Origin of the sequence: Pedococcus bigeumensis, assembly GCF_006438965.1 — a bacterium.
In the GTDB taxonomy this organism is placed as follows: Bacteria; Actinomycetota; Actinomycetes; order Actinomycetales; family Dermatophilaceae; genus Pedococcus; species Pedococcus bigeumensis_A.
Map to the genome: position 1 here is coordinate 799732 of NZ_RCZM01000001.1, position 55957 is coordinate 855688.

55 protein-coding genes (1 of these 55 cut by a window edge) are annotated in these 55957 nt (G+C 70.1%); 34 read left to right on the forward strand and 21 right to left on the reverse strand.

Annotated elements, in window-relative coordinates; translation table 11 throughout:
• The 3 genes from EAH86_RS03630 to EAH86_RS03640 form a co-directional block, all read left to right on the forward strand.
• Positions 1-223: the 3' portion of a S41 family peptidase gene (locus EAH86_RS03630; protein ID WP_140737211.1), read on the forward strand. It extends 722 nt beyond the left edge of the window; only the last 223 of its 945 coding nucleotides appear in the window; its start codon lies off the left edge, out of view; the stop codon is at positions 221-223.
• 91 nt (positions 224-314) lie between these two features.
• On the forward strand, positions 315-2150 hold the full coding sequence (lepA, locus tag EAH86_RS03635; RefSeq protein WP_140737521.1) for a translation elongation factor 4: 1836 nt from the start codon (positions 315-317) through the stop codon (positions 2148-2150).
• A gap of 24 nt (positions 2151-2174) precedes the next feature.
• Positions 2175-2645 carry a hotdog fold domain-containing protein gene (locus tag EAH86_RS03640; RefSeq protein ID WP_140737212.1) on the forward strand — a complete coding sequence of 157 codons (471 nt, stop codon included), beginning with the start codon at positions 2175-2177 and terminating at the stop codon, positions 2643-2645.
• Between the two features lie 12 nt (positions 2646-2657).
• On the opposite strand, the gene EAH86_RS03645 is transcribed toward EAH86_RS03640, so the two are convergent.
• Both EAH86_RS03645 and EAH86_RS03650 read right to left on the reverse strand, forming a co-directional pair.
• Entirely contained in the window at positions 2658-3452 is a 795-nt protein-coding gene (locus tag EAH86_RS03645; RefSeq protein ID WP_241668163.1) for a tyrosine-protein phosphatase, read from the reverse strand.
• Positions 3453-3462: 10 nt separating this feature from the next.
• Positions 3463-4407 carry an ornithine cyclodeaminase family protein gene (locus EAH86_RS03650; RefSeq protein ID WP_140737214.1) on the reverse strand — a complete coding sequence of 315 codons (945 nt, stop codon included), beginning with the start codon at positions 4405-4407 and terminating at the stop codon, positions 3463-3465.
• Between the two features lie 316 nt (positions 4408-4723).
• Here EAH86_RS03650 and hemW point away from each other — a divergent pair, with 316 nt between their 5' ends.
• The gene (gene hemW, locus EAH86_RS03655; protein WP_140737215.1) at positions 4724-5950 is read left to right on the forward strand and encodes a radical SAM family heme chaperone HemW; all 1227 of its coding nucleotides are present in this window, start codon (positions 4724-4726) and stop codon (positions 5948-5950) included.
• Positions 5951-5961: 11 nt separating this feature from the next.
• On the opposite strand, the gene EAH86_RS03660 is transcribed toward hemW, so the two are convergent.
• A complete protein-coding gene (locus EAH86_RS03660) occupies positions 5962-6402 on the reverse strand; it encodes a DUF4870 domain-containing protein (RefSeq protein ID WP_241668164.1) in 441 nt (146 codons plus the stop codon).
• 179 nt (positions 6403-6581) lie between these two features.
• Positions 6582-7466: a DUF3097 domain-containing protein gene (locus EAH86_RS03665; RefSeq protein ID WP_140737216.1), complete on the reverse strand. Its 885-nt coding sequence runs from the start codon at positions 7464-7466 to the stop codon at positions 6582-6584.
• A 150-nt stretch (positions 7467-7616) separates the two neighbouring features.
• Between EAH86_RS03665 and hrcA the strand changes: the two genes are divergently transcribed.
• The 3 genes from hrcA to EAH86_RS03680 all read left to right on the forward strand — a co-directional run bounded on the left by hrcA (position 7617) and on the right by EAH86_RS03680 (position 10602).
• Positions 7617-8648, forward strand: a complete 1032-nt coding sequence (hrcA, locus tag EAH86_RS03670; RefSeq protein ID WP_140737217.1) for a heat-inducible transcriptional repressor HrcA — start codon at positions 7617-7619, stop codon at positions 8646-8648.
• A 70-nt stretch (positions 8649-8718) separates the two neighbouring features.
• Positions 8719-9843 (forward strand): molecular chaperone DnaJ, encoded by a 1125-nt coding sequence (gene dnaJ / locus EAH86_RS03675; RefSeq protein WP_140737218.1) that lies wholly within the window; start codon positions 8719-8721, stop codon positions 9841-9843.
• A gap of 15 nt (positions 9844-9858) precedes the next feature.
• Positions 9859-10602 carry a 16S rRNA (uracil(1498)-N(3))-methyltransferase gene (locus tag EAH86_RS03680; protein ID WP_140737219.1) on the forward strand — a complete coding sequence of 248 codons (744 nt, stop codon included), beginning with the start codon at positions 9859-9861 and terminating at the stop codon, positions 10600-10602.
• Positions 10603-10605: 3 nt separating this feature from the next.
• Here EAH86_RS03680 and EAH86_RS03685 read toward each other — a convergent pair whose 3' ends face one another.
• Positions 10606-11763 (reverse strand): Gmad2 immunoglobulin-like domain-containing protein, encoded by a 1158-nt coding sequence (locus tag EAH86_RS03685; protein WP_140737220.1) that lies wholly within the window; start codon positions 11761-11763, stop codon positions 10606-10608.
• Complete coding sequence (locus EAH86_RS03690) at positions 11760-12308, reverse strand: SigE family RNA polymerase sigma factor (protein ID WP_194150728.1); 549 nt, start codon at positions 12306-12308, stop codon at positions 11760-11762. The genes EAH86_RS03685 and EAH86_RS03690 overlap by 4 nt, the downstream gene beginning before the upstream one ends.
• A gap of 69 nt (positions 12309-12377) precedes the next feature.
• On the opposite strand from EAH86_RS03690, the gene EAH86_RS03695 reads away from it, so the two are divergent.
• From EAH86_RS03695 to era, 5 genes are read left to right on the forward strand one after another with little or no spacing between them, the layout of a single operon-like run.
• Entirely contained in the window at positions 12378-12764 is a 387-nt protein-coding gene (locus tag EAH86_RS03695; RefSeq protein ID WP_241668165.1) for an HIT domain-containing protein, read from the forward strand.
• A 60-nt stretch (positions 12765-12824) separates the two neighbouring features.
• On the forward strand, positions 12825-13883 hold the full coding sequence (locus tag EAH86_RS03700; protein ID WP_140737223.1) for a PhoH family protein: 1059 nt from the start codon (positions 12825-12827) through the stop codon (positions 13881-13883).
• The gene (gene ybeY / locus EAH86_RS03705; RefSeq protein ID WP_140737224.1) at positions 13861-14328 is read left to right on the forward strand and encodes an rRNA maturation RNase YbeY; all 468 of its coding nucleotides are present in this window, start codon (positions 13861-13863) and stop codon (positions 14326-14328) included. The genes EAH86_RS03700 and ybeY overlap by 23 nt, the downstream gene beginning before the upstream one ends.
• Positions 14329-14338: 10 nt before the next feature.
• A complete protein-coding gene (locus EAH86_RS03710; protein WP_140737225.1) occupies positions 14339-15664 on the forward strand; it encodes a hemolysin family protein in 1326 nt (441 codons plus the stop codon).
• Positions 15661-16713, forward strand: coding sequence for a GTPase Era (era, locus tag EAH86_RS03715; protein ID WP_140737226.1), 1053 nt, complete (start codon positions 15661-15663; stop codon positions 16711-16713). Before EAH86_RS03710 ends, era begins: the two co-directional genes overlap by 4 nt.
• A gap of 7 nt (positions 16714-16720) precedes the next feature.
• Here the strand turns inward: era and EAH86_RS03720 are convergent, their stop codons facing one another.
• The gene (locus EAH86_RS03720) at positions 16721-17197 is read right to left on the reverse strand and encodes an EVE domain-containing protein (RefSeq protein ID WP_241668166.1); all 477 of its coding nucleotides are present in this window, start codon (positions 17195-17197) and stop codon (positions 16721-16723) included.
• 142 nt (positions 17198-17339) lie between these two features.
• Between EAH86_RS03720 and EAH86_RS03725 the strand changes: the two genes are divergently transcribed.
• Both EAH86_RS03725 and EAH86_RS03730 read left to right on the forward strand, forming a co-directional pair.
• Positions 17340-19133, forward strand: coding sequence for a BCCT family transporter (locus EAH86_RS03725; RefSeq protein WP_140737524.1), 1794 nt, complete (start codon positions 17340-17342; stop codon positions 19131-19133).
• Between the two features lie 44 nt (positions 19134-19177).
• Entirely contained in the window at positions 19178-20212 is a 1035-nt protein-coding gene (locus EAH86_RS03730) for an aspartate-semialdehyde dehydrogenase (RefSeq protein ID WP_140737227.1), read from the forward strand.
• Between the two features lie 83 nt (positions 20213-20295).
• On the opposite strand, the gene EAH86_RS03735 is transcribed toward EAH86_RS03730, so the two are convergent.
• Both EAH86_RS03735 and EAH86_RS03740 read right to left on the reverse strand, forming a co-directional pair.
• Positions 20296-22287, reverse strand: coding sequence for an acyl-CoA dehydrogenase family protein (locus EAH86_RS03735; protein WP_140737228.1), 1992 nt, complete (start codon positions 22285-22287; stop codon positions 20296-20298).
• Positions 22288-22344: 57 nt separating this feature from the next.
• Complete coding sequence (locus EAH86_RS03740) at positions 22345-23241, reverse strand: GNAT family N-acetyltransferase (RefSeq protein WP_140737229.1); 897 nt, start codon at positions 23239-23241, stop codon at positions 22345-22347.
• A gap of 200 nt (positions 23242-23441) precedes the next feature.
• Here EAH86_RS03740 and EAH86_RS03745 point away from each other — a divergent pair, with 200 nt between their 5' ends.
• From EAH86_RS03745 to EAH86_RS03760, 4 genes are read left to right on the forward strand one after another with little or no spacing between them, the layout of a single operon-like run.
• Positions 23442-24059: an ArsR/SmtB family transcription factor gene (locus EAH86_RS03745; protein ID WP_140737230.1), complete on the forward strand. Its 618-nt coding sequence runs from the start codon at positions 23442-23444 to the stop codon at positions 24057-24059.
• Entirely contained in the window at positions 24056-25330 is a 1275-nt protein-coding gene (locus tag EAH86_RS03750; RefSeq protein WP_140737231.1) for an MFS transporter, read from the forward strand. The genes EAH86_RS03745 and EAH86_RS03750 overlap by 4 nt, the downstream gene beginning before the upstream one ends.
• A 32-nt stretch (positions 25331-25362) precedes the next feature.
• The gene (locus EAH86_RS03755) at positions 25363-26016 is read left to right on the forward strand and encodes a GntR family transcriptional regulator (RefSeq protein ID WP_140737232.1); all 654 of its coding nucleotides are present in this window, start codon (positions 25363-25365) and stop codon (positions 26014-26016) included.
• Positions 26017-26072: 56 nt separating this feature from the next.
• Positions 26073-27092 (forward strand): 1-aminocyclopropane-1-carboxylate deaminase, encoded by a 1020-nt coding sequence (locus tag EAH86_RS03760; RefSeq protein ID WP_140737233.1) that lies wholly within the window; start codon positions 26073-26075, stop codon positions 27090-27092.
• Here EAH86_RS03760 and EAH86_RS03765 read toward each other — a convergent pair.
• Positions 27071-27883, reverse strand: a complete 813-nt coding sequence (locus EAH86_RS03765; protein ID WP_140737234.1) for a hypothetical protein — start codon at positions 27881-27883, stop codon at positions 27071-27073. The genes EAH86_RS03760 and EAH86_RS03765 overlap by 22 nt on opposite strands.
• Before the next feature lie 225 nt (positions 27884-28108).
• Between EAH86_RS03765 and leuA the strand changes: the two genes are divergently transcribed.
• On the forward strand, positions 28109-29854 hold the full coding sequence (gene leuA, locus EAH86_RS03770) for a 2-isopropylmalate synthase (RefSeq protein WP_140737235.1): 1746 nt from the start codon (positions 28109-28111) through the stop codon (positions 29852-29854).
• Between the two features lie 26 nt (positions 29855-29880).
• Here leuA and EAH86_RS03775 read toward each other — a convergent pair whose 3' ends face one another.
• The gene (locus EAH86_RS03775) at positions 29881-31725 is read right to left on the reverse strand and encodes a hypothetical protein (protein WP_140737236.1); all 1845 of its coding nucleotides are present in this window, start codon (positions 31723-31725) and stop codon (positions 29881-29883) included.
• Between the two features lie 176 nt (positions 31726-31901).
• On the opposite strand from EAH86_RS03775, the gene EAH86_RS03780 reads away from it, so the two are divergent.
• Positions 31902-32888 (forward strand): TolB family protein, encoded by a 987-nt coding sequence (locus EAH86_RS03780; RefSeq protein WP_140737237.1) that lies wholly within the window; start codon positions 31902-31904, stop codon positions 32886-32888.
• 4 nt (positions 32889-32892) lie between these two features.
• Here the strand turns inward: EAH86_RS03780 and EAH86_RS03785 are convergent, their stop codons facing one another.
• The gene (locus EAH86_RS03785) at positions 32893-33522 is read right to left on the reverse strand and encodes an alpha-ketoglutarate-dependent dioxygenase AlkB (RefSeq protein WP_140737238.1); all 630 of its coding nucleotides are present in this window, start codon (positions 33520-33522) and stop codon (positions 32893-32895) included.
• 110 nt (positions 33523-33632) lie between these two features.
• Between EAH86_RS03785 and recO the strand changes: the two genes are divergently transcribed.
• The 3 genes from recO (at position 33633) to EAH86_RS03800 (ending at position 36399) form a co-directional block, all read left to right on the forward strand.
• Positions 33633-34487 (forward strand): DNA repair protein RecO, encoded by an 855-nt coding sequence (gene recO / locus EAH86_RS03790; protein ID WP_140737239.1) that lies wholly within the window; start codon positions 33633-33635, stop codon positions 34485-34487.
• Entirely contained in the window at positions 34484-35266 is a 783-nt protein-coding gene (locus tag EAH86_RS03795; RefSeq protein ID WP_140737240.1) for an isoprenyl transferase, read from the forward strand. The genes recO and EAH86_RS03795 overlap by 4 nt, the downstream gene beginning before the upstream one ends.
• Before the next feature lie 137 nt (positions 35267-35403).
• Positions 35404-36399, forward strand: a complete 996-nt coding sequence (locus EAH86_RS03800; RefSeq protein ID WP_161988558.1) for an alpha/beta hydrolase family protein — start codon at positions 35404-35406, stop codon at positions 36397-36399.
• Between the two features lie 41 nt (positions 36400-36440).
• Here the strand turns inward: EAH86_RS03800 and EAH86_RS03805 are convergent, their stop codons facing one another.
• The 6 genes from EAH86_RS03805 to EAH86_RS03830 form a co-directional block, all read right to left on the reverse strand.
• Positions 36441-36857 (reverse strand): Fur family transcriptional regulator, encoded by a 417-nt coding sequence (locus EAH86_RS03805; RefSeq protein WP_140737242.1) that lies wholly within the window; start codon positions 36855-36857, stop codon positions 36441-36443.
• Positions 36854-37900, reverse strand: coding sequence for a metal ABC transporter permease (locus EAH86_RS03810; protein WP_140737243.1), 1047 nt, complete (start codon positions 37898-37900; stop codon positions 36854-36856). The genes EAH86_RS03805 and EAH86_RS03810 overlap by 4 nt, the downstream gene beginning before the upstream one ends.
• The gene (locus tag EAH86_RS03815; protein WP_140737244.1) at positions 37897-38730 is read right to left on the reverse strand and encodes a metal ABC transporter ATP-binding protein; all 834 of its coding nucleotides are present in this window, start codon (positions 38728-38730) and stop codon (positions 37897-37899) included. Before EAH86_RS03815 ends, EAH86_RS03810 begins: the two co-directional genes overlap by 4 nt.
• A complete protein-coding gene (locus EAH86_RS03820; RefSeq protein ID WP_140737245.1) occupies positions 38727-39683 on the reverse strand; it encodes a metal ABC transporter substrate-binding protein in 957 nt (318 codons plus the stop codon). The genes EAH86_RS03815 and EAH86_RS03820 overlap by 4 nt, the downstream gene beginning before the upstream one ends.
• A gap of 71 nt (positions 39684-39754) precedes the next feature.
• On the reverse strand, positions 39755-40039 hold the full coding sequence (locus tag EAH86_RS03825; RefSeq protein WP_140737246.1) for a DUF6703 family protein: 285 nt from the start codon (positions 40037-40039) through the stop codon (positions 39755-39757).
• Between the two features lie 44 nt (positions 40040-40083).
• On the reverse strand, positions 40084-41286 hold the full coding sequence (locus EAH86_RS03830) for an aminotransferase class I/II-fold pyridoxal phosphate-dependent enzyme (protein ID WP_140737247.1): 1203 nt from the start codon (positions 41284-41286) through the stop codon (positions 40084-40086).
• 109 nt (positions 41287-41395) lie between these two features.
• Here EAH86_RS03830 and EAH86_RS03835 point away from each other — a divergent pair, with 109 nt between their 5' ends.
• The 7 genes from EAH86_RS03835 (at position 41396) to EAH86_RS03865 (ending at position 48443) form a co-directional block, all read left to right on the forward strand.
• A complete protein-coding gene (locus EAH86_RS03835; RefSeq protein WP_140737248.1) occupies positions 41396-42808 on the forward strand; it encodes a glycine--tRNA ligase in 1413 nt (470 codons plus the stop codon).
• Positions 42809-42935: 127 nt separating this feature from the next.
• Positions 42936-43451 carry a SigE family RNA polymerase sigma factor gene (locus EAH86_RS03840; protein ID WP_140737249.1) on the forward strand — a complete coding sequence of 172 codons (516 nt, stop codon included), beginning with the start codon at positions 42936-42938 and terminating at the stop codon, positions 43449-43451.
• Positions 43448-44710 carry a hypothetical protein gene (locus tag EAH86_RS03845; RefSeq protein ID WP_140737250.1) on the forward strand — a complete coding sequence of 421 codons (1263 nt, stop codon included), beginning with the start codon at positions 43448-43450 and terminating at the stop codon, positions 44708-44710. Before EAH86_RS03840 ends, EAH86_RS03845 begins: the two co-directional genes overlap by 4 nt.
• Positions 44711-44786: 76 nt before the next feature.
• Complete coding sequence (locus EAH86_RS03850; RefSeq protein ID WP_241668167.1) at positions 44787-45728, forward strand: ABC transporter ATP-binding protein; 942 nt, start codon at positions 44787-44789, stop codon at positions 45726-45728.
• Entirely contained in the window at positions 45725-46519 is a 795-nt protein-coding gene (locus tag EAH86_RS03855; RefSeq protein WP_140737251.1) for an ABC transporter permease, read from the forward strand. Before EAH86_RS03850 ends, EAH86_RS03855 begins: the two co-directional genes overlap by 4 nt.
• A gap of 56 nt (positions 46520-46575) precedes the next feature.
• The gene (locus EAH86_RS03860; protein ID WP_206665711.1) at positions 46576-47841 is read left to right on the forward strand and encodes a sensor histidine kinase; all 1266 of its coding nucleotides are present in this window, start codon (positions 46576-46578) and stop codon (positions 47839-47841) included.
• A complete protein-coding gene (locus tag EAH86_RS03865) occupies positions 47838-48443 on the forward strand; it encodes a response regulator transcription factor (protein ID WP_140737252.1) in 606 nt (201 codons plus the stop codon). The genes EAH86_RS03860 and EAH86_RS03865 overlap by 4 nt, the downstream gene beginning before the upstream one ends.
• A 55-nt stretch (positions 48444-48498) precedes the next feature.
• On the opposite strand, the gene EAH86_RS03870 is transcribed toward EAH86_RS03865, so the two are convergent.
• Positions 48499-49341 (reverse strand): sulfurtransferase, encoded by an 843-nt coding sequence (locus EAH86_RS03870; protein WP_140737253.1) that lies wholly within the window; start codon positions 49339-49341, stop codon positions 48499-48501.
• 38 nt (positions 49342-49379) lie between these two features.
• On the opposite strand from EAH86_RS03870, the gene dusB reads away from it, so the two are divergent.
• Positions 49380-50597, forward strand: a complete 1218-nt coding sequence (gene dusB, locus EAH86_RS03875; RefSeq protein ID WP_140737254.1) for a tRNA dihydrouridine synthase DusB — start codon at positions 49380-49382, stop codon at positions 50595-50597.
• 45 nt (positions 50598-50642) lie between these two features.
• On the opposite strand, the gene EAH86_RS03880 is transcribed toward dusB, so the two are convergent.
• Both EAH86_RS03880 and EAH86_RS03885 read right to left on the reverse strand, forming a co-directional pair.
• On the reverse strand, positions 50643-51203 hold the full coding sequence (locus EAH86_RS03880; RefSeq protein ID WP_140737255.1) for a type 1 glutamine amidotransferase domain-containing protein: 561 nt from the start codon (positions 51201-51203) through the stop codon (positions 50643-50645).
• A gap of 44 nt (positions 51204-51247) precedes the next feature.
• Positions 51248-52675: a PLP-dependent aminotransferase family protein gene (locus EAH86_RS03885; protein ID WP_140737256.1), complete on the reverse strand. Its 1428-nt coding sequence runs from the start codon at positions 52673-52675 to the stop codon at positions 51248-51250.
• An 80-nt stretch (positions 52676-52755) separates the two neighbouring features.
• On the opposite strand from EAH86_RS03885, the gene EAH86_RS03890 reads away from it, so the two are divergent.
• From EAH86_RS03890 to EAH86_RS03900, 3 genes are read left to right on the forward strand one after another with little or no spacing between them, the layout of a single operon-like run.
• Positions 52756-54114 carry an amino acid permease gene (locus EAH86_RS03890; RefSeq protein WP_140737257.1) on the forward strand — a complete coding sequence of 453 codons (1359 nt, stop codon included), beginning with the start codon at positions 52756-52758 and terminating at the stop codon, positions 54112-54114.
• A complete protein-coding gene (locus tag EAH86_RS03895) occupies positions 54032-54715 on the forward strand; it encodes a YdeI/OmpD-associated family protein (protein ID WP_140737258.1) in 684 nt (227 codons plus the stop codon). The genes EAH86_RS03890 and EAH86_RS03895 overlap by 83 nt, the downstream gene beginning before the upstream one ends.
• A 10-nt stretch (positions 54716-54725) precedes the next feature.
• A complete protein-coding gene (locus EAH86_RS03900; RefSeq protein ID WP_140737259.1) occupies positions 54726-55955 on the forward strand; it encodes a deoxyguanosinetriphosphate triphosphohydrolase in 1230 nt (409 codons plus the stop codon).
• Positions 55956-55957: the final 2 nt, after the last annotated feature.

Below are 55957 nucleotides of genomic sequence, written 5' to 3' on the forward strand. Positions count from 1 at the left end.
CCCGCGGATCGGCGTGGTCGTCCACCCGCAGCTCGAGCTGACCCTGCCGGTCGCCCGGTCGGTGAGCCTGTTCACCGGCGGCAACTGGGAGGGCGTGGGGGTCCAGCCGGACGTCGAGGTGCCGGCCGACCAGGCCCTCGACACCGCTCTGGCCCTGCTGCGGGAGTCTTTGCAGGATCGGGTGGGTCAGGGCACGTCAGATCCTGCAAAGACGGTGCGCTGACGGTGCGTCACCGGCATACCTCGTTGCATGGGAGGATGGGCCGTTCCGTTGTCCCCGACGCCCCGTGAGGTTTGAAGCACCCGTGTCCCCGATGGCCCGCACCGCGCTGCAGCCGCACGCAACGCCGCCGGACCTGATCCGGAACTTCAGCATCATCGCCCACATCGACCACGGCAAGTCGACGCTGGCCGACCGGATGCTCCAGGTCACCGGTGTGGTCGACGGCCGTGACATGCGTGCGCAGTACCTCGACAAGATGGACATCGAGCGCGAGCGCGGCATCACGATCAAGTCGCAGGCCGTCCGGATGCCGTGGGAGCTCGACGGGACGACCTACGCGCTCAACATGATCGACACCCCCGGGCACGTCGACTTCACCTACGAGGTGTCGCGCTCGCTGGCTGCCTGCGAGGGCGCGGTGCTGCTCGTCGACGCGGCGCAGGGGATCGAGGCCCAGACCCTGGCGAACCTCTACCTCGCCATGGAGAACGACCTCGCGATCATCCCCGTGCTCAACAAGATCGACCTGCCCGCAGCCCAGCCGGAGAAGTTCGCCGAGGAGCTGGCCGGCCTGATCGGCTGCCAGCCCGAGGACTGCCTGCGGGTGTCGGGCAAGACCGGCGTCGGCGTCGAGCCGCTGCTCAACCAGATCGTCACGCAGCTGCCGCCGCCGACCGGTGACCCCAACGCGCCCGCCCGCGCGATGATCTTCGACTCGGTCTACGACACCTACCGCGGCGTCGTGACCTACGTCCGGGTCATCGACGGCAACCTGAACCCCCGCGAGAAGATCGCGATGATGTCGACCAAGGCCACCCACGAGCTGCTCGAGATCGGGGTCAGCTCACCCGAGCCCACCCCGGCCAAGGGCCTCGGCGTGGGGGAGGTGGGTTATCTCATCACCGGTGTGAAGGACGTTCGCCAGTCCAAGGTCGGCGACACCGTCACCAACGCGGCCAAGCCGGCCAGGGAAGCGCTCGGCGGCTACCGCGACCCCAAGCCGATGGTCTTCTCCGGCCTCTACCCGATCGACGGGTCCGACTACCCCGACCTGCGTGACGCCCTCGACAAGCTCAAGCTCAACGACGCGGCCCTTGTCTATGAGCCGGAGACCTCGGCGGCGCTCGGCTTCGGGTTCCGGATCGGCTTCCTCGGCATGCTGCACCTCGAGATCGTGCGCGAGCGGCTCGAGCGCGAGTTCGACCTCGACCTCATCTCGACCCTGCCCAACGTGGTCTACGACGTGACGATGGACGACGGCAAGGTGCTCACCGTCACGAACCCGAGCGAGTTCCCGTACGGCAAGGTCAGCTCGGTCACCGAGCCGATCGTGCGTGCCACAGTGCTCGCGCCGAGCGAGTTCATCGGCGCGATCATGGAGCTGTGCCAGCAGAAACGCGGCACCCTGCGCGGGATGGACTACCTCTCCGAGGAGCGCGTGGAGATGCGCTACACGCTGCCGCTCGCCGAGATCGTCTTCGACTTCTTCGACCAGCTCAAGTCGCGCACGCGTGGCTATGCGTCCCTCGACTACGAGCCCGACGGTGACCAGGTCGCCGACCTCGTGAAGGTCGACATCATGCTCCAGGGCGAGACGGTCGACGCGTTCAGCTCGATCGTGCACAAGGACAAGGCCTACGCCTACGGCGTGATGATGGCCGGCAAGCTCAAGGACCTCATCCCTCGCCAGCAGTTCGAGGTGCCGATCCAGGCTGCCATCGGCTCGCGGATCATCGCGCGCGAGAACATCCGGGCGATCCGCAAGGACGTGCTCGCCAAGTGCTACGGCGGCGACATAAGCCGCAAGCGCAAGCTGCTCGAGAAGCAGAAGGCCGGCAAGAAGCGGATGAAGAACATCGGCAGCGTCGAGGTGCCGCCCGAGGCGTTCATCGCCGCGCTGTCCAACGACGCCGTCACCAAGAAGTAGTTACCCGCGGGTAATGTAGCCCGCATGGTCGACACCTACGCGATGTACCGGCGCCTCACGGCATACCCGCAGGGCAAGCGGATCTTCTCGCTCGTCTTCGAGCAGGCGGCGCCCTACTTCCGCACCGCCCGCCCACGGTTCGTCGAGCTCGGGCCGAACCGGGCCGAGCTGACCATCAAGAAGCGGCACCGCGTCCAGAACCACATCGGCACCGTCCACGTCATCGCGATCTGCAACGGCCTCGAGGCGGCCATGGGCGCGCTCGCGGAGGCGACCATCCCGGCGTCGCGCCGTTGGATCCCCAAGGGCATGGAGGTCGAGTACACCGCCAAGGCGAGCAGCGACATCACCTGCGTCGCGGAGACCGACCCAGCCGACTGGGCGCGCGCGGGCGATGTCGAGATCCCGGTGCGGGTCAGGGGGATTCGTGACGACGGGACTGTGGTGGTGCAGGGCACCATCCGCCTGTGGGTGACCGACAAGCCGGCTCGCTGAGCTGCGGCTCGCTCAGCCTCGGAGGCTGTCCCGCAGCGCCGTGATGTCCTCCTCGGACCAGCCCTGGGCGCTGAGCCAGCCGGCGGCGCCGCCGTACTGCTCGGTCAGGACGCTGAGGATCCGCTGCATCGTCTGGGGCTTGGGGCGGTGGTGGTCCATCGGCTGCCCGGCAAGGACCTCGCCGTAGGCCGGTCGGGCCATCAGTCGGGCCACCACCCGCTCGATCCGCTCACCGGTGGCGACGTAGTCGGCGACGATGTGCTCGTCGCTCACCCCGGCCACCGAGAGGGCCAGCCCGACGACGGTGCCGGTCCGGTCCTTGCCGGCGGCGCAGTGCACGATCGTCGCGCCGCGGCTCTGCGACACCACCTGCAGTGCCGCGCTGACCGAGTCGGGTCGGTGCGCGAGGTAGCCGAGGTAGTGGCTGGCCCAGTAGTCGTCGTCGAGGCGCGGATCGGCATCGGCTGCCGCCTGGTCCTTCTTAGACCACGGAAGGACGAGCGCCTCCTCCGCCGTGACCGCACGCACGTCGTCGCGGAACAGCGAGTGGTGGTGGTGCGTCAGGTTGTGCGCGCGAAGCGGCCCCGGCCCCTCGAGCTGGAGCTCGACGTTGCTGCGCAGGTCCACGATGTCAGTGACCCCCACGCGCTCCACGAGGTCGTCGATGTCGGCCTCGGTGAGGTCCTGGAGGTTGTCCGACCGCAGCAGCCGCCCGGTGGCGACCTGTCCACCGTCCGTGGTCGGCAGGCCTCCCACGTCGCGCATGTTGACGACGCCGTCGAGCTCGATCCAGAGGGGAGTGGTCACCTGTTGGACCTTACGCGGGCGCGGTGTCCAGCAGCTGACCGGCATCCTGCGCCTCGGCGGCGTCGGCCACGGCTGACGCGACCATGAGGTCGCTGAGCCCGTTGCCGAGGTTCTGGCAGACCACCCGTCCACCCGATCGTGGTCGGCCGAGCAGTGTCCCGGTCGCCAGGTCGGTCGCGGGGTAGTCGCCCAGCGAGCCCGCCCCGCGCACCGTCTCGAACTGCGCCACGTGGTCGGTGGACAGGGTTGCCGCGCTGGCCAGGTCGGCACCCACCGAGCTGGCGTAGTCGAGGGGGAGGAGCAGGACGTCCGGCCGCAGGTGGTCGGGTTCCAGGGCCGAGCCGGTGAGCCCGATCGCCAGCCCGGTCACGACCACCTCGGCGTCACGCACGGTGGCGGCCACCTCGTCGCTGACCTCCAGCTCCACGTCCGGCACGGCGCTGGCGGCCCAGTCGACCAGTGCCGCACGAGCTTCGCTGCGGCGGGCAAAGACCGTCACTCGGTGACGCCCCAGGGCGGCCAGCATCCGCAGGTGCGACCGAGCCTGGACGCCCGCGCCGGTGATGGCCACGGTGGCGTCCGGCGCGGAGAGGGCGGCGATGCAGGCGCCGCTGACGGCGGCGGTGCGAGCGGCGGTCAGCGCGCCGGCAGCCATGACGCAGCGCGGCTCCCCGGTGTCGCCGTGGTTCACGACCATCAGACCGGTCACGGCGGGAAGCCCGCGGTCGCGGTTGTCGGGAAAGATGCTGATCCACTTGCAGCCCAACAGTTTTCGCGCCGGGTATGCCGCGGGCATGGCGTTGGCGAAGGAAGCGCCACCCGGGTGCACGGCCGGTTTCGGCGGCACTTCCGCGTTGCCTTCGGCGAGTGCCACCAGGGCCGCGTGGGCGAGCTGGATGGCCTCCAGAGGTGGCGGCAGCAGCCGGGCGACGTCGGCGTCGGAGAGGTAGCGCATGTCCCGACCCTGCCACGGTGTCCGCGGCGCGCGGTGCCAGGCGCACCGCCCTCGCGCGGCCGGTCACGCCAGGGGCGCACATAGGTGAGGGCCTCGGAAAGTATGAGTTTCCGAGGCCCTCGCGATCTGGACCGAGGTCCTGATCGACGCTCTCGCCGAAGCGATTGCGTAGGGGTATTTCTAATCGAGAGGCACCTCGGCCACAAGGGGTTCAGCGGAAATTTCCCAACTATTTCGGTCCGGTTCGTGCCCATTCCGGCGTGTCGCCAAGACACGCCGTGTCGGGGCTCGCGACCCCGCCTGCGAGGATGGAGCCATGCCCAGCGCCCTGCCCGACGGTGACCCTGCACCGCCGGACGGCGCTCTGCCACAGGCGTCACTTCAGGCCCTCGGACGTCGCCCGTTCGGCATCTACCTGCACGTGCCGTTCTGCTCGGTGCGCTGCGGGTACTGCGACTTCAACACCTACACGTTGACCGAGCTGGGTGTGGACGGGGCCAGCGTGGCGACCTTCGCTGACGCCGCCCTCCGCGAGCTGGCCTTCGCCGTCGAGGTGCTCGGCGAGGTGCCCACGGTCGACACGGTGTTCGTCGGTGGCGGCACTCCCACGATGCTTGCTGCCCAGGACCTCGCCCGGATGCTGGCCGGCATACGCGACCGGTTCGGTCTGGCGCCGGACGCCGAGGTGACCACCGAGGCCAACCCCGACTCGGTGACGCGCGAGGGTCTCGAGGTGCTGGCGGAGGCGGGCTTCACCCGGGTCTCGCTGGGGATGCAGTCGGCCGTGCCGCAGGTCCTCCAGACCCTCGAACGAACCCACGACCCGGCGAACGTCGAACGCGCCGTCGCCGCCGCCCGCGCCGCCGGGTTCCAGGTCAGCCTCGACCTGATCTACGGGACACCGGGGGAGTCGCTCGACGACTGGCGGACCAGCCTGGCCGCCGCGACCTCCCTGGAGCCTGACCACGTCTCGGCCTATGCCCTGGTCGTCGAGGAGGGCACCAAGCTGGCAGCCCAGGTCCGCCGCGGGCAGGTACCCGCGCCCGAGGACGACGACGAGGCCGCCAAGTACGAGATCGCCGACGAGCACCTCGCTGGGGCGGGCTACTCCTGGTACGAGGTCAGCAACTGGGCGCGCCGCGACGACGCCCGGTGCCGCCACAACGAGGGCTACTGGGCCGACGGCAACTGGTGGGGGATCGGGCCCGGAGCACACAGTCACGTCGGTGGCGTGCGGTGGTGGAACGTGAAGCACCCCAACGCGTATGCCGCGCGGGTTGCGGATGGTCTGAGCCCCGCTCACGGGCGGGAGACGCTGACCGACGAGCAGCGGTACGACGAACGGGTGCTGCTCGCGGTCCGGCTGGTCGACGGCCTGCCGATCGAGGACCTGCGCGCCGACGGCCGCCTCGCGGTCGCCGGCCTGATCACCGATGGGCTCGTGGACGGCCAGGCGGCCCTGCGCCGTCAGCGGGTGGTGCTGACGAGGCAGGGCCGGCTCTTGACGGACACCGTGGTGCGACGGCTCCTGGGACTGCGCTGACCGCTAGGCCGTCACTTCACCAGCTCCGGAGTCAGCGGGTAGCGGTACCACTCGCCCTGGTTGGCCTTGACGGCAGCGACGATCGAGAGCGCGACCCAGGCGATGCACGTGGCGATGAAGAACGGGATCCCGATCAGCACGAACGACAGGAGCCCGAAGACCCACAGGGCGATCGTGATGATGATCTGGAAGTTGAGCGCCTGCGCCGCGTGGAATCGGACGAACGGGCCACGGTCCTTCAGGAGCAGGAAGACGATGAGCGGCCCGAGGAACGGGATGCCCACGAAGGCGGCCACGAACGGCGCGAGGTGGACGAGCGTCGCCCAGGTCTTCTCGTCCTGGGGGGACATGGGGTGCGGCCCCGCCCCGTAGCGCTCGGGGTTCGGCGCCTGGTAGCCGGGCGGCGCCTGCGGAGGCAGGTCCTGCTGCGGCTGCTGTGGTTGGTCGGTCATGGTGTCTCCGGTGGGATTGTCTTCGTGGTGGTGCCGGCACCCAGTGAAACGCATGACGGACCCCGAAAGTCCACCTTTCGGGGTCCGGGCAGGGCTCGGTCAGGGATGGTTCAGGGTCGACCCCGAGAGAAAAGGGTCAGTGCCCAGGCTCCGTCACCCTGTGTCATCTCGCGACTCCGTCACCCTGTGTCATCTCGCGACCCCGTCACGAAGTCGATCAGCTCCTCGACGCTCGCCAGCAGGGTGGGTTCGAGGTCGGCGTAGGACCGCACCGTGCCCAGGATCTGCTTCCACGCCCGGGCGATGTCGGCCTGGTCGTCGTGCGCCCAGCCGAGGTGTGCGCAGATCCCGTGCTTCCACTCCTGGCCGCGCGGGATGACCGGCCACTGCGAGAGACCCAGCCGCTCCGGGCGCACGCTCTGCCACACATCGACATAGGGGTGTCCCAGCACCCGCACGTGCGCGGCATACGGTCCCCGCGCAGCGGTCTGGACGACGCGGTGCTCCTTGGTGCCCGGCAGCAGGTGGTCCACGAGCACGCCCATCCGGCGCCCCGGCCCGGGCTGGAAGTCGGCAATCGCCCCCACGAGGTCGTCGACGCCGTCGAGCAGCTCCACGACGACCCCCTCGACGCGCAGGTCGGCGCCCCACACCTTCTCGACGAGCTCGGCGTCGTGCCGGCCCTCGACGAAGATCCGGGACCCGCTCGCCACCCGGGCCTTCGCACCTTGCACGGCCCGTGATCCCGAGGCGGTGCGCGAGGCGAGGGCCTTGGCCTCGGCGATCTTCGCGCTGGCAGCCGCGGTGGGCGGCGTCAGGATGACGGGGGCGCCGTCGAGCAGGAAACCCGGGCCCATCGGAAAGCCCTTGGTGCGGCCGCGCCGGTCCTCGAGGTGCACGACCCGCATGCCACCGGCCTTCTCGACCCGGACGACGGCACCGCACCAGCCGGTCACGACCTCCTCGACGACGAGGCCGGTCTCGGCCTCCACCTCGCGGGAGCGGCCCCGCGGGGGGACCTTCCAGTCACCGGACAGGACATCGGAGCCATAGCGGTCGGACACCGACGCAGGGTATGCCGGGCCGGGCCCCCGACCACGAGGGCGCGCCGCCCGTGCGGTCCCCGCCTGGGAACAACGTAGACTTGGCACTCGCTGAGCCTGAGTGCCAGCGCTGTCCGTTGGAGGGCCACGACCGGGTGATGGAGGTGTCTGATGAGCGAGGAACGTCGACTCGCCGTGCTGCGCGCGATCGTGCAGGACTACGTCGAGACGTCTGAGCCCGTGGGTTCCAAGTCGTTGCTCGACCGGCACCAGCTCGGTGTCTCGGCCGCCACCGTCCGCAACGACATGGCGGCGCTCGAGGAGGAAGGCCTGATCGCGGCTCCCCACACCAGCGCGGGCCGGGTGCCGACCGATGCCGGCTACCGCCTGTTCGTCGACCGGCTGAGCTCGGTGAAGCCCATGACGGGGGCCGAGCGGGCGGCCATCGCACAGTTCCTCGAGGGCGCCGTCGACCTCGACGACGTCGTCGACCGGACGGTGCGGCTGCTCGCCTCGCTGACCCGGCAGGTCGCCGTGATGCAGTACCCCTCCCTGACTCGCTCGAACGTCCGGCACATCGAGTTCGTCGCGATGGGCCCGACCCGGCTGATGGTCGTGCTCATCGTCAACACCGGGCGCGTCGAGCAGCGCATCATCGAGACGACTCACGACCTGTCGACCAAGGAGGGCGAAGCCACCCTGGGCCTGGTCCGCGCCAAGGTCAACGCGCTCACCCTGGGGCAGCGCCTCGTGGATGCCGCGACGTCGCTGGCCAGCCTTGCCGACGAGTTCGAGCCGGCCGACCGTGACCTCGTGCGCGCCATCGTGCAGTCGCTCGAGGACGCCCTCGTCGAGGAGCGGGAGGAGCGGGTCGTCCTCGCCGGCACCGCCAACCTCGCCCGCGTCGGCACCGACTTCCCGCTCAGCATCGGCCCGGTCCTGGAAGCCCTCGAACAGCACGTCGTGCTGCTCAAGCTGCTCGGCACCGCACGCGAGACCTCTGACATGGTGTCCGTGCGCATCGGCCACGAGAACCCGTTCGCGGGGCTGCAGTCGACCTCGGTCGTCTCGACCGAGTACGGCTCGGGCTCGGAGCTCGTGGCCGGCCTCGGCGTCCTCGGCCCCACCCGGATGGACTACCCCACGACGATGGCGTCGGTGCGGGCCGTGGCCACCTATGTCTCCCGAATCCTCGCGCAGTGACGCGCGTTACCCCTTGCCCCACCGACTGTCACCTCCCTGACACCAACTCCAGTGACACCAAGGACTTTCGTTGAACGACTACTACCAGGACCTGGGCGTCTCCCGCGACGCCAGCCCCGAGGACATCAAGCGCGCCTACCGCAAGAAGGCGCGCGCGCTGCACCCGGACGTCAACCCCAGCCCGGAGGCCGAGGAGCAGTTCAAGAAGGTCTCGCAGGCCTATGACGTGCTCTCCGACGCCGACAAGCGTCGCTCGTTCGACATGGGGTCCGACCCTTACGCAGGTGGCGCGGCCGGCTTCGGCCAGGGCTTCTCCTTCAGCGACATCATGGACGCCTTCTTCGGCGCCGGCGCAGGTCAGGCCCAGCGCGGGCCCCGGTCGCGTCAGCGGCGTGGCCAGGACGCCCTCATCCGGCTCGACATCGACCTCGCGGACGCGGTCTTCGGTGCCGAGAAGGAGCTGGTCATCGAGACCGCGGTGGTCTGCTCGACCTGCCACGGTGACGGCGCCCAGCCGGGCACCTCGCGGCGCACCTGTGACGTCTGTGGCGGTCGCGGCGAGATCCAGCAGGTGCAGCGCTCCTTCCTCGGCCAGGTCATGACCACTCGTCCCTGCGTCACCTGCCAGGGCTACGGCGAGGTCCTCGTCAGTCCGTGCTTCGAGTGCTCCGGCGACGGGCGGGTCCGCACCCGCCGCACCCTCAAGATCAAGGTCCCCGCCGGCGTCGACACCGGCACCCGGATCCAGCTGGGTGGCGAGGGTGAGGTCGGCCAGGGCGGCGGCCCGGCCGGTGACCTCTACGTCGAGGTGGCGGTCCGCCCGCACGCGACCTTCCAGCGCCGCGGCGACGACCTGCACTGCACCGTCGAGCTGCCCATGACCGCTGCTGCGCTCGGCACGACCGTCAAGCTCGATACCTTCGACGGCAGCAACGAGCTCGAGATCAAGTCCGGAACGCAGGCCGGCGACGCGATGACGCTGCGCGGGCTCGGGGTCACCCACCTGCGTGGCACCGGCCGTGGCGACCTGATCATCCACGCCAACGTGCAGACCCCGACGCGCCTCGACGAGCAGCAGGAAGAGCTGCTGCGCCAGCTCGCCACGCTGCGCGGTGAGGAACACCCGGCAGGTCGGCTGTCGCCGGCCCACCCCGGCCTGCTCGGTAAGCTCCGCGACGCCTTCAAGGCCAAGTAGCAGGGCCGCACCGACGTGACCCTGCCGCTGTTCCTCGCCGAGCCGGCTGTCGTGGCGCACGCCACGGTGGGCAGCCGCGTGGTGCTCGACGGGGCCGAGGGACGCCATGCTGCTACCGTCCGCCGCATCGCGGCGGGGGAGCAGGTGATGCTCGCCGACGGTGCAGGGCTGCGGCTCACCTGCGCGGTCGTGGCAGCGAGCAAGGCCGAGCTCGAGCTCAGCGTCGTCGAGGTATGCCGCGAGCCGGAGTCCCAGCCCCGGTTCGTCCTGGTGCAGGCCTTGGCCAAGGGCGACCGTGACGACCAGGCGATCGAGGCGGCCACCGAGTTCGGTGTCGACGAGGTCGTCCCCTGGCAGGCCTCCCGCAGCATCGTCCAGTGGCGCGGGGAGCGCGGCGACAAGGCCCGACGCAAGTGGCAGTCGACCGTGGCCGGCGCCGCCAAGCAGTCCCGTCGCGCCCGCGTGCCGGTCGTCGGCGAGCTGGTCACCACCAAGACCCTCGCTACCCGCATCGGTGGCGCCGCTGCGGCATACGTGCTGCACGAGGACGCGACCCAGAGCCTGGCGGCCCAGGCGCTACCGGATGACGGGGACGTCCTCGTCGTCGTGGGCCCGGAGGGTGGCATCACTGCCGAGGAGGTCGCCGCGTTCGAAGCTGCCGGTGCCCTGACCGTGCGCCTCGGTGACACGGTGCTGCGGTCGTCCAGCGCCGGGCCGGCCGCGCTCGCCGTACTGAGCGCGGCCAGCCGCTGGCGCTGACGGCTACTTCACGGCGAAGGAGACCGACTTCTCGGCGCTCACGGAACCGTCCTTGGGACTGAGCTCGCGGACGCTGACCGTGTAGCTGCCGGCGGAGAGCTTGCCGAGGCCGATCGAGTACTGGCCCTGCATGGGCGCACCGATCGAGGCCATCGCGTGTCCAGTCGCGACCTGCGTGCTCCCGCGCTTCAGTTCCCAGTTGATGGTGGCCTCGAAGACGATGGCAAGGCCCTGCACCACGACGGGCTTGGCTGCCGGAACGACCTGGTCGCGGGCGGGCGACGTGATCCAGACGGGCGCCACGTCCTTCCAGAGCTCGTCCTTGCCCGGGCGGGTGAAGGTCTGGTCCGTCGAGATGGACCCGAACAGCTTGGTCGACGCGCCCGCGACCTCGAACCGCACCGGGAGGGTCTGCTGGATCGCGGCCTGCGCGGTCCAGACGAGCTCCTGCACGGCCAGGCGCTGGATCTCAGGGGTGACCGCCGCATCGGGGTTGCCCGAGTTGGCCAGGTCGATCGTGATCAGCCCGTCCGTCACGGTCACGCTGCCGATGGTCTGTCCCGACCAGGGCTGAAGATAGCCGTCAGTGTTGCTGTAGGGCTGGGCGTTGATGGCCAGCACGAGAGCAGCCTTCGCCTTCTCCACCGGGGACGCGTCGCTGGGCAGGTCGTCGCGGATGAAGTCACGGAACAGCTTGTAGGTGGGCTTGTCGTCTCCGATGGGCCCGACGAAGTAGACCGGCAGCGACACCGGCTGCGTGGTGACCGGCCCGCCCGTGGCCGAGCTCGTCGCCGTCGAGGGTGGTGAGGTCGGGGCCGTGGTGGGCAGGTCGGGGGCAGTCTCGCTGGGGACCACCGAGGGGCCGGTGTGGACCGGCGGAGTCACGCCACCCCCGTCGTCCTGGCCCGACCACCAGACGCCGCCGATGATCGCCGCGACGGCGGCTGCGGCAGCCAGGGGCATCACCCAGCGCCGGGGGCCGGAGCCGCCGGTCGCGGTCACCGGACCGGCCTCGTGCGCCTCGTGCAGGATCGTGTCGAGACGGTGCGAGGGGTGCACTTGCTGGACGTCGCGGGCCAGGGCCTGGCGCAGGTGTCGTTCGACCTGGTCGAACTCGCCCGGCTCGTAGTCGGGGTGCAGGAAGTCGGTGCGGTCGCTCATGACGCTGCCTCCATCCGGTCGCGCAGGGTGGCGAGTCCGCGGTGGGCATGGGCCTTGACCGAGCCTGCCGAGATGCCGAGCGCGTCGGCGATCTCGGCCTCGCTCAGGTCGAGGTAGTAACGCATCGTGAGGACCTCTCTCTGGCGTTGGGGCAGCCGCCCCAGGGCGCCGATCATCGAACTGGTGGTCTCGGACTGGAGGGCGCGGTCCTCGGCGCTCGCCTCGGTGTGCCGGGTATATGCCGTGGGCTCACCCTGCTCGCGGGCGACGTAGCGCTCCTCCACGCCGCGGTGCCGCAGACCGGACCGGGCGCCGTTGACGACGGCCCGACGCAGGTAGGCCGCGGCAGCCTGGTGGTTGCGGATCGTGTCCCACCGGCGGTGCACGGCGATGAACGCGTCCTGGACCACCTCCTCGGCCGCGAGGTCGTCGCGCAGCAGCAGCCACGCCAGCCGGACCAACCCGGTCCAGTGGGCGGCATACAGGTCGGCGATGGCGTCGTCCGCTGCAGGCCGGACCTCGCCACCCCGGTCACGCTCTGCCACGCTCAACAGTCTCACGCACCCTTGACGCGCAGCCCCCGCAGCCGGTTGACGCGCCGATACGCTTGTTTGATGGAAGGTCCAGCCATGGGAAACCCAGCCACGCGGCACACCGAACCGGACTGCCTGTTCTGCAAGATCGTCGCGGGAGAGATTCCCTCCACCGTGGTCCACGAGGACGCGGCCAGCTTCGCGTTCCGCGACCTCGAGCCCCAGGCGCCCACCCACGTCCTGGTCATCCCGCGCCACCACGTGCCGAACGTCGCCGCGCTCGCGGACGAGGCGCCCGAGGACGCGGCTGCCCTGCTGCGCGCCGTGGCCGCCGTCGCGGCGCAGGAGGGTATCGCCGACAGCGGCTACCGCACGGTCTTCAACACCGGTGCCGACGCCCAGCAGACGGTCTTCCACGCCCACATCCACGTGCTGGGCGGCCGGTCGATGACCTGGCCACCCGGGTGAGCCGGACGCCCGGCAATGACGTGGCCCACCGGCTCAGCGGCACCGTAGACTGGACGGACCATGCCAGATCCTGATCATCCGACCACGCTGGGGGGCGCGCCCGAGGGCGGCCTTCCGGTGCCCACCCACACCGTCGTGATCCCGCCGCAGGTCCAGATGGTGACCCTCCTCGGTCCGCGCGACGAGCTGTTGCGCACCATGGAGCGGGCCTTCCCGCAGCTGCAGATCCACGTCCGCGGCAACGAGTTCCACCTGTCCGGGCCTAGTGCCGAGGTTGCGCTCGCCGAGCGCACCATCGACGAGCTGCTGCTGGTCATCGACGGCGGCCAGTCGCTCAACCGTGACGCGGTCGAGCGCTCGATCAGCATGCTGCGCGCGCAGACGACCGAGCGCCCCGCAGACGTGCTGACGATGAACATCGTCAGCAACAGGGGTCGGACGATCCGCCCCAAGACCCTGAACCAGAAGCACTACGTCGACGCGATCGACGCCCACACCATCGTCTTCGGGATCGGTCCGGCCGGCACCGGCAAGACCTACCTGGCGATGGCCAAGGCGGTCGCGGCCCTGCAGGCCAAGCAGGTCAACCGGATCATCCTCACCCGGCCGGCGGTCGAGGCGGGCGAGCGGCTGGGCTTCCTGCCCGGCACGCTCAACGACAAGATCGACCCATACCTGCGGCCGCTCTACGACGCGCTGCACGACATGGTCGACCCTGAGTCGATCCCGCGGCTGATGGCGGCCGGCACCATCGAGGTCGCGCCGCTGGCCTACATGCGCGGCCGTTCCCTCAACGACGCGTTCATCATCCTCGACGAGGCCCAGAACACCTCGCCAGAGCAGATGAAGATGTTCCTCACCCGACTCGGGTTCGGGTCCAAGATGGTCGTCACCGGTGACATCACCCAGGTCGACCTCCCCGACGGCACGAAATCGGGGCTGCGGGTGGTCCGCGACATCCTGGGGGACGTCGAGGACATCCACTTCTCCCTCCTCACTGCACAAGACGTCGTCAGGCACCGCCTCGTGGGCTCCATCGTCGACGCCTACGAGCACTGGGACGCGCAGGCGCAGAGCTCGGGAGGTCGAGGGCAGCATGAGCGTCGACGTTCTCAATGAGACCGACTTCGAGCTCGACGAGCTCGAGCTGGTGGCGCTGAGCCGCTACGTCATGGGGGAGATGCGGGTCCATCCCGGCGCCGACCTGTGCCTGCGGCTGGTCGACGAGGCCGCGATGGAGGTGCTCCACGTGCAGTGGATGGACCTGCCGGGCCCGACCGACGTGATGAGCTTCCCGATGGACGAGCTGCGTCCGGCCCGGGAGGGCGACGAGCCGGAGGAAGGCGTCCTCGGCGACATCGTCCTCTGCCCGGAGTTCGCGGCCAAGCAGGCTGCCAAGGCCGGTCATGCGACCGAGGAGGAGCTCCTGCTGCTGACCACGCACGGGATCCTGCACCTGCTCGGGTACGACCACGCGGAACCCGAGGAGGAGCGCGAGATGTTCGAGCTCCAGCGGCAGCTGCTGCTGACCTTCCTTGCGGGCCGCGGGCGGCCCACCACCTGATGGCTCGCTGATGACCGCACTCGTCTTCGCAGCCCTGCTCAGCATCGCCACGGCGTTCCTGCTGTCCGCCGCAGAGGCCGCCCTCTGGCGGATGTCGCGGGTCCGCGCCCAGGAGCTGCTCGAGGAGAGGCGCGCCGGCGCCAAGGCGCTGTCGCGCATCGTCGCCGACAGCGCGGCATACCTGTCGGTGACCGCGTTCCTGCGCGTCGTCGCGGAGTCCACCACCGCCGTCCTGATCACCCTCGGCGCCATCGACCTCGTCGATGGCTTCTGGCGGCGGCTGCTCATCGCCATCGGCATGATGGCGCTGGTGTCCTTCGTCGTCGTGGGCGTCTCGCCGCGCACGCTGGGCCGTCAGCACTCGGATTCCGTTGCGCTGCTTGCCTCCCCGCTGATCGTGGGACTGCGTACCTTCCTCGGGCCCGTCGCTCGGGTGCTCATCGCCCTGGGCAACGCGGTGACGCCTGGACGCGGCTACCGAGACGGACCGTTCCAGAGCGAGTCCGAGCTGCGCGACCTCGTCGACCTCGCGGGTGAGAGCTCGGTCATCGAGGCTGGCGAGCGCGAGATGATCCACTCCGTCTTCGAGCTCGGTGACACGGTGGCCCGCGAGGTCATGGTGCCGCGCACCGACATGGTGACCATCGACGGCGAGAAGTCGCTGCGGTCGGCGATGTCGCTGTTCCTGCGGTCGGGCTTCTCCCGCATCCCCGTGGTCGGCGACGGCTCGGACGACATCCTCGGGCTGCTCTACTTCAAGGACGTCGTCCGACGAGTGAACGCGGACCACGAGTCGGGGTCGCTGCCCGTGACGGCGCAGATGCGTCCGATGCACTACGTCCCCGAGAGCAAGCCGGTCGACGACCTGCTGCGCGAGATGCAGCGCGACCAGAGCCACTTCGCGGTCGTCGTCGACGAGTACGGCGGCACTGCGGGCCTGGTGACGATCGAGGACATCATCGAGGAGATCGTGGGCGAGATCGCCGACGAGTACGACCGGGAGGCTCCCGGGGTCGAGGACCTCGGGGACGGCACCTTCCGCGTCCCCGCGACCATGGACATCGACGACCTCGCGGACCTGTTCGACGTGGACATCGAGGAGGACGAGGTCGACACCGTCGGCGGGCTGATCGGCAAGTCCATCGGACGGGTGCCGATCGTCGGATCCCGTTGCGAGGTGGGCGGACTCGCCCTGACCGGCGAACGGATGGCCGGCCGGCGGCACCGCATCGCCAGCGTCATCGTCCAGCGCCTGGTCGTCCCCGACGAGGAGTCCGACACCGAGGGTGGGCGCGAGCGCACTACGGTGGAACCCGAGCGCGAGGGAGTTTCATGACTGCGAGTGGTTCCGGACCGACCGACGGGTATGCCGGGTCGTCGCCGGCTGCCGCGTCACCTTCGGACGCAGCACCTTCCCACGCAGCACCTTCAGAAGGTGCGCCCTCAGGCGTAGGCCCCTCGGACGCCACGCCCGCCGGCTACGTCGCCGGGTTCGCCTGCCTCGTCGGTCGTCCCAATGCCGGCAAGTCGACGCTGACCAACGCTCTGGTGGGACACAAGGTCGCCATCACCTCCTCGAAGCCGCAGACCACCCGGCACACCATCCGCGGGATCGTCTCCACCCCCGCCTCGCAGCTCGTGCTCGTCGACACCCCGGGACTGCACAAGCCCCGGACGTTGCTGGGGGAGCGGCTCAACGACGTCGTGCGCGAGACCCTGCTCGAGGTCGACGTGATCGGGTTCTGCCTCCCGGCCGACCAGAAGATCGGGCCGGGTGACGGGTTCATCGCCCGTGAGCTCAAGGAGATCCAGCGCGACCGGCGCCGACCGGTCGTCGCCATCGCGACCAAGATCGACATCGTCGACCGGCAGCGGCTGGCCGAGCACCTCATCGCGATCGACCAGCTGGGCGACTGGGCCGCCATCGTGCCCTGCTCCGCCGTGGACGGCCGCCAGGTCAAGGACGTTGCCCAGGTGCTGTCGACCTACCTGCCGTCGTCGCCGGGACCCCTCTATCCCGAGGGGCAGCTGACCGACGAGCCGGACGTCGTCATGATCGCCGAGCTCGTCCGGGAGGCCGCGCTGGAGGGTGTCCGCGACGAGCTCCCGCACTCGCTGGCTGTGGTCGTCGAGGAGATGTTGCAGCGACCGGACCGCCCCGACGACAAGCCGATGCTGGACATCCGGGTCAACGTCTTCGTCGAGCGGTCCTCGCAGAAGGCGATCATCATCGGCCGTGGCGGCTCCCGGCTGCGCGAGGTCGGCACCAACGCCCGCGTCGGCATCGAGAAGCTGCTGGGGCAGCGGGTCTACCTCGACCTGCACGTCAAGATCGCCAAGGACTGGCAGCGCGACCCCAAGCAGCTCCAACGCCTCGGCTTCTGAGCCCCCGTCAGGCCGAGTCGAACGGTCTCATCGCCGCGACGATCGTGTCGAAGTCGTCAGCTGGGATCTCGAACAAGCCGCGTCGGAAGGCGAAACCCCACTTCGCGGGGTCCTTGATGAAGCTGAGCTCGCCCAGCAGTGGCCGGATCGGCGCCTGTGCCAACGGCTCGAAGTCGATGGCCAGCCGCCACGGGTGGAAGGTGTCGCTGACCTCGACCCGGTAGGGCTCCAGGCCGGTGACGACTCCGTGGGCGGTGAACGCCTGGAGCGGTGCTCCGTCCGGGTAGCTCTGGCGCGGGCTGTAGAACACCAGCCGGTCCCCCGGACGCAGTCGTGCCAGCCGGGTGCGGGCGCCGTGGTCGGCCTGGGTGAACCCGCCGGCCACGCCGCCTCGGACGTGGTCGAGGCTCACGGTGTTGACCCAGCAGCGCGGCATACCCCCAGTGAACGACAGACCACCGACAGCCCACGTGAGGTCGCTCACGATCCCCGGCGAGGATTTGGCCTTTGCCGCTGGGATCGGCAGGGTTGGCCGTCGGCCGCAATGGTTTTGCACCGCAACTGATACGCAACTGACGAGAACCCGAAGGAGCGGCGCCCGCACGCGCCAACACCCTGTGAGCACACTGACCAAGACGGGCCCCGTAGCCCCGGCCGAAGCGGCCGGCGAGCACGACGCCCTGGATCACCAGCCCGACAACCTGCATCCCGCCCTCGATCCGGTTATCGAGGATCACAAGGCTCACGAACCGCGGAAGGTCGACACCGTCGTCTTCGGTGTCACGGCGGCCATCGCCGTCGCGTTCGTCCTGTGGGGGTTCCTGAGCACCGACACCCTCAGCACCGCGTCCGGCGCCGGCCTCGACTGGGTCGTGCACAACATGGGCTGGCTCTTCTCGCTGGTGGCCTCGGGCTTCGTGCTCTTCGTCATCTGGCTGGCAGCCAGCAAGTACGGGCGGATCCCGCTCGGTCGTGACGACGAGGAGCCGGAGTTCAAGACCGTCTCGTGGATCGCGATGATGTTCTCCGCGGGCATGGGGATCGGCCTGATGTTCTACGGGGTCTCCGAGCCGCTGTCGCACTTCGTGACCCCGCCGCCCGGCACCGGTGCGGCCGGGAACCCGGAGGCCGTGCAGAACGCCATGGCCACCACGCTCTTCCACTGGACCCTGCACCCGTGGGCGATCTACGCAGTCGTCGGCCTGGCCGTCGCGTACGGCGTCTTCCGCAAGGGCCGCTCGCTGCTCATCAGCTCGGCGTTCGCGCCGCTGCTCGGTGAGAAGCACACCAACGGTCCCGCTGGGCGCGTCATCGACATGCTCGCGATCTTCGCGACGCTGTTCGGCTCGGCGGCCTCGCTCGGCCTTGGCGCGCTCCAGATCGGCTCTGGCTTCGAGATCGTCGCGGGCATCGGCAAGGCCGGCAACATGCTGCTCGTCGCGATCATCGCGGTGCTCACCCTGTGCTTCATCCTGTCGGCGGTCTCCGGTGTCGCGAAGGGCATCCAGTGGCTGTCCAACGTCAACATGGTGCTCGCCCTGGCTCTCGCGGTCTTCGTGTTCGTGGTCGGCCCGACCGTCTTCATCCTCAACCTCGTGCCGACCGAGATCGGCTCCTACTTCCAGAACCTGGCCATGATGTCGGCGCGCACCGACGCCGCCGGCGGTGACGCCATGAAGACCTGGCTGTCGGGCTGGACGATCTTCTACTGGGCCTGGTGGGTCAGCTGGACGCCGTTCGTCGGCATGTTCATCGCTCGCATCTCGCGTGGTCGCACCATCCGCCAGTTCGTGACCGGTGTGCTGCTCGTGCCGAGCGTGGTGTCCCTCGTGTGGTTCGCGATCTTCGGCGGTGCCGGCATCGACATGCAGCGCGGTGGCACCGACCTGGCTGGTGCCGGGACGTCCGAGGGGACGCTGTTCGCGATGCTCTCGCACATGCCCCTGTCCACGGTCACCTCGGTCGTCGTCATGCTCCTGGTCGCGATCTTCTTCGTGTCGGGCGCCGATGCGGCGTCGATCGTCATGGGCACGCTGTCCGAGCGAGGCACCCTGTCGCCGAGCCGCAAGACGGTCATCTTCTGGGGCGCCGCCACCGGTGCGGTTGCCGCGGTGATGCTCCTCGTCGGCGGTGAGGACGCGTTGTCGGGTCTGCAGAACATCACCATCGTGGCGGCCCTGCCGTTCCTCATCGTGATGATCGGACTGGCCGTCGCGCTGGTGAAGGACCTCAGCAACGACCCGCTCATCGTCCGTGGCGCCTACGCCGTGGCCGCTGTCGAGCAGGCCGTCGTGGCCGGTGTGACCGAGCACGGCGACGACTTCACGCTGACCTTCGAGGAGTCCGCCCCCGGCGAGGGCGTCGGCGACCTCGTGGCCACCGATCCTGCCCTTGAGCGCGCGGGTTCTGCCACATCGTGAGCCGCTGAACCGCTGTACGACCGAGCCGACCTATCCTTGGTCCCATGAGAATTGGTGTCTTCGGGGCCACCGGGCAGGTCGGCTCGGTCATGCGCGCACTGCTTGCCGAGCGGGGCTTCCCGGTCGACGAGATCCGCTACTTCGCCTCCGCACGGTCTGCCGGCACCACGCTGCCGTGGGCCGGCGGCGAGGTCACCGTCGAGGACTCGGCCACGGCTGACTTCTCCGGGATCGACATCGCCCTGTTCTCCAACGGGGGAGCGGCGTCCAAGGAGCTCGCCCCCAAGGTCGCCGCCGCCGGAGCGATCGTCGTCGACAACTCCTCCGCCTGGCGCAAGGACCCCGAGGTCCCGCTCGTCGTGAGCGAGGTCAACGCCGATGACCTCGACACCATCCCCAAGGGCATCGTCGCCAACCCGAACTGCACCACCATGGCCGCGATGCCGGTACTGGCGCCGCTGCACCGTGAGGCCGGGCTCGTGCGCCTCACCGTCGCCTCCTACCAGGCCGTGTCCGGCTCGGGCGGCAAGGGCGTCCAGGAGCTCGACGGCCAGCTGCGCGGTGGGTATGCCGCGGGTTCGCCTGCCGACCTGGCCCTCGACGGGCGCGCGGTGCAGATCCCTCCGCCGAACGTCTACGCCGTGCCGGTGGGCTTCAACGTCATCCCGCTCGCGGGGTCGATCGTCGACGACGGGACGTCGGAGACCGACGAGGAGCAGAAGCTCCGCAACGAGTCGCGCAAGATCCTGCACATCCCCGACCTGCTGGTCTCCGGCACCTGCGTGCGCGTGCCCGTGTTCACCGGTCACTCGCTGGCCATCCACGCCGAGTTCGCCGAGGACATCACCCCCGAGCGCGCGCTCGAGCTGCTGGCCAAGGCCCCCGGTGTGGTCGTGACGGACGTGCCCAACCCGCTCGACGCGGCCGGTCGCGACGAGGTCTACGTCGGACGGGTCCGTGCCGACCAGGCAGCCCCGGCCGGCAAGGGCCTGGTGCTGTTCGTCGTGGGTGACAACCTGCGCAAGGGCGCCGCGCTCAACGCCGTGCAGATCGCCGAAGAGCTGCTCAAGCGCCGCTGACCATCAGTCGACAGTGCACGACGCGCTGATGGCAGCGGTCCGACATCAGCGTGTCGCGCACTCTCGACCGGGTGAAACCCCGCTCAGCGCACCGCTCGCCAGACCGACTCGGACTCGCTCGCGCCCGGTGACCACGGGGCGATCCACGGGCCGGTGCCCTCGCTCTGGTCGATCACGCCTTCCTCCAGCCAGGTGTAGTCGCCCGCGAGGACGCCCTTGGCCAGTCGCGTGTCCGCGTCGTCGGTGTTCGACCACAGGTCGGTGAACAACGCCTCCACCCGGTGCCGGCTCTGCTGGCAGAACACGTCGGCGAGCTGGTAGGCCGAGCGCCCCCGGGCCTCGTCGTCGGTGCGCAGCATCTCGGCCCGGCTGCAGGCGGCCGAGATGGCGAACAGCTCGGCACCGATGTCGACGACCCGGCCGAGGAACACCTGCCGGTACTCCATCTTCGCCTGCCACCGCGACATCCCGTAGAAGGTCTGCCGGGCCAGCTTGCGGCTGGACCGCTCCACGAACCGCAGGTGCGTCGCCAAGGTGCCGAACTCGGCATACGAGGTCGGTGTGGTGCCCTTGCCGACGACGAGCTGCGGCAGCCACTTGGCGTAGAAGCCGCTCGCTCCCGCTGCGGCACGGGCCTTGTCCTCGAGCGTGGAGTCCTTCTCGGCCAGGGCGCCGGCTGCCTTGAGGTGGGCGTCGACGGCCTCGCGTGCGATCAACAGGTGCATGATCTCGGTCGAGCCCTCGAAGATCCGGTTGATCCGCAGGTCGCGCATCATCTGCTCGGCCGGCACCGCACGCTCGCCGCGGGCGCGCAGCGACTCGGCCGTCTCGTAACCCCGGCCACCGCGGATCTGGACCAGCTCGTCGGCGATCTGCCACGCCATCTCGCTGGCCCACAGCTTGGCGAGCGCCGCCTCGATGCGGATGTCCTTGCTGCCCGCGTCGGCGAGCTGCGCCGACAGCTCGAGCACCGACTCGAGCCCGTAGGTGGTCGCGGCGATGAAGGCAAGCTTCTCGGCGACGGCACCGTGCTCGCCGACCGGGCGACCCCACTGCACCCGCTCCGTCGACCACTCGCGCGAGATCTTCAGCGCCCACTTGCCGGCGGCGGCGCACATGGCCGGGATCGAGAGGCGACCGGCGTTGAGGGTGGTCAGGGCGATCTTGAGTCCGTCGCCCTCCTTGCCGAGCCGGTTCTCGACGGGCACTCGGACCTGGTGGAACCGGGTGAGGCCGTTCTCGATCCCCTTGAGCCCCATGAAGGAGTTGCGTCGTTCGACGGTGATGCCCTCCGCGGTGCCCTCGACGACGAACGCGGTGATCCCTCCCTTCTGTTGGTCGTCACCGGCGCCGTCGCGCTTGGGCACGCGGGCCATCACGACGAGGAGCTCGGCGACGACGCCGTTGGTGGTCCACAGCTTCACCCCGTCGAGCAGGTATGCCGTGCCGTCCTCGGTGAGGGTCGCGGTGCTTCCCATCCGCGCCGGGTCCGAGCCGACGTCGGGCTCGGTCAGCAGGAACGCCGAGATCGCGCCGGCGGCGCAGCGGGGGAGGAAGGCCTGCTTCTGCTCGGCGGTGCCGACGAGCTTGACGGGCTCGGGGACACCGATCGACTGGTGGGCCGACAGGAGGGCGCCAAGGCTCGGGTGGGCCGAGCCGACCAGCATCAGGGCCTGGCCGTAGGCGGACATGGTCAGGCCGAGCCCGCCGTACTCACGGGGGATCTTCATGCCGAACGCCCCGATGTCGGCCAGCCGGGCGAGGACCTCGTCGGGGATCAGTGCGTCGCGCTCGATCTTGGCGCCGTCGATGTCGGCACACACCTCGCGCAGCCTGGCCAGGAACTCCTCGCCGCGAGCCTGGTCCTCCGCCGTTGCGCGTGGATGCGGATGGACCAGGCCGAGGTCGAAGTGCCCGAGGTAGAGCCCCTTGGCGAAGCTCGGGCGCTCCCAGTCTGACTCGCGGGCGGCCTCGGCGACCGCGCGCGACTCGCGTTCGCTGGCGTGCACCGTGGGTTTCGGGTCACCCGTGGTCGTGGTCGTGGTCGGACGGTCCTGCTCGACGTCACTGCTCATGTGATCGCCTCCTGCCGCCACGCTACTCCCGGGTAGGCCGCGGTGCAGGGGGACGGGTCAGAGGTCGGTCATCCACTGCCGCCAGGTCTGGGTGACCCGCATGTCGACGTGCTCGTAGAGCCCGAGGGCGCCGGTCCGTGAGTCGGTGGACAGCTCGCTGACCGTGGCGCCGTGTGCCCGGGCCCTCTCGAACGCGTCGGCGAGGAGGCCGCGGGCCAACCCCAGGCCGCGCTGGTCGCGACGGACCGCGATCGCATCGACGTACCCCGTGGCCGCCGCGTGGATCGTGTAGCAGACCCCCACGGCGGTGCCCTGGGGGTCGACCGCGAAGCGGATCTGCCAGGGCTCGAATCCCGGTCGCAGCGGACCGCGGGGCGCCCAGTCGTCGTAGCTCGACGGGTCGCGGTCCGGCCACTCGTTGAAGGCGTCCTCGATCAGCTGGAAGGCGATGCGGCCGTCGGCAGGACCGGCGAACTCGCGCAACGAGAAGCCCTCGGGCAGCGGCTGCGGCTCGATCCTGCGGTCCGCAGGCAGCTGCAGGACCCACGACGTCCAGCCCAGCCGGTAGCCGCGTGCCTTGAAGAACGCCTCCGGCCCGCTGTCGCCCGGCACGGTCTGTCCGACAAGCGTGGACCCCTTCGTCCTGGCGCACTCCTCCAGCCAGTCCGCGAGCCACGTGCCGATGCCACGACCGCGGTAGTCGGGGTGGACGGACCCCTCGGCCCGGCGACCCTTGAAGACCTCGCCGGCAGCCGCCAGTCGGTCACTGTCCCACACGCCGATGCTCTCGGTCGCGAGGTCGAAGCTGCCCCGGACCCAGTCACCCTCGATGTCCTCGACGTCGATGGCGGGGGAGCCGGCATCCACCGTCTCGGCGGCGGCGATCAGGTCGCAGACCGCCGGGGCATCGGTAGGGACGTGGGGGCGGGCCACCAGTCCGTCGGGAAGTTCCATGGCCGAATCGTGCCGGGGGAGGGGACTCGGATGCACGTGGTTTTCCGCGGATGACAGGTCTCGAATATTGTGAGAGAGTCCTCTCGAAAGAGTTCTCTCACAATTCTGTGCCTCATGACTCCACGTGTTGGAAGCGAAACTTGCGGATATCCGGAAGTTTCGCTTCCAACAGGCGGGAAGTGGGGGGAGGAAGCGAGCGCGTGGTGACCACCAACCCGTACGGCGATGTCGAGCTCACGCCCAGAGGGATGCGGGCCCTGGCCCATCCCGTCCGGGTGGCGATCCTCAGCCGCCTCCAGTGGGACGGTCCGAGCACGGCCACGGCCCTGGCGCCGTTGGTCGGAGCCACGCCATCGGTCACGAGCTGGCACCTGCGGCACCTCGCCGAGCACGGGCTGGTCACCGACGCCGACGTCGAGTCGGACGGACGCCAGCGCTGGTGGCAGGCTGCGGGCCGCGGTTTCCGGTTCGTGCCCACGGCGGACGACGCAGGCAGGGACGCCGCCACCCTGCTGGAGCGGGTCCTGTTCGACCAGGCGGAGGGTCTGCCCGGCCGGTGGGCGAGCGAGGTGGAGCCGTTGCTCGAGGACGAGTGGCGGCAGTCTGCCGGCTTGTCCAACACGAGCTTCCTGGCGACCGCCAGCGAGCTGTCCGAGATCGAGTCGGCGATCGAGCAGCTGCTCGCTCCCTACGTGCTGCGCAAGGGCGACTCCGTCACCGAGCCGGGGGCTCGAGTCGTGCGGATGCTGCGCTATGTCCTGCCCGAGTCGGCCGAAGTCGCCGAGTCGACGGACGCGGCCGACGAGGCGGGCGCGTGACGGCCACGACCGAGCGGTCGCCGCTGTGGCGGGACCGCCGTTTCGCGACCTACTGGGTCGGGCAGGGCATCAGCCAGTTCGGCGACCGGATCACCGAGCTGGCGCTGCCGCTCATCGCGGTGACGTCCCTGCAGGTCGGGGCATCGACGGTCGGACTGCTGACCGCCGCAGTCTGGGCGCCCAACCTGCTGTCCCTGTTCGTGGGCACCTGGGTGGACCACCACGTGCGGAAACGTCGGCTGCTCATCGTGGCCGACGTGTTGCGTTGCGTGGTCCTGCTGAGCCTGCCCGTCGCTCACCTCTTCGGCGCGATCAGCCTCGCCCAGCTTTTCCTCGTCGCGATCATCGCGGGCTTTGGGCAGGTGCTCTACCAGACGTCCTACCCGAGCTTCTTCGTCGGTCTCGTCCGGCGCGACCAGTTCGTCGAGGCGAACAGCCTGCTCAGTGGCACTCGGTCGGCGTCCTTCGTGGCTGGTCCGGCCGTGGCGGGTGGACTGATCCAGGCTGTCACCGCACCTGCGGCGATGCTCGTGGACGCCGTCACCTTCGCGATCTCCGCTGTGCTGATCGGACGCGTCCGCGTCCGCGACCTGCCGGTCGACACCACGAACGAGGACGGGCTGCTCCGCCGGTCTCGGGACGGCATGGCACTGGTCCTCCGGGACCCATACCTGCGCGCCTCGCTCGCCTGTGCCACCACCATCAACCTGTTCAACCTGATGGCGGGCGCGCTGATCATCCTCTACGCGAGCCGGGAGCTCGGCCTGTCGGCCGGGGTCATCGGTCTGGCTCTCGGGATCGGTGCGACCGGTGGTCTGCTCGGCACCGTGGTGGCCGGCCCCCTGTCCCGCCGGATCGGCGTCGGCCGCACCATCGCCCTGGGGGCCGTGGTCTTCTCCGCCCCGTTCGCCCTGATGCCACTCGCGTCCGGGCCAACGTGGTCGCGGGCAGGCGTGCTGGCCCTGGTCGAGTTCATCTCGGCGCTCGGGGTCATGTGCCTCGACATCCCCCTCAACGCCCTGATGACGGCAGTCACCCCGGATGGTGTCCGCAGCCGCGTCACCGGAGCGTTCTCCACCGTCAACTACGGCATCCGCCCGCTGGGTGCGATCACCGGTGGTCTCGTGGGCGAGTGGATCGGCATCGGACCGACCATGGTGGTGGCAGCGGTCGGTGGCTCCTTTTCGTTCCTCTTCCTGCTGCGATCGCCGGTGTTCTCCACGCGAACCATCGAGGAGCTCGACGCCGTCCACCACGCGAGCCGCGCTTGACGGCAACGCGTTCCTGATATGCAATATATCGCGTGCCTGTGCCCACCTCTGCGCCGTCGCCATCGCGCGCCCTGCTCCGCGACGACGTCTACTGCCGGGTGCGCGATGCCATCGTCGACGGCACCCTCGCCCCCGGCGAGCAACTGCGGGACCAGGAGCTGGCCGCCTGGCTCGGGGTGAGCCGGACACCGGTCCGCGAGGCGCTGCTCCGCCTGCAGCAGGCCGGGCTCGTCGCCGCGCTGCCCGGCCGCTCGACCACGGTCTCCTCGATGGACACCAGGGCGGCCCGCGGCGCGCAGGCGGTCGTCGCCTCGATGCACGAGCTGGCGGTGCGCGAGGCGGTCGGCCAGCTCACCGCTGACGACCTCGCGCGCATGCGCGACGCGAACGACCGGTTCGAGGCAGCCCTCAAGGCGGGTGACGCCGATGCCGCGCTCGACGCGGATGACGAGCTGCACGGCATACCAGTCGCTGCGGCTGGCAACGCCGCGCTCGCTGCGGTCCTGGACCAGTTCACCCCCGTCCTGCGAAGGGTGGAGCGGCTGCGGTTCGGGTCGCTGTCCGGGCGCGGATCGGTCGCACTGCACGCCCGCCTCATCGACCTCTGCGAGGCGGAGGAGCGGGACGCGGCCGCCGAGGTGTCGCACGAGACGTGGCAGACGCTCGCGCCGCTGCTCGACGGCTGACGGCCCCTGACCACTGCCTGACCACCGCCGCCTGACCTGCGAACGCAAGGAGAGAGATGTCCATCCACGAATTCGAGCGGTACCCGCTCACCTTCGGGCCCAGCCCTGTCCACCCGCTGGCGCGGCTGACCGCGCACCTCGGGGGAGCCGAGGTCTGGGCCAAGCGGGAGGACTGCAACAGCGGCTTGGCCTTCGGTGGCAACAAGACTCGCAAGCTGGAGTACATCGTCCCGGACGTGCTGGCGCAGGGTGCGGACACGCTCGTCTCGATCGGTGGCTACCAGTCAAACCACACGCGGCAGGTCGCCGCCGTCGCCGCCCACCTGGGCCTCAAGTGCCGCCTGGTGCAGGAGAAGTGGGTGGATTGGGATGACCCGGTCAACGACAAGGTCGGCAACATCCTGCTGTCGCGGATCATGGGTGCCGACGCCCGACTGGACCCGCACGGCTTCGACATCGGCATCCGGACCTCGTGGGAGGACGCACTGCGCGAGGTCGAGGAGTCGGGTGGCAAGCCCTACGGCATCCCGGCAGGGGCATCCGAACACCCTTTGGGGGGAATGGGTTTCGCGAACTGGGCGTACGAGGTGGTGCAGCAGGAGGAGGAGCTGGGAGTCTTCTTCGACACGGTCGTCGTCTGCACGGTGACCGGCTCGACCCACGCCGGCATGATCGCCGGCTTCGCCGCGCTCGAGGATGCGGGCGGACGTCCGCGTCGGGTCCTCGGCATCGACGCGTCGGCCACCATCGACAAGACCCGCGACCAGGTGCGCCGCATCGCGCAGCACACGGCCGACCTCATCGGCCTCGGCCGCTCGCTTCGCGACGACGAGGTCACGGTCCTCGAGGGCTGGGCCGGTGACCTCTACGGCATCCCGGTCGAGTCGACGGTCGACGCGATCAGGTTGAGCGGTCGGCTCGAAGGGATGATCATCGACCCTGTCTATGAGGGGAAGTCGATGGCCGGTCTCGTCGACCTCGTCACGTCGGGGGAGATCGCGCGCGACTCCACGGCGCTCTACGCGCACCTCGGCGGGCAGCCGGCGCTCAATGCCTACTCGGGCATGTTCGACTGACCGGCGAACGTCCAGCCGCGCTCGGCCAGTGCCTCGCGCAGGAACCGCACGGCGATCGGCCCCACCCCGTGCAGGGCCGCCAACCCGGACTCGGTCCGGTCCCGCACCTGCTCCAGCGTCCAGATGCCCTCGGCCCGCAGGGCGCGGGTGGCGGGTGCGCCGATCCGGGGGAGCGGAGTGCCGTCCGGCGCGGTCGCCCGCCCTACGCGCGGGGCTCCAGCCTCAGCGTCGACCACGGCCGCTCCTCGGGGCGCGAGCCGGTAGCCGATGTCGAGGGACTCGGTGAGGCCGAGCTCCTTGAGCTTGCGCACGTCGCGCTTGAAGCTCGGGGTGTCCCGGCCCAGCTCCGCCGCGAGCTCGGGCGCGCGGACCGTGGGCGACCGGTCGATGATCGCCAGGGTGGTCCGGGTCCACGGACCGATCGACGACGCGCGGTCGAGCCGGTCCAGCCGTTCGCGGATCTGCGCCACCTCGGCGGCGTCGGGGATCGTGGCACGCAGCTCCTCACGCGGGTCGGCGCCCGCGTGCCGCAGACCCACCCGCCAGACGGGACGGTCGGCCTTGGCCTCGAGCATCCGCCGGAGCTCGACGAGCGACTTCGCGCCAGCGCGCCGAGCCTCATCAGCGGTGATCCGGGAGGCAGGGACCTGGTCGACGGACGTCACCTCCAGCAGCCCCACCCGGGTGCGCAGCCGGGTCCCGACCACGACCCGTGGCCTGTCCCACCGTCGGAAGGCAAGGTCGACGTCGCCCGCCCTGATGGCCACGAGGGTGTCCGGTCGGATCATCATGGCGGCAACCTACCCGGCGACCCCGTCCGGCCGCCCGTCCGGATCGTGGGCGGCACGACCCACACGATGGACGTATGCCGGCCATGCGGCATACCCTCAGCTCGTGCGTTCTCTGCGCCTCCTTCTTCGCCGCCGCGGCGGGGCCTGACCGATCAGCCGCCCCTCGTCGCGGAGTAGCGTTGCCCGGGCTGACCTCAGCAGCAACGAATCGTTAGGCGAGAGAACATGATTCACCCGCAACAGTCCTCGGGTATGCCGGTCGCGAAGTATGTGCCGTTCCAGGACCAGATCCCGTTCACGCTCCCGGACCGCACCTGGCCCACCCGGGTCATCGAGAAGGCTCCCCGCTGGTGCGCGGTCGACCTCCGCGACGGCAACCAGGCCCTCATCGACCCGATGAGCCCGGACCGCAAGAAGCGGATGTTCGAGCTGCTCGTGCGGATGGGCTACAAGGAGATCGAGGTCGGCTTCCCGTCGGCGAGCCAGACCGACTTCGACTTCGTGCGCATGCTCATCGAGGACGACATGATCCCCGACGACGTGACGATCCAGGTGCTGACGCAGTGCCGCGACCACCTCGTCGAGCGGACCTTCGACTCGATCCGCGGCGCCAAGCAGGCCATCGTGCACTTCTACAACTCGACCTCGATCCTGCAGCGCCGGGTGGTCTTCGGGCTCGACCAGGACGGCATCGTCGACATCGCCCTGCAGGCGGCGCGGCTCTGTCGCAAGCTCGAGGAGACCGTCCCCGACACCACCGTCTACTACGAGTACAGCCCGGAGTCGTACACCGGGACCGAGCTCGAGTTCGCGGTGCGCATCTGCAACGAGGTGGCCGACGTCATCGACCCCACCCCGGACCACAAGATGATCATCAACCTGCCCGCGACCGTCGAGATGGCCACGCCCAACGTCTATGCCGACTCGATCGAGTGGATGATCCGCCACCTGGAGCGCCGCGAGTCGATCGTGGTCAGCCTGCACCCGCACAACGACCGCGGCACCGGCGTGGCGGCTGCCGAGCTGGGCTACCTGGCCGGCGCCGACCGGATCGAGGGCTGCCTGTTCGGTAACGGTGAACGCACCGGCAACGTCGACCTGGTCACCCTCGGCATGAACCTGTTCAGCCAGGGCATCGACCCGCAGATCAGCTTCTCGAACCTCGACGAGATCCGTCGCACTGTCGAGCACTGCAACCAGCTGCCCGTCGGGGAGCGCCACCCCTGGGGCGGCGACCTGGTCTTCACGGCATTCTCCGGGTCGCACCAGGACGCGATCAAGAAGGGCTTCGAGGACATGGACCGCCAGGTCAAGGCGTCCGGAAAGTCCATCAACGAGCTCGTCTGGGGGGTTCCCTACCTGCCGATCGACCCGCACGACGTGGGCCGCTCGTACGAGGCAGTGGTGCGCGTCAACAGCCAGTCGGGCAAGGGCGGGGTCGCCTACCTGCTCAAGGCCGAGCACCAGCTCGACCTGCCGCGGCGTCTCCAGATCGAGTTCAGCGGTGTCGTCCAGGCCAAGACCGACAGCGAGGGCGGCGAGGTGAGTGCCGCCGAGCTGTGGGAGATCTTCCAGGACGAGTACCTGCCTGCCGTGGACGGTGCGGTCAACAGGTGGGGCCGGTTCACGCCGATCAGCCACACGCTGATCAGCGAACAGGGCGGCGTCGACAAGATCAGCGCGACCATGCTCGACCAGGGTGTCGAAGTCGTCGTCGAGGGGACCGGCAACGGACCCATCGCCGCCTTCATCGACGCGCTGTCGACCCTCGGCGTCGATGTGCGAGTCCTCGACTACGCGGAGCACGCCCTGTCCGCCGGTGGCGACGCGAAGGCTGCTGCCTACGTCGAGTGCGCCGTCGGAGACCGCGTGCTGTGGGGCGTTGGCCTGCACAGCTCGATCGTCAAGGCGTCACTCACGGCGGTGCTGTCCGCGGTCAACCGGGCCGAGCGGGTGGCGCCTGCCGAGTGAGGCGAGGCGTGCGGCGGGGCTAAAGCTCACTCGATGATCTCCCACAACCGCAGCGTTCCTTGTCGGTCTCCTGCGGCGTAGTGCTTGGACGTCAGAAGGCGTAGATGGCCCTTGGAGTTCGCGGACATCTTGCAGTTCGAGTCGGTGAGCAGGTAGCCGACCCCCGCCGAGTGGAGGACCTCGGGGTCGAGGTACCTGAACTCACGGCCCCTCAGGACGCTGGTGATCTCGATGTGGTTGTCCGGCCAGGCCAGGCCGTAGTTGTACGAGGCGACGCGGGCGCCCGTGATGACCTTGAGGGAAAGCAGGTCCGTGCAGCGGTCGGAGACCACCATGCCGTCGGGCGGCATGTGCGAGACGACGGCAGCGATCGCCTCCGACCGCGGAGACGGCCACCACGAGATGCCCTTGGCCTTGGCTTCCCCGTTGAAGATCAACCAGTCCTTGGCTGACGCCCCGGCCGCCACGACCCACAGGACGAGGGCAACGCTCACGACGGCGGCCAGCGCCTTCCGCGGGCGATGCCAACCTCGTCTGACGGTGTCGACCGCCACCGCTGCGAGGAGCGGGAAGCAGACGACCAGGACGAGCATGAACTCGTCGATCCAGAACCGGTTGGGCTCCTGGGCCGGTCCCCAGTGGTCGTTGCTGGACAGCAGTGCCCATGCCAGAAAGGCACCGAGGGCCACCGAGCGGATGAGTCGGCCCTTGGCATGTGGCACCAGGACCAGGATCAGCACCAGCAGGATCGCCACACCCCCATGCAGGACGAAGTCGCCGAACGGGATGCCGAAGGCGCCGTTCGTGTTGGCGGTCGAGGCCTGTCGGTAGACCAGAAACGGGTCCCCTTGGGCCAGGCCGCGCATGGTGTCGACCATCGTGGGCAGGGCGAGAACGCCCGCGAGCAGGCTCACCCACAGCAACCGCCACGAGGTCAGGCGGCAGACGACCAGGTATCCGGGTAGGGCTGGCAGCAGGCCGAGCACGAACACCGGCAATGGGCCGACGTGGGCGGCGAGAAAGGTACCGGACAGGAGGACGGCGGCGAGGAGGAGAACCGACGTCGCGGTGAGGAGCCTGCGGTGTCGCGAAGATGCCGACTGGAGACCGTAGAGGCCGGTCGCGTAGATCAGGACGTAGCACAGCCCGATGAACGAGTAGGTCTGCATGTTGCCGACGATGCCTGCGCACACGGCGGCAAAGGTGGCTGCCAGCAGCGTGGCCCTGGGAGGGAAGCCGTTCCAGCCCACCATGAGCAGGCCGAGGATCGCGCAGGCGGCCAGGGAGATGCCTGCCGCGCCTCCGTTGAGCGCGTAGAGGAGGGCGAAGGGACCCCACATCACCCTCGCGCCAGGAGGCGGGGTGCTGGCGAAGTAGGTGTGGTGCAGCACACCGGCGAATGTCCCGACCAGGAACGGGAGCGGGGCGAGAACCGCAGCCCACCAGAGGCGTGTCATGGTGTAGAGCGCCCAGCCGACGAAGCACGCGAGCAGGAACTGCACAGTCAGGCCCATCAGCCACCACATCACCACCGGGTCGACGCCGGTCGTCCGGGACAGCAGGCCCATCACCACGTAGTAGAGCCGGGGGTAGTGGCTCACACCAGTTTCGGTGAATGGCTCCGTGGATCCCGAGTGACCGTTGGCGATGTTGACCGCGATGCTCAGGTATGACAGCTGGTCCCTCGGGACGAACCACTTGAAGCGGTGGAACGAGAAGTTGGGCAGGCCCAAGAGCATCTGTACCTGGAGGTACAGGTGGACGCAGGCCCCGGCCACGGTAGCCAGGGCCGCACGACGGGGTGTTCCTCGTCGCGCGTAGGAGAGCTCGTCTCCGCCGCGGGGCTCCTCGTGGGTGTTGGTTGTCGTCACCTGCGGAGCCCCTTTCCCGCACTTGCCTAGATCTTTCGCCGAGTGAAGCACGGAGCATTCCACACGGACATGTGGGCAGTCGGCCGGCCTGCCGCACCCCGGGGCCGGAGCGGATCGAGAGCCGGCTACGTGTTCTCACGGATGCACAACGGGCCCCCGACCTCGAGCATGGGCCCATGGCCAGTTTGTCACGTCGATCGAGGTGGCAGGCCCGAGGCGTCGCCGTCGCGGCGGCGGCCTTGCTTGCTCTGGGGGGCTGCGCTGCCGAGCCCCCCAAGACATCCACGGCGGCAGCCTCGACCACGTCGACGAGGTCACCCCGGGTCGTCTACCAGGGCCGCGGCATCGCCGTCATCGGTCAGGACGGCAAGGGCGCCGCCCAGTTGGCGCGAGGGCTGCCGGGTGCCGAGCACCCGGACTGGTCACCGGACGGCGCGCGGATCGCCTTCGAGTCGGACTTCCGCTCCATCCAGACGATGGCTGCGGACGGCAGCGACCTCAGGCAGCTGTATGCGTGTTCGGCCCCCTGTGCTTCGGTCCAGGAGCCCGCGTGGTCGCCCGACGGCGCAGAGGTGGCCTTCGCGGTCACCGAGACCGCCGACGGCGTGCTCACCTCCCGGGGTGCGGTGGTGGCGGTGGAGGTCACCACCGGCGCCGTGCGCACCCTGACCGAGGACCGAACCGGCAGGGTGGGCTTCTACACACCGCGTTGGGCGGGCGACGGTACACGGCTGGTCGTCGACCGCGAGACGTTCGTGTCCACCAAGCTCGATGAGTCGGTCGTGTCGGAGGTCGAGGTCGTCGTGCTGCCCGGAAGGGGAGGGGCCTCGCGCGCGCTCGCCCGCTGGGACGGGCCGATCACGTGGGGACCGTCGCCCGACTGGAACAGGCATGCGGACGTCATCGTCTACTCGCGCGACGGCAATCTGCGCACGGTGGCTCCGGACGGGTCCAAGCCGGTCGCCCTCACCACCCTGGACGGCACTACCGAGTTCGCGATCCAGCCGACCTTCACTCCCGACGGCTCGCACGTCATCTACACCCATGTGCAGACCAGGTCGGGGGTCACCGTCAACATCGGGGAGCTGCTCCCGCTCGGCGGAGGCAAGGCGTCTGTGCTGGGTGGTGGGGTGCAGATGACCCACCCGCGGCTCGCGCCCTAGGCCGTCACCGGACCCCGCGAGGACGGAACTGGATCGAGATGCGCGGCCCAACGGCCTTGCTCGTCTTGGGTATGGCGTGGTCCCAGGTGCGCTGGCACGAGCCTCCCATCACGACGAGGTCGCCGTGGCCGAGTGAGAAGCCACGCGACTCACCGCCGCCTCGTGGGCGTAGGGCCAGGGTCCGGGCCGAGCCCACCGACAAGATGGCGACCATGGTGTCGAGGTCCTTCGCGCGTCCCACCCGGTCACCGTGCCAGGCAACGGAGTCGCGCCCGTCGCGGTAGAGGCACATGCCGGCCGTGACGAACGGCTCGCCGAGCTCGGCGGCATAGTGCCGGCTCAGCTGCTCGCGCGCCTCGGTGAGAACAGGATGGGGGAGGACCTCGTCCTCGTCGTAGAACTTGAGCAGCCGCGGGACGTCGACGATCCGCTCATACATCTCGCGGCGCTCAGCGTGCCACGGCACTGCGGGGTTCAGCTCGTCGAACAGCCGGTCGGCACCGGCCAGCCACCCCGGGTGGTAGTCGACCCACGCGCCCCTCGACAGCTCGGTACGCGTCAGACCGGCCGACAGCATGTGCAGCTCGATCTCGTCGCCGGTGTCGAGGAGCGAGCCCTGGAAGGCCATGGACATGCCCTCACGATAGCCCATCTTCGAACAGGTGTTCTAGTCCCGGACCATGCCGCCCGACGCTGCCGGCACGGCATACCGCCTTCCGGCTCGGGACTTGCGACAATGGACCCATGCCCCTCTACCGCGACGAAGGCATCGTCCTGCGTACCCAGAAGCTGGGTGAGGCCGACCGCATCGTCACCCTGCTCACGCGCACGCTGGGCAAAGTGCGCGTCGTCGGCAAGGGCGTCCGTCGCACAAAGAGCCGCTTCGGGGCGCGGCTCGAGCCGGCGATGATGGTGGACGTCCAGTGCTACGAGGGTCGCAACCTCGACACGGTCACCCAGGCCGAGACGCTCGCGTCGTGGGGCGACGTCCTGGCCCGCGACTACACGACCTACACGGCCGCCGCCGCGATGCTCGAGACCGCGGACCGCCTCACCGAGGAGCGCGAGCCCAACCTCCAGCAGTACCTCCTGCTCCAGGGCGCGTTGCGGTCGATGGCCGAAGGGCTGCACGACCCCGGCCTCGTCCTCGACGCCTACCTGCTGCGTGCGCTCGCGGTCGCCGGCTGGGCGCCGAGCTTCCACGACTGCGCCCGCTGTGGTGCCGAGGGGCCGCACCGCGCGTTCAACCTCGCCTCGGGTGGCACCGTCTGTCCGGTATGCCGGCCGGTCGGGTCCGCTGCGCCGGCGCCGGAGACGCTGGCCCTCCTGGCTGCGCTGCTCGCCGGTGACTGGGTCATCGCCGACGCGTCGCAGGGTCGGCACCGTCGTGAGGGCAGCACCTTGGCGAGCGCCTTCCTCCAGTGGCACCTGGAGCGGGGTGTGCGATCGTTGCGCCTCGTGGACCGACGTGACCCCGACGCCCAGCCCCGGCTCGACTCCCGCGTGAGCTGGTCGCCCGCTCCGCTCAGCGTCGTTGACCTTGGCGCGGTGGAGAAGGTCGAGGCGGCACACGCCGCCGCCCAGGTGGCCGAGGCGTGAGCACGGCATACCCCAAGCCTTTTGCCCACCCCAGCGGGGCCCAACCGCCTTTGCTGCCAACCGAGCTCGTGCCACGGCACGTCGCGATCGTGATGGACGGCAACGGACGTTGGGCCAACCAACGAGGACTCGCACGCACCAAGGGCCACGAGGCCGGTGAGGCCGCCCTGCTCGACGTGACTGCGGGTGCCATCGAGGCCGGGGTGACGCACCTGTCGGCCTATGCGTTCTCGACCGAGAACTGGAAGCGCAGCCCCGACGAGGTGCGTTTCCTCATGGGGTTCAACCGCGACGTGATCCGGCGCCGCCGTGACCAGCTGCACGAGTGGGGCGTCCGGATGCGGTGGGTCGGCCGACGGCCGCGGCTGTGGGGCTCGGTCATCAAGGAGCTCGAGGTCGCCCAGGAGCTCACCAAGGACAACACCGGGCTGACCCTCTACTTCTGCGTCAACTACGGCGGGCGGGCCGAGATAGCGGACGCGGTCCAGCGGATCGCCGAGCAGGTGCAGCGCGGCAAGCTCAAGCCCGGGTCGATCGACGAGAAGACCATCGCCCGCCACATGCCCGAGCCGGACATGCCCGATGTCGACCTCTTCGTGCGGAGCTCGGGGGAGCAGCGCACCAGCAACTTCCTGCTGTGGCAGAGCGCCTACGCCGAGATGGTCTTCCAGGACACCCTGTGGCCGGACTACGACCGACGCCACCTGTGGGCGGCCATCCAGACCTACGCCGAGCGCGACCGGCGCTACGGCGGCGCGGTGGACCAGCCGACGAGCTGATCCTGTCGATCGTGCGCCCGGTAACGATGCGGGCACGGTGGCTGACCAGTGCGGCCTGCAGGATTACCGTGGCAGCACGCCGTCACCGACGGTCGCCGACCAGTCCTCGCCGCACCGAGGAAGGGAGGGGAGCGGGTATGTCCGTTGGTCGCGTCAGCAGCGCCGCCCTGGCGCTCGGCGCCGCGCTCGCCGTGGCGTCCTGCGTTGGTGCCGACGCTCCAAAGACCGCCTCGACCAGCACCTCCAGCGTCGTGTCCCGGCAGCCCGCTGCCGAGGTGGTCACGCTGAAGACGTTGGCCGCGCTGCCGGCCGAGACGCCGACCCTCACCATCGGTGACCAGCTGGGTGCCGAACCGACCTACCTCACGAGGGCCGTGGCCTACCCCAGCGGCGGCCTGGTCATCTCCGGCGTCCTGCACACGCCCAAGGCCACCGGCACCTTCCCCGCAGTGGTCCTCGTCCACGGCGGGGTCTCGCCGAGCGACTACACGACCGGGAGCGAGCTCAAGCGCGAACAGGCCGCCCTGGCGCAGGCCGGGTACGTCGTGCTGGTCACGGACCTGCGGGGTTTCGCGGCCTCGGACCGCAACCCCTCGACCGGTGACGTGGACATGGGCGCGACCCAGGACATCGTCAACGCGGCGCGGGCCCTGGCCGGCACCAAGGCCCTGCACGTCGATCCGCAACGGATCGGGCTGGTCGGTCACTCACTCGGCGGGTTGCAGGTCATCAACGCGATGGTCGCCGCTCCACCTGCGGCGCAGGCGGTCGTCGCGATCGCGCCGGCCAGCACCACCGTCTGGAACAACGTCCAACGCTTCCTCAAGCCCGGTGAAGCGGGGTATGCCGCGGTGGTCGGTCCGCACGGGACGCAGCAGGAGAACCCGCAGTTCTGGGCCGACGTGTCGCCCGCGACGATGGCCGCCAGGGCCACGGCGCCGTTGCTCATCGTGCAGGGGACAGCGGACAAGGTCGTGGACCCGGCGTGGACGCCCGCAACCGAAAGTGCCTGGAAGGCGGCCGGCAAGCCAGTCTCGGTGGCGCGCATCGATGGCGCTGACCACTTCCTGGATCCGTTGTGGCAGAAGGGATTCGACGCGCTGCTGGGGTTCCTCGACAAGCAGCTCGCCTAGCTTCAGGCGACGCGACTGGGCTCGGCGGAACGCGGGTTGGCCTAGCGGGAACAGGTTGCGCAGGTACCGAAGATCTCCAACGTGTGGCGCACCTCGGTGAAGCCGTGCTCGGCGCTGACGCGGGTCGCCCAGGCCTCCACGGTGGGACCCTCCACCTCGACGGTCCGGCCGCACACGCGGCAGACGAGGTGGTGGTGGTGCCCGGTCGAGCACGCGCGGTAGACCGCCTCGCCCTCGTCGGTGCGCAGCATGTCGATCTCACCGTCGGCGGCCATCGCCTGCAGGTTGCGGTAGACGGTGGCGAGCCCGACCTTGTCGCCCCCCTCGCGCAGCAGCGCGTGCAGCTCCTGCGCGGAACGGAACTCGTCGGTGTCCGCCAGCACCGCGGCAACGGCGGCCCGCTGACGGGTGGGCCGTCGGGTGCCTTCGGACGTGGCTCGCTCCTGGACTCCGGTCATCGCGGTGCCGTCTCCTTCGCTGCGTCGTGACTGCCGGTGTCGTGACTGCCGGTGCCGTGACCGTCCGCCGCGTGCCTGGCCGGGTCGTGCTCGTCGTAGTGCCCCTCGTGGGGGGCGTGCCGGTGCCCGTCGTGCACGTAGTCGACGTGGTCCCCGTGGGCGACGGCCGGGTGGCCGCACTCGGGACCGTGCTCGTGGTCGTGGCGTTCGGCTCGTCGGTGCTGGTGGGCACGTGCCCTCGCGAGCGCCGCCGTGCCCGTCGCCGCCACGACGAAGAACCCGATGGCCAGCAGCACGATCGTTCCGCCGGAGGGGGTTTCGGCATAGTACGAGACGATGACGCCGCCCACGCTGGACACGACGCCGACGAGCACAGCCCACCGGGTCGACGCCCGGAAGCTGCGGCCCAGCAGCTGCGCCGTCGCGTTGGGGATGATCATGAGGGCGCTGATGAGTAGCAGCCCGACGACCCGCATGGAGACGACCACGGTCACCGCGGTCAGCACCGCGAGGGCGATGTTGAGCCCGGTGACGGGAAGCCCGCTGGCTCGGGCGTACTCCTCGTCGTTCGCGACGGCGAACAGCCACGGCCGCAGCAGCCAGGTCCCGACGAGGACCACCAGGGCGAGGCCGGCGAACACCCACAGGTCGCGCTGGTCGGCGGTGGTGATCGCGCCGAACAGGTATGCCGTCAGGTTGGCGGGGCTGCTGCTCGGCGACTTCGCGATGATCACCACACCGGCGGCGATGCCGCCGTAGAACATCACAGCGAGGGCGATGTCGCCGCTGGTCCGGCCGCGCCCGCGGATCACCTCGATGGCGATGGCGGCAGCGACGGCGGCGACGAGCGCGGTGAGGACTGGAGCCTTGCCGGTGAGGACACCGACGGCGACGCCGGCGAGGGCGACGTGCCCCATCCCGTCCCCGATGAGGGAGAGCCGGCGTTGGACCAGGAAGACGCCCACGAGCGGGGCGGCGATGCCGACGAGGACGGCAGCGATGAGCGCCTGCCGCATGAAGTCGAGGGAGAGCAGCTCGCTCATGACCGGGCACCTCCCTGTGGGTCGAGCGGGCCGGAAGACGGCGCCCCGGGCAGCCTCGGTCTGGCCCCGCGGCTCTCGTCCTCGTGGTGGTGGTGGTCGGCTGACGAGGCGAACTCGCCTGTCCGCGAAGCGAACTCGTCGCGAGAGCCGTCGAAGGCGATGTGTCCGCCCTGCACGACGACGATGCGGGTGACGATGTCGGCCAGTGCTGCGAGCTCGTGGGTGACGATGACCATCGTCGTGCCTCGGGCGGCCAGCCGGGCAAGCACCTCAGAGAGGACCTGCTGGTTGGCGGTGTCCACACCGGCTGTCGGCTCGTCCATCAGCAGGACGTCGGGGTTGGAGGCGAGCGCGCGGGCGATGAGGACACGGCGCTGCTGGCCCCCCGACAGGGTCGCCACGTCCGCGTGAGCCCGGTCGTTCAGCCCGACGACGTCCAGGGCGCGGTCGATGATCGCGGCGTCCTGCGACGACCGGATGACCGGTCGCCACCATCGGTGGTGCGAGAGCCGGCCGACCGCGACGATCTCGGTCACGGTCGCGCGGACGGAGGCGGACAGGGTGTGCCGTTGCGGGACGTACCCGAGCTTGGCGAAGTCGGTGAACGACTCGCGCGGCTGGCCGAACAGCTCGACGTCGCCGCCGAGGTGGTCGTTGAGCCCCAGCAGTCCCCGGACGAGGGTGGACTTGCCCGAACCGTTGGGCCCAAGGACCGCGACGACCTCCCCGCGGCGGATCGCGAGGGTGGCACCGGTGACGACCGGGTGGTCGGCGTAGCCGAAGCTCGCCCGCCGCAGCTCGATGATGGGAGCGATGTCGGTGGTCGTCATGAACACTCCTGTCCGGCACGCAGGACCTCGAGGTTGGATCGCATGACCGTGGGGTAGTCACGGCCCGCGGAGGCAGCCGTGATGCCCTCGATCGGGTCGAGCACGGCCAGTCTGGCACCGGTCTCACGGGCCAGCGTCTTGGCGACATCCTCACTCACCAGCGTCTCGGCATAGACGGTGCTCGCGCCGGTCTCGCGGATGTGCCTGGTCAGCTCCGCCATCGCCGCCGGGCTGGGCTCGGCATCCGGGGTCAGCCCGGTGATCGACTCCTGGTGGAAGCCATAGGACTCCGAGAGGTAGCCGAAGGCCGCGTGCGAGGTGACCAGCTCGTGGCTGGCGCAGGACTTCAGCCCGCTCCGGAACTCGCCGTCGAGCGTGCTCATCGCCGCGCGGAACGTCGTCGCATTCGCCTGGTATGCCGCGGCGTTGGCGCTGTCGCGCGCGGCCAGCTCGGTGGCGATCGCGTCGCCCACGTCGGCGTACCGCATCGGGTCGAGCCAGAAGTGGGGGTCGCGGGCGCTGGTGCCGTCGTCCGCGTGGTCGGAGTGCTCCTCCTGGGTACCCCCGCCGTGGTCGTGTCCGTCCTGGACGGCAACCAGGTCGAGCCGCGCTGCCGGGGAGACGTCGAAGCTGGTGTTGCGGGCCTGTCCGTCGACGGCGTCGTCCACGGCGGGCTGGAAGTGCTTCTCGTAGACGACGACGTCGGCCTGGGCGACCGTGGCAACCTGTCGGGGGCTGAGCTCGAGGTCGTGCGGCTCGGCACCCGGTTTGGTCAGCGCGGTGATGGCCACGTGGTCGCCGCCGATCTGGGCGACGGCGTACTGCAGCGGGTAGAAGGCCGCCACCACACTCAGTCGGCCGTTGTCGGCGCCGCGCCCCCCGGTCCCGCCGCACGCGGAGACCATGGCGATGGACAGCAGGCCTGCAAGCAGACCGAGGGGGCGGAGCGTCATGACAATCATTCTCATCTCAAATGAGAACGATTGTCAAAATCCTGTCGGCGGCCGCCCAGCCGAGGACGCCCTCAGCTGCGCGGGATCGCCTGGGTGACGGTGATCGCCACGGCGATGAGCAGCACGGCCAACCTGCCCAGCCGGGCGGTCTGGTCCAGCGCCGGCCAGGCCAGGTAGAGGGTCCAGCCGAGGAAGGCCACCACGACGACCAGGAACAGCCAACCCCAGCCCGGGACGAAGAGGCCGGCGATCATCAGCCCGAGCACCAGGAGGAAGGGGATGGCTCGGGGCATCCGGTTCAGGGCGTTGATGACCGGCAGGCTGGCGTCGGCGACGCGTTCACGCAGGGAGGGCACGGGCGAAACCCTATGTCGTCGGGGCGTGGTGGATCGCCACGGCGTCAGCCGCCACGCGCCTGCGCCAGCGCCGTGGCGAACCGAGGAAGGCTGGCCTCGATGGACTCCATCGTCGCCGTGATGCAGATCCGGAAGAAGCCGGGCGTCTCGAAGATCCGCCCGGGCATCACCAGGACCCCGAGGTCTGACAGCAGGCGGACGAACGACTCGTCGTCGGGAACGGGGGAGCGCGGGAAGAGGTAGAACGTCGCCTCAGGGGTCTCGAGCTCGTAGCCGAGGGCGCGCAGACCCGCCACCATGAAGTCGCGCTTGGCCTGCAGGTGCGCGACGTCGATGCTCAGCTCCTCGAGCCGGGGTGTGGCGTACTGCATCACGTTGTTGGGGAAGAGCCACCCCGCGGCGATCTGCACGCTCTCGACCGCCTCGATCACCGCATCGGCCACCTCCTGTGGCATCGACGGTGGCAGCGCGAGGTAACCCAGCCGCTGGCCGGGGGAGAGCAACGTCTTGCCGTAGGAGTAGCAGAGCAGGGTGTGCGGGTAGAACTGCGCAGGGCTGACGAAGCGGGCTCCGTCGAAGACCAGCCGGTTGTACGGCTCGTCGGAGATGAGGTAGATCCGCCGTCCGTGTCGGGCGGAAGCGGCGTCGAGGAGGCCGGCCAGGGCCCGGAGGGTCGCTTCGGGGTAGATCCGCCCGGTGGGGTTGTTCGGTGTGTTCACGATGACCACGCGCGTCCGCGGGGTGATGGCCGCCTCGATGGCCGCCAGGTCGAGGTCGAAGGTCTGGGGGTCGATCCTCACCTTCACCGGCATGAGTCCCGCCTCGAGCGCCAGGGACTCATAGAGGAACCACGGCGGCAGGCTGAAGATGACCTCGTCACCGGGGTCTGCGACGGATTTGAGGGAGGTCGCGATCGCGCCGAACCCGCCGGTGGTCATCCTGATCCGGTCGGGCGGCCACGTCACACCCAGATGCCGCGAGAGGGAGTCGGCCGCAGCCGCCTGGGCGCTCACCTGGCTGAACTTGTAGGCGAACCACAGCTCGTCCTTCGGCAGTGCCGCCTCCCGTAGGGCCTTGACGTAGGACGGCTGCGGGAGCTCGTGCGGGTCGCCGAAGGTGAAGTCGAGGACCCCCGGCTCGAGTCGTCGCTCCTGGTAGCCGGACTTGCGGGCGAAGTCGAAGAGCATCCGAAACGACTCGGCCTGCTGGATCTGCACGGACCGTGCGGAGACAGGGTGGTCATCCATGCCCATCGACGGTAGCCCTCTGCCCGTGGAGGGGGACCACCATTCGACGGAGGCGGCCACGCGGCATACCCCGTCGAGGGGCGAACCGCCGCACAGTAACCTTGCGCGCATGGCTGCACCCTCCACCGTCGACACCGTTGTCTCCCTCTGCAAGCGCCGGGGCTTCGTCTTCCCGTGCGGTGAGATCTACGGAGGCACCAAGTCGGCCTGGGACTACGGCCCGCTCGGTGTCGAGCTCAAGGAGAACATCAAGCGCCAGTGGTGGAAGAGCATGGTCACCAGTCGCGACGACGTCGTCGGCCTGGACTCCTCGGTGATCCTGCCGCTGAAGACCTGGGAGGCCTCCGGCCACATCGCGACCTTCTCCGACCCGCTCGTCGAGTGCCTGTCCTGCCACAAGCGGTTCCGCGCCGACCACCTGCAGGAAGCCGTCTTCGAGAAGGCCGAGAAGTCGGGCAACAAGGCCGGGCTGGGCTCGCCTGATGACGTCAAGCTCGTCGACGTCGCCTGCACCAACTGCGGCACGAGGGGCCAGTGGACCGAGCCGCGCCAGTTCTCCGGCCTGCTCAAGACCTACCTCGGTGTCGTCGAGGACGAGTCGGGACTGCACTACCTGCGGCCCGAGACCGCGCAGGGCATTTTCCTCAACTTCCTCAACGTGATGAACACGGCCCGCAAGAAGCCGCCGTTCGGCATCGCCCAGACCGGCAAGAGCTTCCGCAACGAGATCACGCCGGGCAACTTCATCTTCCGGACCCGCGAGTTCGAGCAGATGGAGATGGAGTTCTTCGTCAAGCCCGGCGAGGACGAGACCTGGCACCAGTACTGGATCGACGAGCGCACCCGCTGGTACACCGACCTCGGCATCAACCCCGACAACCTGCGCCACTACGAGCACGCCCAGGAGAAGCTGAGCCACTACTCCAAGCGGACCGTCGACATCGAGTACCGCTTCGGGTTCACCGGCAGCGAGTGGGGCGAGCTCGAGGGCATCGCCAACCGCACCGACTTCGACCTCACGACGCACAGCAAGCACTCCGGCACCGACCTCGTCTACTTCGACCAGGCCAGTGGCGAGAAGTACACGCCCTACGTCATCGAGCCCGCAGCCGGCCTGTCCCGCAGCCTCATGACGTTCCTCGTCGACGCCTACACCGAGGACGAGGCGCCCAACACCAAGGGCGGGGTCGACAAGCGCGTGGTGCTCAAGCTCGACAAGCGCCTCGCGCCGGTCAAGGCCGCGGTGCTGCCGCTGTCGCGCAACGCCGACCTGTCGCCGAAGGCGCGCGACCTCGCGGCCACGCTGCGCCAGCACTGGAACATCGACTTCGACGACGCCGGTGCCATCGGGCGCCGCTACCGCCGTCAGGACGAGATCGGCACGCCGTTCTGTATCACCGTCGACTTCGACACCCTCGAGGACCACGCGGTGACCATCCGCGAGCGCGACACCATGGCGCAGGAGCGCGTCGCGCTCGACCAGGTCGAGGCCTACCTCGGCGCCCGCCTGCTCGGCTGCTGAACCGGCCGGCCGGGCGTCCCCTCCAGGAACCTTTGCTAGCAAAGGTTAGGTATGCCGAGCGCCAACCTTTTGCGGTGCCCCGTGCGTTACTTGGGGTGACAGCACTGGGTGAGGTGTGGGAGGTGGCATGCGGCACGAGGTCGACGAGGAGTTCGCCCGCTACGTGCGGGCCCGCCAGCACCGGCTGCTGCGCGCCGCCTACCTCGTCTGCGGTGACGCCCACCTCGCCGAGGACCTGCTCCAGGGCGCGCTGACCAAGCTCGCAACCCGCTGGGACAAGATCCGGCACGAGAACCCGGACGCCTACGTGCGGCGGATCCTCTACCGCGACGCCGTCTCGTCGTGGCGCAAGACCCGGCGCGAGTCGCTGTCGTCCGTGCCCCTCATCGAGGTCCCGGTCCACGACCGGACGTCCCAGACCAGCCAGCGCGTGGACCTCGAGCGGGCGCTTGCCGAGCTCACCCCCAAGCAGCGCGCGGTGGTCGTGCTGCGATTCTTCGAGGACCGCAGCGAGATCGAGGCGGCCGAAGCCCTCGGTGTCTCGGTCGGCACGGTCAAGAGCCAGACCCACGCGGCGCTGGCCCGGCTCCGGGCGCTGCTGCCCGACTTCGCACCGCACCTGTCCGGAAAGGACCAGCCATGACCGACCGCGATCTCGGCGCGCTCCTGGAGCGGGCCAGCGAACACCTTCCCGAGGTGGACTTCGCCCAGGGTGCCTGGTCCGCCGCGGTCGCGGAGCGGGCCCGTCGCCGTCGGCTGGCCCTCGGCACCGTCGGTGCTGTCGCAGCGGCGGGCCTCGCCGTTGCCGCAGTCCAGTTGGGTGGAACGACCAAGCCACGCCCCACCCCTGCGGTCTCGTCCACCACGACAGCCAGCGCGGGGGTGCTGGCCGACGGCACGGCATACGCGGTCATGCCCCTGGAGGGCAAGGAGGCACAGCTGCCCGACTTCGAGGCCGGTCTGCCGTCGGTCATCAACCTCGCTTCCACGGCCACCGCCTCGGTGTTCTCGGCGGCGCGGCCGCCGCAGTCCGTGGTGGCGGTCTACCTCCGCGTCGAGGGTGAGATCTTCCAGCCCGTGCTGGTGACCGGTGACGGGAAGCAGGTCCTCGTTGACGGAGTCAGCCTCGTGTCGACCAATGATGCGAGCGGCAACTCGGCCATGCCGATCGGGCCGCGGGCCATCGCTGGAGGACGGTTCGTCGTCTTCCCCCAACCGGATCATGTCGTCCGGCTCGACACCCACACGGGCGCCACGGTCAGCTACCAGGTGCTTTCGAAGAACGTGGAATGGGCGGGCTGGGCCGCCGACAACGCGACGATCGTGGCTCGTTCCGCCGACCACGCCTGGACCATCGACGGCTCGGCGCCCGGTGCCAAGGCGGTCGCGGCCGACGGCGCCTACGAGGGCAAGTTCCGGCTTGCCGCCACCGCGGACACCCGGTCGCTGTGGGTCGGACACTACGGAGAGAAGAGAGCGCTGGTCGACCAACGCTCCGTCACCGGGCCGGTCACCGAGGTGTGGCAGGACACCCTCGGCACCCAGCAGTGGGCGGCGACGGGCGCCTTCTTCGACCAGACCCTCACCTCCGCCGCCATCCAGCGGGGAAACGGCCCGATCTACCAGGGACTGGTCGCGGTCCAGGCCGATCGCGGAAAGGCGCGCGTGCTGCTCGCTCCGGAGAGCCCCGACGGACAGACCGGGCGGTTCAAGGGGTGCTGCTCCGTCCTGGGCTGGGCCGACGCGAAGACGGTGCTCTACCAGTCGGTCGGCAGTCATGGGCGGTGGATCCTCGCCTGGAACATCGACACCGGACAGGTCTACGAGGTGTCCCACCTCCTGACCGGAGCCCCGGACGACCCGGTGACGCCCATCGCGCTGAACGTGGGCTGGCGCTACTAGACCACTGACAGACGTCACGGTGACCTCGTGACGGCTGTCCGAGGTCGGCAGGACGGCCTTCGGGCAGGCTGGGCCCATGCCACAGACGCAGACACACACGCAGATGCAGCCGACGGCGGGCGCCCCCGCGGTGCCCGCCATCGAGCTCCGGGGGCTCACCAAGAGCTTCGGCAGTGTCCGCGCGGTGCGGGGGATCGACCTGACCGTGCGGCCCGGCGAGATCGTCGCCTTCCTCGGTCCCAATGGGGCCGGGAAGACCACGACCATCGACATGATGCTCGGCCTGTCTCGCCCCGATGAGGGGACCGCCCTGGTCTACGGGATGGAGCCGTCGTCGGCCGTCCGCCACGGGCTCATCTCGGCCGTGATGCAGAGCGGGGGCCTGCTCAAGGACCTGACGGTCGAGGAGACCCTTCGCCTCACGGCAAGCTTGTTCTCCAACACCCGTCCGGTGGCCGAGGTGTTGGAGCGCGCCGGCATCGCGGACATCGCGGGTCGGCGCGTGGTCAAGTGCTCGGGCGGTCAGCAACAGCGGCTCCGGTTCGCCATGGCGCTGTTGCCCGACCCGGAGCTGCTGGTGCTCGACGAACCCACCACGGGGATGGATGTCACCGGGCGCCGCGACTTCTGGGCGGCGATCCGCGAGGACGCGGCGCAGGGCCGCACGGTCCTGTTCGCGACCCACTACCTCGAGGAGGCCGACGCCTACGCGGACCGCATCGTGCTGGTCAGCCACGGCCAGGTCGTCGCCGACGGAACGGCCGCACAAGTCAAGGCGCTGGTCTCCGGTCGCACCGTGCGGGCCACCTGGCCCGGTGCGGACGTGGCTGCGCTGCAACGACTTCCTGGGGTTGAGACGGTCGAGGTGAGAGGCGAGTCCGTCCTCATCGCCTCCACCGACAGCGATGCCGTCGCCCGCCACCTGCTCACGTCGACCGATGCCCGGGACCTGGAGATCACCTCACGCGGGCTCGAGGACGCCTTCATCTCGCTGACCACCGAAGGAGACCAGTCATGAGCACCGCCACCGCGTCCGCAGTTCCACAGCGGACCGTGCCACCGTTGGGCGGCTTCAACACCACCCTGCTCCGCCTGGAGCTGCGCCGCCTGCTCCGGAACCGACGAACGGTGATCTTCTCGGTCGTGCTGCCGGTGGTGTTCTTCCTCCTGTTCGGGACGGGGAAGGACTACTCCCTGCAGAGCGCCGGTCCGCATGGCAACTGGGCGGCGTCGATCATGATCTCGATGGCGCTCTACGGCGCGATGCTGTCCACCACCGCCGGTGGTGCGATGGTCGCCACCGAACGCAGCCAGGGCTGGAGCCGCCAGCTGCGCCTCACCCCACTCACCCCGACGGCATACATCGCCGTGAAGGTGCTCGTCGCCATGCTGCTCGGGGCCATCTCCGTCGTCGTGACCTATGCCGCGGGAGGCCTCAGCCAGGCCCAGATGGACGGCCACCTGTGGCCGGAGACCGCCCTGATCGCGTGGGTGGGTTCACTCGTGTTCGCGGCGTTCGGGGTGTTCATGGGCTATCTCCTGCCGAGCGAGAACGTCATGCAGATCCTCGGACCCGGTCTGGCGCTGCTGGCCTTCCTGGGCGGCCTGTTCACGCCCCTGGACCAGATGGGCTCCACCTTCCAGACCATCGCTAAGTTCACCCCGATGTACGGCCTCAGCCAGCTGACCCACGCGCCGCTCACGGGCGAGAGCCCCGGGTGGGCGGCGGTCGTCAACGTGGTGGTGTGGCTGGCGGTCTTCGCAGGAGGCGCGGCATGGCGGTTCCGGCGCGACACCGCCCGCGTCTGAGGGACCTGCTGCCCTTCGCGTCCGCGGCGGCCCCCGACTCTGAGAGGCTGGGGGTCGTGGGCGGAGGCACGCAGGCACCTGACGACCGGATCGACCGGGGTGGCCGAGGCGACCCCGGTCGGCTCCGCGGTGGCCGCGGGCCGGGCCCGGCGTTGATGGGCGAGCCGGAGGAGAACGGACCACTCAGCCGTCTCGTCGGGACCTTCTTCGCCGGCATCTGGCTGGTCTTCCTCTCTGATGCCTTCACCGAGGCGTGGCAACAGCGCCAGAACCTGCGCGGCGACACCGGCCTGATCCTGCTGGTGCTCTTCGTGGCCCTCTACCTGTTGCACTTCACCCACCTGCGAGCAGCAGTGTGGGGGATCCGTGGCTCGGTCGCCGCACGGTGGTACGTGACGCGGATCGGGCTCCTCTACTGGGCCACGCTCGCACTGCTGGCCGTGTCCACCACGGTCGCGATCGGCCAGCGGGGAGCCGCGACCTGGGTGTTCCTGGCCGTGTCGGGTCTGTGGACCTTCCGAGTGCGGATCGGCTGGGTCATCGGCGGACTGCTGGTGGGGGTCTACGAGTTCCTCACCTTCCACGTCGATGGTTGGAGCCACGACGCCAGCATCAGCATGTCGATGGTGCTGGCGATGGCCGCCGTCACCGGGGGCATGATCGCGTCGCAGCGTCAGCGAGCCCTCGCCGAAGCGCGTGAGGAGAACGCCCGGCTCGCCATCCAGGACGAGCGCAACCGGATGGCGCGCGACGTCCACGACATCCTCGGCCACAGCCTCACCGTCATCACGGTGAAGGCCGAGCTCGCCTCGCGGCTCATGGACGTGAGTCCCGAGCGGGCCAGGGCGGAGATCGCCGACCTCGAGCGGCTGGCCCGGGACGCCCTCGCCGACGTGCGCCAGGCGGTGTCCGGCTTCAGGGAGATGTCCCTGCCCGCCGAGCTGGCCCGCGCCCGCTCGTCGCTGGCGGCCGCGGGGATCGAGGCCGACCTGCCCACCGCGGCCGATGCAGTGCCCAGTCACCTGCGCGAGCTGTGCGCGTGGACCCTGCGCGAAGGGGTCACCAACGTCATCCGGCACAGTGGGGCCACCAGCTGTCGCGTGACCCTCGACGAACGTGGAATCACGATTGCCGACAACGGTGCCGGTCCGCAGCCCGGCACACCGGGTACCGGCCTCGTCGGGCTCAAGGAGCGTGCCGAGGGAGCCGGTGCACGGCTGGTCACCCGACCCGTCCCACCCCACGGCTTCGAGCTGTCCGTGACCGCATCGCCGGACCCGCGGCCCGCGGAGCCGGACTCGCACGAGAGGGTAGGGGCATGATCCGCCTGTTGCTCGCTGACGACCAGGCCATGGTGCGTGGCGCGCTCGCCACGCTCCTGGGGCTCGAACCCGACATGGAGGTCGTAGCGGAGGTGGGCACCGGTGACGAGGTCGTCGCGGCCGCCCGGAGCTGCAACCCGGACGTGGCGCTGATCGACGTCGAGATGCCTGGCCTGGACGGGATCGCCGCAACGGCCGCGCTGCACGAGGCGCTCCCCGGCGTGCGAGTGCTCATCGTCACGACCTTCGGCCGCCCCGGGTTCCTACGGCGGGCGCTGCAGGCAGGAGCCAGCGGGTTCGTCGTCAAGGACACCCCCGCGCGTCAGCTCGCGGAGGCGGTGCGCCGCGTGCACTCAGGGCTGAGGGTGGTCGACCCGGCCCTGGCCGCGGACTCCCTGGCCGGTGGCGAGTCACCCCTCACCGCGCGCGAGACCGAGGTGCTGATCGCGGCCCGGGAGGGCGGCTCGGTCGCCGACATCGCCCGGCACGTGAGCCTCTCCGAGGGCACGGTGCGCAACCACCTGTCGTCGGCCATCGGCAAGACGATGGCCCGCAACCGCGCCGACGCCGTGCGCATCGCCGACGAGTACGGCTGGCTCTGACCCTCGGAGCGGCGACCCCGAGTGCTGAACAGCGGCCCCAAGCGGTTCTGAGCGGTTAGGCGTCGCCGGTCGCGACCGGTCGGTTCGGGTCGGTGATCCACTCGCTCCACGACCCGGCATAGAGGGCTGCCTCGATGCCGGCCTCGTGCAGGGCGAGCACCTCGTGGGCCGCAGTCACGCCCGATCCGCAGTAGGCCGCTACGGGTCCCGCCACCGGAAGCCCCTTGCGGGAGAAGATCTCTCGCAGCTGGTCTGCCGGCAGGAACCGTCCGTCCTCCTGGACGTACTCCGTCGTCGGCGCGCTGACCGCACCCGGCACCCGCCCCGCGACCGGGTCGATCGGCTCGACCTCGCCACGGAAGCGTTCGGGACTCCTCGCATCGAGCAGGACGCCGTCCCGGGCTGCCCGCGCCGCGCCGTCGGCGTCGACCACGGGCAGGCCACCGGCATGCGCCTCGAACGTCCCCAGCCCGGGCTCGGGCAGTTCCGTCGTCACAGGTCCACCAGCCGCCCGCCACGCCCTGAGACCACCGTCGAGGACGCGCACGTCGCTCGCGCCGAAGTGGCGCAGCACCCACCACGCCCGCGCCGCGGCATACCAGTCGCCCTGGTCGTAGACGACGATGCGCGAGTCGTTCGACGCTCCGCAGCGCTGTGCCGCCGCACCAACGGCGTGGGCCTGGGGGAGCGGATGCCGACCGCCGCGGCCGGGAGGGCCGGCGAGCTCGGCGTCGAGGTCGACGTGGTGCGCGCGGGGGAGGTGCGCCGCGGCATACAGGTCCCGCCCGGGCGGGACAGCGGTGGTGGTGAGGTTCCACTGGACGTCGATGAGGACCACGGAGCCCGGGTCGGTGGTGAGCTCCGCGAGGAGGTCGGGGGCGCTGACGAGGGCACGCATTCGGCCAGTCAAGCATCAGATGGGATACTGGGGGCGCCATGACAGCCACCTCCACGCGCCAGAGCGCGCCGACCGCCGTGCTGCCACCGCTGCAGATCGGTCGCCACACCATCGAGTCGCCGGTGGTCCTGGCGCCCATGGCGGGCATCACGAACCGGGCGTTCCGCAAGCTGTGCCGCGAGTACGGCGAGCAGGGCCTCGAGCAGGGCGGCGCCAGCGGTGCGACCTCGCTCTACGTCAGCGAGATGATCACCTCGCGCGCCCTCGTCGAGCGGACGCCGGAGTCGATGCGGCTGATCGAGCACGACCCGGACGAGAACCCTCGCTCCATCCAGCTCTACGGCGTCGACCCTGCGACCGTGGCGGCCGCCGTGCGCATGCTCGTCACCGAGGACCGCGCCGACCACATCGACCTCAACTTCGGCTGCCCGGTCCCCAAGGTCACCCGCAAGGGCGGCGGCGCCGCGCTGCCCTGGAAGCGCGACCTCTTCGAGGCCATCGTCACCGGCGCGGTCCGCGAGGCGAGCGGGTATGACGTGCCCGTCACCGTGAAGATGCGCAAGGGCATCGACGACACGCATCTCACCTATCTCGAGGCCGGGCTGATCGCCGAGCGGGCTGGTGTCGCCGCGGTCGCCCTGCACGGTCGCACCGCGTCGCAGGCCTACTCCGGTGAGGCCGACTGGAGCGCGATCGGGCGCCTCAAGGAGACGGTCCGGTCCATCCCGGTGCTGGGCAACGGCGACATCTGGTCGGCCGAGGACGCCGTCCGGATGGCCTACGAGACCGGGTGTGACGGTGTCGTCGTCGGGCGTGGCTGCCTGGGCCGCCCGTGGCTGTTCACCGACCTCGCGGCAGCCTTCGCCGGCACGCCAGCGCGAGTCGAGCCCACCCTCGGCGAGGTGACGGCCACGATGCGTCGGCACACGGAGTACCTCATCGACTTCTACGGGGACGAGTACAAGGCCTGCCGGGACATCCGCAAGCACATCGCCTGGTACCTCAAGGGTTTCCCGGCCGGTTCGACGGTGCGGCACCAGCTCGCGCTGGTCGACTCGCTGGCCGCGCTGGACCGGCTGATCGCCACGATGGACGCGTCGGCCCCGTGGCCCGGCGACGCTGCCGAGGGACAACGCGGGCGGGCCGGATCTCCGCGGCACGTCGCGCTTCCCGAGGGTTGGCTCGACAGCCAGGAGCTCAGCGAAGCCCACCGCCAGGCTGTGTCCGAGGCCGAGCTGTCCGTCTCCGGCGGCTGACCTCGTCCCAGAGTCGCGGTCCGGGCGCAGGCGTAGGGTCCGCGCTCAGGCGCCTTGGCTGGCAGACCCGTGGGCGAGCGCCTCCAGCAGCGCTGCGTTGAAGGCCGGCAGGTCGTCGGGGTTACGGCTGGTGATGAGGTTGCCGTCCTGGACGACCTCCTTGTCGACCCACTCGGCGCCGGCGTTGCGCAGGTCCGTCTGCAGGCTCGGCCAGCTCGTGACCGTGCGGTTCCGCAGGACGTCTGCCTCCACCAGCGTCCAGGGTGCGTGGCAGATGGCGGCGACCGGTTTGCCGCTCGCCACGAAGTCGCGGACGAAGGCGACAGCGTCTGCGTCGGTCCGCAGGGCGTCGGGGTTGGCCACCCCGCCCGGCAGCACGAGTGCGTCGAAGTCCGCCACCGAGGCTGAGCCCACTGTCTGGTCGACGGCGCGGGTCTCGGCCTTGTCCAGGTGGTCGTACGTCTGCACCTCGCCGGATTCGGGTGACAGGAGGACGGCGGTGGCGCCGACGTCCAGGACTGCCTGCCAGGGTTCGGTGAGCTCGACCCGCTCGATGCCTTCCTTGGCGACGAGGAAGGCGACGGTCTTGGTGGAGGTGGAAGTCATGCCTCCACCCTGCGTCAAGTCGCTGACCAGCGCAAATACAGGACTCAGGGTGGCGGGAGGACGGTGCCGAGGCGTCGGATGGCTGCGGGGACCTGGTCCGCAGTGATCCGGCGGAACCCCATCGCCAGACCCGGCCGCGGCGTGGTGTCGAGGAACCGCACCGACACCGGTTCGAGCGACACTCCGGCGCCCGCCGCGGCCCGGGCCACGGCCACGTCGTCCACGGTGCGGTCGACGAAGTAGGTGCACAGGTGCAGCCCCGCCGCGGAGGGCAGCACCTCGAGGACGCCCGCCGGGAGGCTCGCCAGCCCGCGCAGCAGCGCGGTGCGGCGCTCCGCGTAGATCCGGGTGACCCTGCGGACGTGGGCGGACAGCAGGCCCTCGGACATGAACCGTGCGAGCGCGCCCTGGGTGACGGCGTCACCCTGCCAGTCGGTCAGCAGCTTGGCCTGCCGCAACGTGTCCTGAAGCGACTGCGGCGCAATCAGGTAGCCCACCCGCAGCGACGGCATCAGTGTCTTCGAGAACGACCCGACGTAGACCACCCGCCCGTCGCGGTCGAGGCTCTGCAGCGGCGCGAGCGGCCGGTTCTCGAACCGGAACTCGCTGTCGTAGTCGTCCTCCACGATCACCGCGTTGCGTCGAGCGGCCCACTCCAGCAACGCGATCCGGCGCCGCAGTGACATCACGGCGCCGGTCGGAAACTGGTGTGAAGGGGTGACGTAGACGATCCGGGCAGTCCGGGGCAGGTCCTCGACGACAAGACCCTCGGCGTCGACACGGACCCCGACCACTCGGGCGCCGTGCAGGGCGAAGAGCCGGGTCGCGGCGGTGTAGCCGGGGTCCTCGACGACCACCACGTCACCGGGATCGACAACCGCCCGCGCGACGACGTCCAGCGCCTGCTGGGCCCCGTTGGTGAGCAGCACGTCCGCCGGGCCGGCGACGACGGACCGGGACAGGCCGGCATACCTGGCGATCTCGCGGCGCAGTCCCTCGTCGCCGTGGCCTTCGTAGGCGGAGGCGGCCAGCAGTGACGGTCGCAGGGTGGCCGACACCAGACGCCGCCACGCGGCGAGAGGGAACAGCGAGGTGTCCGGGCCACCAACCGACAGGTCGAACTCGCTGGGCGGCGCGTCGGGGACCGGTGAGGGCAGGGTGGCCCACACGGCGCGCGGTCGCACGTCGCCCACCGGTGCCTGTCGGGTGCGGTGCGGCACGACGTCGCGGCAGACGAAGGTGCCCGACCCCACCCTCGTCACGAGGAAGCCTTCGGCAGTGAGCCGGTCGTAGGCCGTGGTGACGGTCCCGCGCGACACGCCCAGCTTTGCGGCCAGCTCGCGCGTCGGAGGCACCTTGGCACCCGTGGGCAACCTGCCGTCGACGATCGCGTCGAGCAGGTGCTGGTAGAGGGTCGACGCGCGGTCGCCGACGCCGACGCCGTCGAGGGCCGAAGCCAGGTGCAGGTCCACCCAGCCAGCCTAGATTGGTCCAATCAGTTTGGCGAGAAGTGGACCTTCTCGACGGTCCAATCGGACGGCAGGCTGAAGGCATGACCACGACGACCGCCCCTCGCACCGGGCTCTCCGTCCCGCAGGGCACCGCACTGTCGATCGGCGCTGTCCTCGGAACCGGCGTCATCACCCTCCCGGCCCTCGCCGCCGGCATCGCCGGACCGGCCTCGCTCGTCGCCTGGGCGGCCCTGGTGCTGCTCAGCATCCCGCTCGCGTCGACCTTCGCCGCGATGGGTGCGCGGTTCCCCGACAGCGGTGGGGTCTCGACGTATGTGCGACGCGCCTTCGGACCCAAGGCTTCTGCTGCCGTCGGCTGGTGCTTCTACTTCGCGGTGCCCGTCGGTGCGCCGCCGGCCTCGCTGATGGCCGGAGGCTACGTCTCCGACGCCGTGGGGGGTGGACGCACGGTGACGGTCACGGTCGCCGCCTCGCTCATCGTCGGGGTCGCCCTGATGAATGCCGCCGGGCTGCGCCTGTCCGGACGCGTCCAGCTCGGCCTCACCGCCGTCCTCGCGACCCTCATGCTGTTCACGATCGTGGCGGCGCTGCCGCACGCCAGGATCGTCAACCTGCAGCCGTTCGCCCCCCACGGGTGGGCCGCCGTCGGGTCGGCTGCTGCGCTGCTCGTCTGGGGCTTCGCGGGCTGGGAGGCGGTGGCCTCGCTCGCGGGGGACTACCGGCGACCCGCCCGCGACGTGCCGCTCGCGACCGCCATCGCGCTGGGCGTCGTCGGAACCCTCTACCTCGCCCTGGCGGCCACCAGCCTGATGGTGCTCGGGCCCGCCACGGGATCCAGCGAGGCGCCGTTGTCCGACCTGCTCGCCGCCGGCGTGGGCGGGGAAGTGCGGATCGTCACGGCGGTGGTGGCCGTCCTGCTCACCGTCGGGGCGATGAACGCCTACTACGCGGGAGGTTCCCGGCTGGGAGCGGCGCTGGCGCGCGACGGTGCGCTGCCGGCATACCTCGCGAAGGGCTCTGGTGCAGGCGAGGTGCCGCGGCGCAGCCTGGCCCTCATCGCCGTGCAGTCGGTGCTGTGGCTGGCCGCCACCGAGGTGCTGCACCTGGGCCTGACCCCGTTGATGCTGCTCGCCACGGGCTGCTTCACCCTCGTCTACGTCCTGGGGACCGGCGCGGCCGTGCGGTTGCTCCCGCGCGGGACGAGGGCCTGGTGGACGGCGGTGGTTGCCCTCACCTCCGTGCTCGGGCTGCTCGCGATGAACGGCTGGCACGTCGGGTGGGCGCTCGGGGTCGCTGCGGCGGCCGTCGGCTACCAGACGTGGAGCGCCCGTCGGAGGGTCGTGGCAGGCTTCGCCCATGACGCGCAAGGGGACGCCGAAGCAGCTCGGCACGCCGGGCGGGACGCCGGACAGACCTGCGACCTTCTTCTCGGGGCCTGAGGAGTTCGGCGCCTGGCTGGCAGCCAACCACGACACCGCCACCGAGCTCTGGATGGGGCTGCGCAAGAGGCACGTAGCCGATCGCGGCCTCACCTGGGAGCAGGCGGTCATCGAGGCGCTCTGCTGGGGCTGGATCGACTCCGTCGCCCAAGGCGTCGACGAGGACTCCAGGCGTCAGCGGTGGACCCCCCGCAAGCCCACCAGCAACTGGAGTGCCATCAACATCGCGACGGTCGAGCGGCTCAAGACCGAGGGGCGGATGCAGCCGTCCGGTCTCGCCGCCTACGAGCGGCGGCGGGCAGACCGGTCTGGCATCTACTCCTACGAGTCGCTCGGCGAGATAGAGCTGGCGCCGGAGTATGCCGCCCGGCTGGCTGCAGACCCCGCGGCCAGCGCCTTCTGGGAGATCGCCACGGCGACCTACAAGAAGCTCGCGCGGCACTGGGTGATGACGGCCAAGCAGGAGGCCACCCGCGACAAGCGGATGGCCCAGCTGCTGGCGGACAGCGCTGCCGGCAGGCTGATCCCCAGCCAGCGCTACGGCAACCAGCCGAGGTGGGTGGAGCGGGCTGCCGAAGCAGCGCGGGCTGCGCAGCCGTAGGCTCGGCACCGTGGCTTACAGTTCGGTGGACCGGGAGCGTTGGGTGCCGGAGGACCCCGCCAACAGGCGTGCCGACCGTGACGACTTCGCCCGCGACCGGGCTCGTCTGGTGCACTCCGCCTCGCTGCGCCGGTTGTCGGCCAAGACCCAGGTCGTGCAGCCCAGCGACGACGACTTCGTCCGCAACCGGCTGACGCACAGCCTCGAGGTGGCCCAGATCGGCCGCGAGTTCGGCGAGGCCCTCGGCTGCAGCGCCGACGTCGTCGACTCCGCCTGCCTCGCGCACGACCTCGGGCACCCGCCGTTCGGCCACAACGGCGAACGCGCCCTCGATGACATCGCGGCCGACATCGGCGGCTTCGAGGGCAACGCCCAGACGCTGCGCCTGCTGACCCGCCTCGAGCCCAAGCGGGTCCACCCCGACGGCCGGCCGGCCGGTCTCAACCTCACCCGGGCCACCCTGGACGCGGCCAGCAAGTACCCGTGGGTGCGCGGCGAAAGCGACACTCCCACAAGGAAGTTCGGCGTGTATGCCGATGACCTGCCGGTCTTTGACTGGTTCCGGGAGGGCAGGGAGCCCGGAGAGCGCTGCATCGAGGCCGACGTCATGGACTGGTCCGATGATGTCGCCTACTCGGTGCACGACGTCGAGGACGCGATCGCCTCGGGCCGCCTCGACGTCCGGCGACTGCGCGACACCATCGATGTCGACTCGGTGCTGGCCGTCGCCACCGGGCTCTACGCCGCCGACCTAGGCGTCGACGCCCTCGGCGCGGCGCTGGAACGCGTGCTGGCCAGCGGAGCCGTGCCCACGGCATACGACGGATCGCGGGTGGACCGGGCAGCCCTCAAGGATATGACCTCACGGCTGATCGGGCGGTTCGTCCACGGCGTCGAGGTGGCCACTCGCGAGCGGCACGGGGACGGGCCGCTGACCCGCTACGCCGCCGACCTCGTGGTCCCCGACGACACCCGCGCGGAGTGCGCGGTCCTCAAGGCGGTGGCCGCCCACTTCGTCATGAACGCCCGGGAGCGGATCGACGTGCACACCCGGCAGCGCGAGGTCGTGGCGGACCTGGTGGCCGGCTACCAGCAGGACCCGGTCGGACGGCTGGACCCGGACCTGCTCGGCGACTGGAAGTCCGCCGACTCCGATGCCGCCGCACTGCGTGTCGTCGTCGACCAGGTGGCTTCCCTCACCGACGTGCGGGCGGAGTACCTGCACCGGGCTTGGAGCTGACG

Bases quoted from the DNA above. Each gene is read 5' to 3' on its own strand.
- lepA (WP_140737521.1), top strand. From the start codon at position 315: ATGGCCCGCACCGCGCTGCAGCCGCACGCAACGCCGCCGGACCTGATC.
- EAH86_RS03640 (WP_140737212.1), top strand. From the start codon at position 2,175: ATGGTCGACACCTACGCGATGTACCGGCGCCTCACGGCATACCCGCAG.
- EAH86_RS03650 (WP_140737214.1), bottom strand. From the start codon at position 4,407: ATGCGCTACCTCTCCGACGCCGACGTCGCCCGGCTGCTGCCGCCACCT.
- hemW (WP_140737215.1), top strand. From the start codon at position 4,724: ATGCCCAGCGCCCTGCCCGACGGTGACCCTGCACCGCCGGACGGCGCT.
- EAH86_RS03660 (WP_241668164.1), bottom strand. From the start codon at position 6,402: ATGACCGACCAACCACAGCAGCCGCAGCAGGACCTGCCTCCGCAGGCG.
- hrcA (WP_140737217.1), top strand. From the start codon at position 7,617: ATGAGCGAGGAACGTCGACTCGCCGTGCTGCGCGCGATCGTGCAGGAC.
- EAH86_RS03685 (WP_140737220.1), bottom strand. From the start codon at position 11,763: ATGAGCGACCGCACCGACTTCCTGCACCCCGACTACGAGCCGGGCGAG.
- EAH86_RS03695 (WP_241668165.1), top strand. From the start codon at position 12,378: ATGGAAGGTCCAGCCATGGGAAACCCAGCCACGCGGCACACCGAACCG.
- EAH86_RS03700 (WP_140737223.1), top strand. From the start codon at position 12,825: ATGCCAGATCCTGATCATCCGACCACGCTGGGGGGCGCGCCCGAGGGC.
- ybeY (WP_140737224.1), top strand. From the start codon at position 13,861: ATGAGCGTCGACGTTCTCAATGAGACCGACTTCGAGCTCGACGAGCTC.
- EAH86_RS03710 (WP_140737225.1), top strand. From the start codon at position 14,339: ATGACCGCACTCGTCTTCGCAGCCCTGCTCAGCATCGCCACGGCGTTC.
- era (WP_140737226.1), top strand. From the start codon at position 15,661: ATGACTGCGAGTGGTTCCGGACCGACCGACGGGTATGCCGGGTCGTCG.
- EAH86_RS03730 (WP_140737227.1), top strand. From the start codon at position 19,178: ATGAGAATTGGTGTCTTCGGGGCCACCGGGCAGGTCGGCTCGGTCATG.
- EAH86_RS03735 (WP_140737228.1), bottom strand. From the start codon at position 22,287: ATGAGCAGTGACGTCGAGCAGGACCGTCCGACCACGACCACGACCACG.
- EAH86_RS03740 (WP_140737229.1), bottom strand. From the start codon at position 23,241: ATGGAACTTCCCGACGGACTGGTGGCCCGCCCCCACGTCCCTACCGAT.
- EAH86_RS03760 (WP_140737233.1), top strand. From the start codon at position 26,073: ATGTCCATCCACGAATTCGAGCGGTACCCGCTCACCTTCGGGCCCAGC.
- EAH86_RS03765 (WP_140737234.1), bottom strand. From the start codon at position 27,883: ATGATGATCCGACCGGACACCCTCGTGGCCATCAGGGCGGGCGACGTC.
- leuA (WP_140737235.1), top strand. From the start codon at position 28,109: ATGATTCACCCGCAACAGTCCTCGGGTATGCCGGTCGCGAAGTATGTG.
- EAH86_RS03780 (WP_140737237.1), top strand. From the start codon at position 31,902: ATGGCCAGTTTGTCACGTCGATCGAGGTGGCAGGCCCGAGGCGTCGCC.
- EAH86_RS03785 (WP_140737238.1), bottom strand. From the start codon at position 33,522: ATGTCCATGGCCTTCCAGGGCTCGCTCCTCGACACCGGCGACGAGATC.
- recO (WP_140737239.1), top strand. From the start codon at position 33,633: ATGCCCCTCTACCGCGACGAAGGCATCGTCCTGCGTACCCAGAAGCTG.
- EAH86_RS03800 (WP_161988558.1), top strand. From the start codon at position 35,404: ATGTCCGTTGGTCGCGTCAGCAGCGCCGCCCTGGCGCTCGGCGCCGCG.
- EAH86_RS03805 (WP_140737242.1), bottom strand. From the start codon at position 36,857: ATGACCGGAGTCCAGGAGCGAGCCACGTCCGAAGGCACCCGACGGCCC.
- EAH86_RS03810 (WP_140737243.1), bottom strand. From the start codon at position 37,900: ATGAGCGAGCTGCTCTCCCTCGACTTCATGCGGCAGGCGCTCATCGCT.
- EAH86_RS03815 (WP_140737244.1), bottom strand. From the start codon at position 38,730: ATGACGACCACCGACATCGCTCCCATCATCGAGCTGCGGCGGGCGAGC.
- EAH86_RS03820 (WP_140737245.1), bottom strand. From the start codon at position 39,683: ATGACGCTCCGCCCCCTCGGTCTGCTTGCAGGCCTGCTGTCCATCGCC.
- EAH86_RS03830 (WP_140737247.1), bottom strand. From the start codon at position 41,286: ATGGATGACCACCCTGTCTCCGCACGGTCCGTGCAGATCCAGCAGGCC.
- EAH86_RS03835 (WP_140737248.1), top strand. From the start codon at position 41,396: ATGGCTGCACCCTCCACCGTCGACACCGTTGTCTCCCTCTGCAAGCGC.
- EAH86_RS03840 (WP_140737249.1), top strand. From the start codon at position 42,936: ATGCGGCACGAGGTCGACGAGGAGTTCGCCCGCTACGTGCGGGCCCGC.
- EAH86_RS03845 (WP_140737250.1), top strand. From the start codon at position 43,448: ATGACCGACCGCGATCTCGGCGCGCTCCTGGAGCGGGCCAGCGAACAC.
- EAH86_RS03850 (WP_241668167.1), top strand. From the start codon at position 44,787: ATGCCACAGACGCAGACACACACGCAGATGCAGCCGACGGCGGGCGCC.
- EAH86_RS03855 (WP_140737251.1), top strand. From the start codon at position 45,725: ATGAGCACCGCCACCGCGTCCGCAGTTCCACAGCGGACCGTGCCACCG.
- EAH86_RS03865 (WP_140737252.1), top strand. From the start codon at position 47,838: ATGATCCGCCTGTTGCTCGCTGACGACCAGGCCATGGTGCGTGGCGCG.
- EAH86_RS03870 (WP_140737253.1), bottom strand. From the start codon at position 49,341: ATGCGTGCCCTCGTCAGCGCCCCCGACCTCCTCGCGGAGCTCACCACC.
- dusB (WP_140737254.1), top strand. From the start codon at position 49,380: ATGACAGCCACCTCCACGCGCCAGAGCGCGCCGACCGCCGTGCTGCCA.
- EAH86_RS03880 (WP_140737255.1), bottom strand. From the start codon at position 51,203: ATGACTTCCACCTCCACCAAGACCGTCGCCTTCCTCGTCGCCAAGGAA.
- EAH86_RS03890 (WP_140737257.1), top strand. From the start codon at position 52,756: ATGACCACGACGACCGCCCCTCGCACCGGGCTCTCCGTCCCGCAGGGC.
- EAH86_RS03895 (WP_140737258.1), top strand. From the start codon at position 54,032: ATGACGCGCAAGGGGACGCCGAAGCAGCTCGGCACGCCGGGCGGGACG.